At 72.3% G+C, this 57,671-nt stretch carries 42 protein-coding genes and 1 pseudogene (1 of these 43 running past the window's edge); 17 read left to right on the top strand and 26 right to left on the bottom strand.

The window, feature by feature from the left end:
- The 4 genes from MTQ01_RS18665 to MTQ01_RS18650 form a co-directional block, all read right to left on the bottom strand.
- Window positions 1-11,815 carry the 5' portion of a non-ribosomal peptide synthetase/type I polyketide synthase gene (locus tag MTQ01_RS18665; RefSeq protein WP_247491779.1) on the bottom strand. It extends 395 nt beyond the left edge of the window, so only the first 11,815 of its 12,210 coding nucleotides appear in the window; its start codon is at window positions 11,813-11,815; its stop codon lies beyond the left edge, outside the window.
- Complete coding sequence (locus tag MTQ01_RS18660) at window positions 11,775-13,118, bottom strand: MFS transporter (protein ID WP_247491777.1); 1,344 nt, start codon at window positions 13,116-13,118, stop codon at window positions 11,775-11,777. The genes MTQ01_RS18665 and MTQ01_RS18660 overlap by 41 nt, the downstream gene beginning before the upstream one ends.
- Window positions 13,119-13,381: 263 nt before the next feature.
- Entirely contained in the window at window positions 13,382-14,578 is a 1,197-nt protein-coding gene (locus MTQ01_RS18655; protein ID WP_247491775.1) for a chitinase, read from the bottom strand.
- A 250-nt stretch (window positions 14,579-14,828) separates the two neighbouring features.
- Window positions 14,829-16,334 (bottom strand): hypothetical protein, encoded by a 1,506-nt coding sequence (locus tag MTQ01_RS18650; RefSeq protein ID WP_247491774.1) that lies wholly within the window; start codon window positions 16,332-16,334, stop codon window positions 14,829-14,831.
- A 246-nt stretch (window positions 16,335-16,580) separates the two neighbouring features.
- Between MTQ01_RS18650 and MTQ01_RS18645 the strand changes: the two genes are divergently transcribed.
- The 3 genes from MTQ01_RS18645 (at window position 16,581) to MTQ01_RS18635 (ending at window position 20,687) form a co-directional block, all read left to right on the top strand.
- Complete coding sequence (locus MTQ01_RS18645) at window positions 16,581-18,302, top strand: acyl-CoA dehydrogenase family protein (protein WP_247491773.1); 1,722 nt, start codon at window positions 16,581-16,583, stop codon at window positions 18,300-18,302.
- A gap of 224 nt (window positions 18,303-18,526) precedes the next feature.
- On the top strand, window positions 18,527-19,216 hold the full coding sequence (locus MTQ01_RS18640; RefSeq protein WP_247491772.1) for a response regulator transcription factor: 690 nt from the start codon (window positions 18,527-18,529) through the stop codon (window positions 19,214-19,216).
- A 7-nt stretch (window positions 19,217-19,223) separates the two neighbouring features.
- On the top strand, window positions 19,224-20,687 hold the full coding sequence (locus MTQ01_RS18635) for a HAMP domain-containing sensor histidine kinase (RefSeq protein WP_247491771.1): 1,464 nt from the start codon (window positions 19,224-19,226) through the stop codon (window positions 20,685-20,687).
- A gap of 118 nt (window positions 20,688-20,805) precedes the next feature.
- Here MTQ01_RS18635 and MTQ01_RS18630 read toward each other — a convergent pair whose 3' ends face one another.
- Together MTQ01_RS18630 and MTQ01_RS18625 are read right to left on the bottom strand one after the other, a co-directional pair.
- The gene (locus MTQ01_RS18630) at window positions 20,806-21,687 is read right to left on the bottom strand and encodes an NAD(P)-dependent oxidoreductase (protein ID WP_247491770.1); all 882 of its coding nucleotides are present in this window, start codon (window positions 21,685-21,687) and stop codon (window positions 20,806-20,808) included.
- A 224-nt stretch (window positions 21,688-21,911) separates the two neighbouring features.
- Entirely contained in the window at window positions 21,912-22,802 is an 891-nt protein-coding gene (locus MTQ01_RS18625) for a TAXI family TRAP transporter solute-binding subunit (protein ID WP_247491769.1), read from the bottom strand.
- 140 nt (window positions 22,803-22,942) lie between these two features.
- On the opposite strand from MTQ01_RS18625, the gene dctA reads away from it, so the two are divergent.
- The 4 genes from dctA (at window position 22,943) to MTQ01_RS18605 (ending at window position 28,599) form a co-directional block, all read left to right on the top strand.
- Window positions 22,943-24,430: a C4-dicarboxylate transporter DctA gene (gene dctA, locus MTQ01_RS18620; RefSeq protein ID WP_247491768.1), complete on the top strand. Its 1,488-nt coding sequence runs from the start codon at window positions 22,943-22,945 to the stop codon at window positions 24,428-24,430.
- Window positions 24,431-24,726: 296 nt separating this feature from the next.
- Window positions 24,727-25,734, top strand: coding sequence for a DUF5954 family protein (locus MTQ01_RS18615; protein WP_247491767.1), 1,008 nt, complete (start codon window positions 24,727-24,729; stop codon window positions 25,732-25,734).
- Window positions 25,735-25,856: 122 nt separating this feature from the next.
- The gene (locus tag MTQ01_RS18610) at window positions 25,857-27,494 is read left to right on the top strand and encodes an AMP-binding protein (RefSeq protein WP_247491766.1); all 1,638 of its coding nucleotides are present in this window, start codon (window positions 25,857-25,859) and stop codon (window positions 27,492-27,494) included.
- A gap of 190 nt (window positions 27,495-27,684) precedes the next feature.
- Complete coding sequence (locus MTQ01_RS18605) at window positions 27,685-28,599, top strand: RNA polymerase sigma-70 factor (RefSeq protein ID WP_247491765.1); 915 nt, start codon at window positions 27,685-27,687, stop codon at window positions 28,597-28,599.
- 18 nt (window positions 28,600-28,617) lie between these two features.
- Here MTQ01_RS18605 and MTQ01_RS18600 read toward each other — a convergent pair whose 3' ends face one another.
- Window positions 28,618-29,367: an SDR family oxidoreductase gene (locus MTQ01_RS18600; RefSeq protein ID WP_247491764.1), complete on the bottom strand. Its 750-nt coding sequence runs from the start codon at window positions 29,365-29,367 to the stop codon at window positions 28,618-28,620.
- A 201-nt stretch (window positions 29,368-29,568) separates the two neighbouring features.
- Here MTQ01_RS18600 and MTQ01_RS18595 point away from each other — a divergent pair, with 201 nt between their 5' ends.
- Complete coding sequence (locus tag MTQ01_RS18595; protein WP_247491763.1) at window positions 29,569-30,285, top strand: GntR family transcriptional regulator; 717 nt, start codon at window positions 29,569-29,571, stop codon at window positions 30,283-30,285.
- Window positions 30,286-30,379: 94 nt separating this feature from the next.
- On the opposite strand, the gene MTQ01_RS18590 is transcribed toward MTQ01_RS18595, so the two are convergent.
- The 8 genes from MTQ01_RS18590 to MTQ01_RS18555 all read right to left on the bottom strand — a co-directional run bounded on the left by MTQ01_RS18590 (window position 30,380) and on the right by MTQ01_RS18555 (window position 38,594).
- Window positions 30,380-31,525 carry an ROK family transcriptional regulator gene (locus MTQ01_RS18590; protein ID WP_247491761.1) on the bottom strand — a complete coding sequence of 382 codons (1,146 nt, stop codon included), beginning with the start codon at window positions 31,523-31,525 and terminating at the stop codon, window positions 30,380-30,382.
- Window positions 31,526-31,603: 78 nt separating this feature from the next.
- Window positions 31,604-32,140, bottom strand: a complete 537-nt coding sequence (gene mug, locus MTQ01_RS18585; RefSeq protein ID WP_247491760.1) for a G/U mismatch-specific DNA glycosylase — start codon at window positions 32,138-32,140, stop codon at window positions 31,604-31,606.
- A gap of 59 nt (window positions 32,141-32,199) precedes the next feature.
- A complete protein-coding gene (gene purB, locus MTQ01_RS18580) occupies window positions 32,200-33,630 on the bottom strand; it encodes an adenylosuccinate lyase (RefSeq protein ID WP_247491758.1) in 1,431 nt (476 codons plus the stop codon).
- An 11-nt stretch (window positions 33,631-33,641) separates the two neighbouring features.
- Window positions 33,642-34,427, bottom strand: coding sequence for an SGNH/GDSL hydrolase family protein (locus MTQ01_RS18575; protein ID WP_247491757.1), 786 nt, complete (start codon window positions 34,425-34,427; stop codon window positions 33,642-33,644).
- Window positions 34,428-34,546: 119 nt separating this feature from the next.
- On the bottom strand, window positions 34,547-35,566 hold the full coding sequence (locus tag MTQ01_RS18570) for a hemolysin family protein (protein ID WP_247491756.1): 1,020 nt from the start codon (window positions 35,564-35,566) through the stop codon (window positions 34,547-34,549).
- The gene (locus MTQ01_RS18565) at window positions 35,563-36,906 is read right to left on the bottom strand and encodes a hemolysin family protein (RefSeq protein ID WP_247491755.1); all 1,344 of its coding nucleotides are present in this window, start codon (window positions 36,904-36,906) and stop codon (window positions 35,563-35,565) included. The genes MTQ01_RS18570 and MTQ01_RS18565 overlap by 4 nt, the downstream gene beginning before the upstream one ends.
- Window positions 36,907-37,115: 209 nt before the next feature.
- Entirely contained in the window at window positions 37,116-37,520 is a 405-nt protein-coding gene (locus MTQ01_RS18560; protein WP_247491967.1) for a GNAT family N-acetyltransferase, read from the bottom strand.
- A 186-nt stretch (window positions 37,521-37,706) separates the two neighbouring features.
- Window positions 37,707-38,594, bottom strand: coding sequence for a TIGR03621 family F420-dependent LLM class oxidoreductase (locus MTQ01_RS18555; protein WP_247491754.1), 888 nt, complete (start codon window positions 38,592-38,594; stop codon window positions 37,707-37,709).
- Window positions 38,595-38,829: 235 nt separating this feature from the next.
- Here MTQ01_RS18555 and MTQ01_RS18550 point away from each other — a divergent pair, with 235 nt between their 5' ends.
- On the top strand, window positions 38,830-39,063 hold the full coding sequence (locus tag MTQ01_RS18550; protein WP_247491753.1) for an antitoxin: 234 nt from the start codon (window positions 38,830-38,832) through the stop codon (window positions 39,061-39,063).
- Window positions 39,060-39,440, top strand: a complete 381-nt coding sequence (locus tag MTQ01_RS18545; protein ID WP_247491752.1) for a fic family toxin-antitoxin system, toxin component — start codon at window positions 39,060-39,062, stop codon at window positions 39,438-39,440. The genes MTQ01_RS18550 and MTQ01_RS18545 overlap by 4 nt, the downstream gene beginning before the upstream one ends.
- Before the next feature lie 88 nt (window positions 39,441-39,528).
- On the opposite strand, the gene bioD is transcribed toward MTQ01_RS18545, so the two are convergent.
- From bioD to bioB, 3 genes are all read right to left on the bottom strand, one after another.
- Entirely contained in the window at window positions 39,529-40,266 is a 738-nt protein-coding gene (bioD, locus tag MTQ01_RS18540) for a dethiobiotin synthase (protein ID WP_282613871.1), read from the bottom strand.
- 240 nt (window positions 40,267-40,506) lie between these two features.
- Window positions 40,507-41,829: an adenosylmethionine--8-amino-7-oxononanoate transaminase gene (locus MTQ01_RS18535; protein WP_247491750.1), complete on the bottom strand. Its 1,323-nt coding sequence runs from the start codon at window positions 41,827-41,829 to the stop codon at window positions 40,507-40,509.
- On the bottom strand, window positions 41,822-43,108 hold the full coding sequence (gene bioB / locus MTQ01_RS18530) for a biotin synthase BioB (protein WP_247491749.1): 1,287 nt from the start codon (window positions 43,106-43,108) through the stop codon (window positions 41,822-41,824). The genes MTQ01_RS18535 and bioB overlap by 8 nt, the downstream gene beginning before the upstream one ends.
- 147 nt (window positions 43,109-43,255) lie before the next feature.
- On the opposite strand from bioB, the gene MTQ01_RS18525 reads away from it, so the two are divergent.
- Window positions 43,256-44,401: an 8-amino-7-oxononanoate synthase gene (locus MTQ01_RS18525; RefSeq protein ID WP_247491747.1), complete on the top strand. Its 1,146-nt coding sequence runs from the start codon at window positions 43,256-43,258 to the stop codon at window positions 44,399-44,401.
- A 53-nt stretch (window positions 44,402-44,454) separates the two neighbouring features.
- On the opposite strand, the gene MTQ01_RS18520 is transcribed toward MTQ01_RS18525, so the two are convergent.
- On the bottom strand, window positions 44,455-44,751 hold the full coding sequence (locus MTQ01_RS18520) for a hypothetical protein (RefSeq protein ID WP_247491746.1): 297 nt from the start codon (window positions 44,749-44,751) through the stop codon (window positions 44,455-44,457).
- Between the two features lie 4 nt (window positions 44,752-44,755).
- Window positions 44,756-45,391 (bottom strand): ATP-dependent Clp protease proteolytic subunit, encoded by a 636-nt coding sequence (locus tag MTQ01_RS18515; RefSeq protein ID WP_247491745.1) that lies wholly within the window; start codon window positions 45,389-45,391, stop codon window positions 44,756-44,758.
- Window positions 45,392-45,464: 73 nt separating this feature from the next.
- Between MTQ01_RS18515 and MTQ01_RS18510 the strand changes: the two genes are divergently transcribed.
- Entirely contained in the window at window positions 45,465-45,788 is a 324-nt protein-coding gene (locus MTQ01_RS18510) for a type II toxin-antitoxin system Phd/YefM family antitoxin (RefSeq protein ID WP_247491744.1), read from the top strand.
- A gap of 267 nt (window positions 45,789-46,055) precedes the next feature.
- Here the strand turns inward: MTQ01_RS18510 and MTQ01_RS18505 are convergent, their stop codons facing one another.
- The 5 genes from MTQ01_RS18505 to MTQ01_RS18485 all read right to left on the bottom strand — a co-directional run bounded on the left by MTQ01_RS18505 (window position 46,056) and on the right by MTQ01_RS18485 (window position 50,460).
- Complete coding sequence (locus MTQ01_RS18505) at window positions 46,056-46,829, bottom strand: lysophospholipid acyltransferase family protein (RefSeq protein ID WP_247491743.1); 774 nt, start codon at window positions 46,827-46,829, stop codon at window positions 46,056-46,058.
- Between the two features lie 275 nt (window positions 46,830-47,104).
- Window positions 47,105-47,308: a hypothetical protein gene (locus MTQ01_RS18500; protein WP_247491742.1), complete on the bottom strand. Its 204-nt coding sequence runs from the start codon at window positions 47,306-47,308 to the stop codon at window positions 47,105-47,107.
- Between the two features lie 91 nt (window positions 47,309-47,399).
- The gene (locus MTQ01_RS18495; protein WP_247491741.1) at window positions 47,400-48,350 is read right to left on the bottom strand and encodes a cytochrome c oxidase assembly protein; all 951 of its coding nucleotides are present in this window, start codon (window positions 48,348-48,350) and stop codon (window positions 47,400-47,402) included.
- Window positions 48,351-48,467: 117 nt separating this feature from the next.
- Window positions 48,468-49,196, bottom strand: a complete 729-nt coding sequence (locus tag MTQ01_RS18490; RefSeq protein ID WP_247491740.1) for a type 1 glutamine amidotransferase — start codon at window positions 49,194-49,196, stop codon at window positions 48,468-48,470.
- 22 nt (window positions 49,197-49,218) lie between these two features.
- Complete coding sequence (locus MTQ01_RS18485) at window positions 49,219-50,460, bottom strand: MurT ligase domain-containing protein (protein WP_247491739.1); 1,242 nt, start codon at window positions 50,458-50,460, stop codon at window positions 49,219-49,221.
- 131 nt (window positions 50,461-50,591) lie between these two features.
- Here MTQ01_RS18485 and def point away from each other — a divergent pair, with 131 nt between their 5' ends.
- Window positions 50,592-51,182 carry a peptide deformylase gene (def, locus tag MTQ01_RS18480; RefSeq protein ID WP_247491738.1) on the top strand — a complete coding sequence of 197 codons (591 nt, stop codon included), beginning with the start codon at window positions 50,592-50,594 and terminating at the stop codon, window positions 51,180-51,182.
- A gap of 118 nt (window positions 51,183-51,300) precedes the next feature.
- Here def and MTQ01_RS18475 read toward each other — a convergent pair.
- A pseudogene (locus MTQ01_RS18475) lies at window positions 51,301-51,912 on the bottom strand (TetR family transcriptional regulator); the annotation flags it as partial.
- 170 nt (window positions 51,913-52,082) lie between these two features.
- Here MTQ01_RS18475 and MTQ01_RS18470 point away from each other — a divergent pair.
- The 4 genes from MTQ01_RS18470 to MTQ01_RS18455 all read left to right on the top strand — a co-directional run bounded on the left by MTQ01_RS18470 (window position 52,083) and on the right by MTQ01_RS18455 (window position 56,834).
- A complete protein-coding gene (locus MTQ01_RS18470; RefSeq protein ID WP_247491736.1) occupies window positions 52,083-53,300 on the top strand; it encodes an acyl-CoA dehydrogenase family protein in 1,218 nt (405 codons plus the stop codon).
- A gap of 355 nt (window positions 53,301-53,655) precedes the next feature.
- Window positions 53,656-54,567 (top strand): alpha/beta fold hydrolase, encoded by a 912-nt coding sequence (locus MTQ01_RS18465; RefSeq protein WP_247491734.1) that lies wholly within the window; start codon window positions 53,656-53,658, stop codon window positions 54,565-54,567.
- A gap of 243 nt (window positions 54,568-54,810) precedes the next feature.
- A complete protein-coding gene (locus MTQ01_RS18460; protein WP_247491732.1) occupies window positions 54,811-56,253 on the top strand; it encodes a helix-turn-helix transcriptional regulator in 1,443 nt (480 codons plus the stop codon).
- Window positions 56,253-56,834: a transcriptional regulator gene (locus MTQ01_RS18455; RefSeq protein ID WP_247491731.1), complete on the top strand. Its 582-nt coding sequence runs from the start codon at window positions 56,253-56,255 to the stop codon at window positions 56,832-56,834. Before MTQ01_RS18460 ends, MTQ01_RS18455 begins: the two co-directional genes overlap by 1 nt.
- The last annotated feature ends 837 nt before the right edge of the window (window positions 56,835-57,671 follow it).

Raw genomic sequence — 57,671 nt, 5'->3', positions numbered from 1 at the left:
ACTGCCGCACCAGGCCCGGGAAGTCGTCGAGCGTGCCGAGCCCGGCCCGCAGCGGCACCGCGTCGCCGACCAGGCCCACGACCTGCTCGCGGCCCCGGCCCAGCCGGTTGGCGTTGGAGACGGTGAGGACCAGGTCCTCGTCGAAGGCGCGGCCGGTCGCCTCAGTGCGACGGCGTGCCGCCCACACCGCGAAGGCGCCGGCCAGCACCGAGTACGGCGTGGCACCGAGCGAGCGTGCGGTCTGCGCGAGCCGCGCGCCGAAGTCCCCCTCCAGCTCCCCGACACACAGCGCTCCACGGCCGGAGAGCACCGGGGGCCTCGGCCGGTCGTGGGGGAGTGCGAGCACGGTCGACGTCCCCTTCAGCTCGGCACGCCAGAACTCCTCCAGCTCCGTCCCGCGATCCGCGTCCCGTTCGCTCTCCGCCCGCGCGAGCTCGGTGAACCGGCCCGCGGGAACGGCGAACCGGGGCGCCTCGCCCCGCACACGGGCCCGGTAGAGCTCGCCCAGGTCCCGCCAGAGCACACCGAAGGACCACCCGTCGCAGACTGCGTGGTGCCAGACGGTCAGCAGGGTCCAGCTTCTCGGTCCGCGGCGGGCCAGCCGGAAGCGGAAGAGCGGCGCCCGGTCCATCGCGATCACCTGCGCCACCTGTTCGCGGCACCAGCGCTCCACGGCGTCCGACGGTGCGTCGGCCGACTCGCGCGGGCCGCTGTCGGCAGACCGCGCAGACCGCGCAGACGGGTCGCCGGGCGCCTCCGCCCGGTGCGGTCCGTCCGACGGGCGCTGCCGGTCCGGCAGTTCGGTGACCGGCAGCTCCACCGGCACCTGCGCGAGCTCCTCCACCACAAGCCGTCCCGCCCGCCGTACGGCCCGGCTGCGGAGCGCGCCGTGACGTGCGACGAGCCCGGCGAGGGCCTGCCGCAGATCCTCCGGATCGAGCGCGCCCTCCAGATCGATCCGCTGGGCGATGTTGTAGACGCTGGCGTCCTCCCGTTGGTGGTGGCGCAGCCAGAGCCTGCGCATCGTGGCCGGCATCGGCGCCGAGTCCACCACCTCCGCCGTTCCGTCGGTCCCCGCGTCGCCCCGCTGCGGCGCGGCCCCCTCCGCAGCGTTCGCCGCCTCGGCGGAGTCCGCCGGGGCCGCGGGCGCCGTTCGTGCCGCGGGCCACGGTGCCGCCGGGGCTTCGGGCTCCGGTGCGGTGTCCGGTGTCCGGGCGGGTTCGTACGGCCCGGGGGCCGCGCCGAACTCCGGCGCCGCCGCCCGCTGTTCCAGCATCCGCGCCAGCGCGCGGATGGTCGGTGCGCGGAAGAAGTCGGCCATGGACAGGCCCGGCTTCCACAGTGCGGAGATCCGGTTCACCAACCGCACGGCGCTCAGCGAATGGCCGCCCACCGAGAAGAACGAGCGGGTCACGCCGATCCGGCCGAGCTCCAACTCCTCGCACCAGACCGCGTGCAACGCCCTCTCCCAGTCGGTGGACGCCGGTGTGTCGCCGTCCTCGCCGCCCGCGTCGCCGCTGCGCCCGGGCTCGGGCAGCCGCGCACGGTCGAGCTTGCCCGCGGCGTTCACCGGCAGCCGGTCGAGCACCACCCAGCCGCGGGGTACGAGGTGGTCGGGCAGCGCCTCGGCCAGCGCCTCGCGCAGCGTCTCGACCCGGATGTCCGCATCGGCCCCGACCACGTGGGCGACCAGCTCCCACTGCCCGTGCCGGTCGCGGCGGGGAAGCACCACCGCGTCGCGGACCCCGGCGAGCGCGGCCAGTGCCGCCTGCACCTCGCCCGGTTCGACCCGGTGGCCGCGGATCTTGACCCGGTCGTCGATCCGGCCGAGGAACTGCAGAGTGCCGTCGGAGTTCCACCGGCCCAGATCGCCGGTGCGGTACCGAGCGCCGGCCGACCCGGCAGTGAACGCCGCCTCGGTCTCCTGCGGGCGCGCGTGGTACCCGTGGGCCACCGGAACACCGCCGAGATGGATCTCGCCGGTCACCCCCACCGGCACCGGTCGCCCCGCGTCGTCGAGCAGTTCGACCACCGCGCCCGGGACGGGCCGTCCGATCGGCGCCCACCTCGGACCCCTGGGGTCCACCTGCTGGGAGGTGACGATGATCGAGGCCTCGGTGGGCCCGTACTGGTTGTACAGCGTCAGGCCGGGGTGGGCGGCCAGGAACTCCTTCAGGGCGGCGCCCACTTCGAGCGCCTCGCCCGCGGAGATCAGCTCCCGCAGCGAGGGCAGCTCCACACCGCTGTCGACCAGGTGCTTGAGCGGGGTGTACGGCATGAACATCCGGTTCACGCCGTGCCGCCGCACCACCTCGGCCAGCGCGGCCGGATCGTGGCGGTCGCGGTCGTCGACCAGCACCAGCGCCGCGCCGGAGGCGAGCGTCGTGAAGATCTCCTGCACGCTCACGTCGAAGACGGCGGAGGTCCACTGGAGGGTGCGCAGCGGCGGGTGGGCCGCCAGCTGCGCGCGCACCAGATTGACCGGCCCCCGGTGCGGCACCACCACCGCCTTGGGCCGCCCGGTCGAGCCCGAGGTGTAGAGCAGATACGCGGTGTCCTCCGGCCGCACCTCGCCTCCGGCCGGCTCCTGAGCCCGCTCCTCGGGGACTGCCCCGCCGTCGTCCGACTCCCCGCGGGACGCCGGCTCGACGGGGCCGAAGCGACCGTCCGTGTCGAGGTGCTGGACCGGCACGCCGTCCCCGAGGCCCGGGTGGGCACCCAGCAACTCCTCGGTGGCCAGCAGCAGTACGGGCGCGGAGTCCAGAAGCTGGTCCGCCAGCCGCGGCGTCGGCGCTCCGGGGTCAAGCGGCACGTACGCGGCGCCGGACGCGAGCACCGCGGGCAGCGCGACGATCAGGCCCGCGCCACGCGGCAGCAGCACCGCGACGCGGCTGCCGCGTCCCGCCCCGCGAGCCCGCAGCAGACGCGCCAGCGAGTCGATGCGCAGCGCCAACTCGCCGTAGGACAGCCGCTGTTCGCCGTGCTCGACGGCCACCGCACCCGGTGTCAGGACGGCCTGCCGCAACACCAGCGCGTGCAGGGTGGCGTCCTCGTACGTCGCCGTCCCCGCGGTGCGCCCGAGCCCGTCCAGCAGGGTGCGGTCGGCGTCCGAGACGGCGGTCAGCTCCCCGAAGGAGGCTGCCGGGGACTCCACCGCCCGCCGCAGCACCAGCTCCGTATACGCCACCAGCCGCCGCACGGTCACGGCGTCGAAGAGCGCCGTGTCGTACTCCACCATCATCCGCACCCCGTCCGCGTGGTGCGTCAGGTAGAAGCTGAGGTCGAACGGGGCGCGGTCGCTGGGCACGTCGATCAGCGCGGCGCGGACCGCGGGCGGGTCGAAGTCGACCGCGGACTCGCGCTCGTACTCCACCATCACCTGGAAGAGCGGGTTCCGGCCCGGGTCGCGGCGCGGGTTGAGCCGTTCCACCAGCTCCTCGAAGGGCACCTCCCGGTGCTCGTACGCATCGGCGCCCGCCTCCCGCACCCGCAGCAGCAGTGCGGGGAAGTCCGGATCACCGGTGAAGTCCAGCCGCAGCGGCACGGTGTCCAGAAAGAGACCGATCAGCTCTTCCTGCCCGGCGGAGCGCGCCGAGACGGCGGTGCCGACGACGAGGTCCCGCTGCCCCGAGAAGCGGGCCAACACCGCGCCGATCGCGGCGGTCAGCGCCATGAACGGCGTCGCCCGTCGCTCGGCGGCCAGCGCGCAGACGTCGGCGACGAGCGGTCCGTCCAGCTCGTGGGTCAGGCTCGCGCCCCGACCGGTGCGCACCGCCGGCCGCGGGCGATCGGTCGGCAGCTCCAGCTCGGGGGCGCCCGCCAGCCGGTCGCGCCAGAACTCCAGCGAGGCCGCGACCTCCCGCTCGTCCGGTGCGACGGCCTCGGGCGCGGCCAACTCCCCGAGGTCGACGGGTTGTTGCGAACCCGGTGCGGTCAGCACGCGGTAGTGCGCGGCGAGTTCGCCGACCAGCACAGCGGTGGAGGAGGAGTCGAAGACGATGTGGTGGGCGAGGAGGAAGAGCAGATGGCGCTCGTCGGAGAGCCGCAGCAGGCGGGCGAGGAAGAGCGGACCCTCGGCGAGGTCGAACGTCTGCCGCCCCGCGGTGTCGAGCACCGCGCGCAGCGCCTCCTCCACCGTGGCGCCGTCGTGGTCCTCGACCGGGCAGTGCGCCGCCATGTCCGTCCGCACCTCACGGAAGGGCACGCCCTCCCGGTCGCCGAAGACGGTGCGCAGTGCCGAGTGGCGGGCCACGACCATCCGCAGCGACTCCCGCAACGCCCCGGTGTCCAGGGCGCCTTCGAGCAGTACGGCTTTGGGCTCGTGGTACATGCTGCTGCCGGGATGCAGCTGCTCCAGGAACCAGATGCGCCGCTGCGCGGGCGTCAGCGGAAACCCGGTCGTCTGCCTGCCGGGCTTCGCCGTGACGCCTGGTTCCGCCGTGCCTCGACCCGTCGCCGTGACGTCGGGGGACGGCCGGTGGTCGGTGCTCGGGTCCCGGTCGCCGGCCGGCTGCGGCGGCGCTCCGTCGGGCCCGGCCGGAAGCGGTCGCACCTCGGGCACGCGGGCGTGGGGACGCGTGTAGTCGGCCCGCGGGGAGTCGGGAACCGGCGGTTGCGGGGCGCTCGGCCCGGACGGCCGGACCTGTGCGCGGCGGAGCCGGTCCAGGACCGGCAGCGCGGCCACGACCTGTTCGCGGGGGACACCGAAGTCGACGAAGCAGGCGATCTCGTCCGCCCCCGCCGCCACCAGGCCCTCGACGACCTCGGCGGCCTCCCGCTCGTCACCGATCAGCGCCCGCGAGGAGCAGTAGCGGTCGTAGGCGCGGGAGAGGAGGAAGTCCACGTCCTCCTCCGAGGCGCCCTCCAGGTCCACATCGAAACCCAGGCTGTTGGTCACCTGGTCGAAGAGGGAGAGCGAGGAGCGCAGATAGGAGACGAACGGCCGGTACGCCTGGGCGCGAGCCTGCTCGCCGTCCTCGCCGAGGTAGGTGTGCACCAGCACCACGACCCGGCCCTGTGCCGGATCCAGCCCGTGCTCGGCGCGGGTGCGACGGTAGAGCGCGATGTTCTGCGCCAGCTGCTCCACGGTCTGCGTCATCAGATTGGTGACCACACCCAGCCCCTCGGCGGCGGCCCTGCGGTAGCTGTCGGGATTGCTCACCACGGCGACGTACATGGGCAGTTCACGCTGCACCGGACGCGGGTGCAGCGTCACCTCGACCGGGCTGCCGTCGCCCGCCGCGGTCGCCAGCGGGCGCCCGGACCACAGCGTCCGTACGTCCGCCAGCTGCTCGTACAACACCTCGCGGTGGCGGCCGTAGTGCTGCGGGGCGAGCGCGAAGTCCGTCGCGTGCCAGCCGCCGGCAATGCACAGTCCGGCCCGTCCGCCGGAGAGGTTGTCCACCACCGACCACTCCTCGGCGACCCGGATCGGGTGGTGCAGCGGCAGTACGACCGAACCGGCCTGGAGTCGGATCCGGCGGGTTCGGGTGGCCAGTGCGGCGGCCAGCACCGAAGGGTTGGGGAAGAGCGAACCGAAGGAGTTGAAGTGGCGTTCGGGGAACCACAGCGCGTGGAAGCCGTGCCGGTCGGCGAACTCGGCGGCGTCCAGGATCAGTCCGTAGCGGTCCGGGTCCTCCTGCGGCGCCCGGTCGGAGGTGTCCTGGGGGTAGTCGCCGAAGAAGTACAGACTGAAGTCGCAGCGCGCCCCGGTACCGAGGGTCGACCGGGCGCCGGGCTGCGGGGCGGGGGCCGGCGGTGGCGGGGGCTTCGGCGGCGCCACGGCACCGCCGTCCTGCTGAGCGCCACCCCGAGGGCCGGCCGCGGCGACGACGGCGGGCGCGGGCGCGGTGGGCCCGGCGACGGCGGGCGCGGAGGTCGCGGGCCCTGAGGCGGTGGGCGCGGGGGCGGTGGGCGCGTGGGCGGTGGAAGGCGCGGCGTCCGTTTCCGGCGGAGCCTCCTGCCGCGCTTCGGCACCGCCCGCCCCGCGGAGGGGCGGCGCGGCTACGGCGCGTGAGCCGTCCGTGGCGCCGGACGTCCGCTCGGCGGCCGGAGCCGTTGGCGCACCGGCCGGTCCGGGCGCGGCGCGCAGCACCTCCAGCTGGCCGGTGAGCAACCCGCCCACCTGGCGCACGAGTTGCTCGGCCACCTCCAGCTGACGCCCCAGCAGCGCATGCGTCGGCGACTGATCGGCCGCGGTGGCCTCCGCGGATTCCGCAGCGCCGCCGACCGGGCCGGGAGCCCCCGGTGCCTGTGCTGCCGCCTCCGCCCCGGACGGCTCCCGCCGCTCCGACTGCGTCTGCTGCGGCACGTGCCGCGTCACCACGGACGCCGCGTCCGGCGTCGACTCACGGCGCGCCGGTACGGGCGGCAGCGACGTAGGCCCCGCAGCCGCATCCGTATTCGCAGCCGCCCGCGTATCCGCGGCCTCGCCGTCCCGGGCCGCGGTGTCGCCGGGCGCGACGTTGGCCGCCCCGACCGGTGTTGGCTCGGCGGACGCCTGCGGGCGTACGCGCTCGGCCAGCCGCCGCGGGGTGTCGACCGTCTCGAAGAGTTCACGCACCGGTACGCGCACTCCGTGGAGTTCGCGCAGCCGCGCGGTCATCCCCATCAGCGACAGCGAGTCCGCGCCCAGCTCGAAGAACGAGCTGTCCGGGCCGACCTCGGCCAACTCGCGGCCGAGCTTGTCTGCTGTCAACCGCCGTATGGAGATGAGCAGTTCGGCGTCCACGTCCGGCTCCTCGGTGTAGTTCTGCGCTTGTTGCGCGGCACTGACGCGGCCGCCGTCCACGGGCCCCGCTTCGGCGGCGTCCGCGCGGTCCTCCGTCCCGCGGTCGACGGGCGCGCGGTTGGCCGATCCGGCGCGCTCTTCGCCGACCGCGGGATCGTCCGGCGCGGCGCCGTACGGCAGATGCCGGGCACGCATCGGGTGGCCGGGCAGCGGCACCCGGCCGCCCGTCGTGCACAGCGCCCCCCAGTGCAGCTCGGCGCCCGAGCGGTAGAGCGAACCGAGGCCGCTGAGCAGCCCGTTCACCTGCTCGTGCGCCTCGCCGGCCCCCTGTGCCAGGACCCAGCGGCTGCCGGGCAGACAGTGCCGGCCGAGGCCGGTGAGCGTCCGATCGGCGCCCATCTCGACGAAGTCCCGGCCGCCGCGCCGGGAGGCGGCAGCCATCGCCAGGTCGAACCGGACCGGCTGCCTGGCCTGGCGGCACAGGTGCTCCGCGTCCACCCGAGCGCCGACCTCCAGCACGGCCCCGTCGACGCAGCTCACCAGCGGAACCCGCAGCGGGCCGATGCGCACCCGCCGTGCCCGTACCGCGAACTCGGCCAACGCAGCCTCCACCGCGGCCGAGTGGAAGGCCCGGTCGACCGGCAGCGTTCGGCACTCCAGCGACTGCTGCGCACACAGCTCTCGGGCCGAGTCGATCGCGGCCGGGTCCCCGGAAAGCACCACCGAGGCCGGTCCGTTGACCGCGGCCACCTCGGCGCCGCAGACGGTCGCCAACCGCTGCGCCCGTTCCCGGTCGGTGCGGACGGCGAGCATGGCTCCTCGCGCACCGAGGCTCTCCATCAGCCCGCCGCGCCAGCCCGTCAGCCGCACCCCGTCCGCCAGCGTGAGCGCGCCCGCCGCGTACAGCGCCGCGTACTCGCCGACGCTGTGACCCAGCAGCAGCGCCGGCTGCACGCCCGCGCCCCGCCACACCTCGACCAGTGCGGCCTGGTGGCTGAAGAGCGCCGCCTGCGCGGTGTCCGTCGGCCAGGGGTCGCCCACCGCGCCGGCCTCCCGCCCCTCTCGGTCGCCGGTTCCGTGCGCCGGCCGATCGGGGGTGAGCAGCAGCGGCAGCAGTTCACCGCCGAACTCCCGGCGGAAGAGATCCGCACACTGCTCAAGCGTCCGCCGCGCGGCCGGAAAGGCGGCGTACAGCCCCGCCGACATCCCGCGCCGCGGGCTGCCCTGACCGGCGAACGCCCACACCGGAGCAGACGGGCCCGTCTCCCGGGACCCGCCCCCGCCGGGACGCCGGTCCCCGCTCCCGGCCCGCCGGACGACGGCCTCCAGCGCGTCGGCGATCTCGTCCGCGGTGCTGCCGACGACGGCGTCCCGCACCGGATGGTGCGGCCGTCCCAGGGCCAGCGTGGTGGCGACATCCGCCGGATGCGGTGCGGGCCGCTGCCGCAGCCGGTCGCGGAGCGCGCCCGCGAGCTGCACCAGCGCCTCGGGCGAACGTGCGGAGAGGGGAATCAGCCATGGCCGCCCGTCGGGCGCCCCGGGCCGGCGCTCCGGCGCCTCCTCCAGCACCACATGGGCGTTCGTACCGCCCACCCCCAGTGCGCTGACGCCGGCCCGGCGGGGCACACCGTCCTCGACCGTCCAGGCGCGCAGCTCGCGCACCAGCGTCAACGGGCCCTTCTCCAAACGCAGTTCGGGGTGCGGCCGAGTGAGCCCCGGGGTCGGCACCAGGGTGCGGTGGCGCAGGCTCAGGATCGTCTTGATCAGCCCGGCCATACCGGCGCAGCTGTCGAGATGGCCGATGTTCGGCTTGACCGAGCCGACCGCGCAGAAACCGGTGCGGTCGGTCTGCTCGCCCAGCGCCTCGGACAGCGCCTCCAGTTCCACCGGATCGCCCACCGGTGTACCGGTGCCGTGCGCCTCCACGTACGACAGGGAATCGGCCGGCACCCGCGCGCGAGCGAGCGCCTGACGCACCACCTCGACCTGGCCGGGCACGCCCGGTGCGGTGAAGCCCACCTTCTCCCGTCCGTCGTTGTTGATCGCCGATCCCAGCACGACGGCGTGCACGGTGTCCGAGTCGGCGAGCGCCCGGTCGAGGCGCTTGAGGAGCACGACGGCGACCCCGTTGCCGCCGACCGTGCCGTCGGCCTCGGCGTCGAAGGTCCGGCACCTGCCGGTGGGGGAGAGGACCGAACCGGGACCGGTGCGGTAGCCGCTCTCCTGCGGCAGATGTACGGCCGCGGCGCCCGCAAGCGCCAGATCGGCGTCGCCGGACAGCACTGCCTGGCCCGCCAGATGCACGGCCACCAGCGAACTGGAGCACGCCGTGCGCACACCCACCGCGGGCCCCTTGAGGCCCAGCCGGTGGGCCACCCGGGAGGCCAGGAAGTCCGATTCGCGGCCGATCGCGGTCTGCATCTCGGTGGCGGGGTCGCTCGGCCGACCCGCCGAGTGCGGCGAGGGGCCCGGAGCCTGGTGGTCGTAGAGGTTCATCCCGGAACCGGCGAAGACCGCGATCCGCTCCCGGCCGCCCTCGCCGGCGTACCCGCCGTCCTCCAGCGCCCGGTGGCACACCTCCAGGAAGAGCCGGTGCGCGGGATGGGTCAGCCGCGCCTCCTTGGGGGCGATCCCGAAGTGCTCCGCGTCGAACGCCTCGGCCTCGTCCAACACCCCTGCCACCGGTACGAATTCGGGCGACTGTCGCTGCTCGGCGGTCAGGCCGGCGGCGGCGAGTTCGTCCTCGTCGAAGCGGCGCAGGCTCACGACCCCCTCGCGCAGGTTGTCCCAGAACTGCTCGGGAGTCCGGGCGCCGGGGAAACGCAACGCCATGCCGATGACCGCCAGCCGACGGTCGTCGCCGCCCGCGTCGCCCGCGTCCTGCCGACCCGCCGCGCCGCCCACCGCCGCACCGCCTCTCCCGGGCGGGGCCTTGTCGCCGGCCGGGGCCGGTGCCGGTGCCGTCGTGGCGCGGGGTTCGGCGGTGCGGGGTTCGGCGGCGCGGGCGCCGAGCGCCGTCAGACGGGCGGCGAGCGCCTCGGCGGTGGGGTGCGCGAACGCAGCCGTCGACGGAACACCGACGCCCAGCCGCTCCTCCAGCCGTCCGCGCAGCCGGGCCAACAGCACCGAGGTGAGCCCCAGTTCGTAGAAGGCGACTCCCGCCTCGACCGGCCGTCCGACCAGCCGGGCCAGCTCCTCGCGCACGACCCGCGCCACGCCGTCCGCCCGCGGCGGTACGTCCGCGGGCTTGTGCCGCGAGTCGGCGTCCCGATCCGCCGGGGCGCCGGAGCGGGGCGCGGTCGCGGTCTCCGACCGGGCCTGCGGCGCACCGCCGTCCCGATCCGCCGGGGGCGGCTGCTTCGTCAGCAGCCGGGACCTCAGCTCCTGGCGTCTGACCTTCCCCGCGGGGGTGCGCGGGAAGTCGGACTCGGCCACCGGCACGGTCCGGCCGACGGTCAGTCGTAACCGGCCGAAGAGCGTCGCGCGCAGTTCGCCGGCGATCCGTTCGTCCTCCGCCGCGCCCCGGCTGACGAAGAGCAGCACCAACTCCTCGGTGCCGCTGGTCGGATGCGGCACGCCGCAGGCGGCGACCTCGCCCAGCCGTACGCCCGGGACCCGCGCCGCGGCGTCCTCCACCTCGTGGCAGGAGACGTTGTGGCCGTTGAGCACCAGAATGTCCTTGCGCCTGCCGGTGACGACCACCTGGTCCTGGTCGAGGAAGGCGAGATCCCCGGTGTCCAGCCACTCGCGGCCCTCCGGGTAGGCCTCGGCGTCGGCGGCGGGGTTGTTGACGTACCCGGGGGTCAGCCGTGCGGGAGCGCGCAGTTGGAGGCGGCCGATGTGCCCGGCGCCGGCGGGGGCGCCGTCCTCGCCGACGATGCGCAGAGTGGTGCCGTGGGCCGGTGAACCGGAGGCGACGAAGGTGGCGCACTCCTCCTCCGGCGTGCTCGCGTCCGCCCGGACCAGCCGGCCGGCGAGGCTGTCCCGCCGCAGCCGGTGCACCGTCCCCGGGCGGTCCAGCCTGCCCCAGGTGATCGCGGTGACCGTCTCGGCCATTCCCCACACCGGGGCGAGATGCTCCTCGCGCACGCCGTACGGGGCGGTCGCCGCGAGGAAGTCGCGCAGCACCGGCAGTGCCACCCGTTCGCCGCCGCAGACCAGGGACTTGAGGCCGCCCAGGTCCCAGCCGGTGTCCGACTCGCGCTCGGCGAGCGCCTCGGCGACCAGCCGGTAGGCGAAGGTCGGCGCCCAGCCGTGCTGCGCCCGGTGTTCGTGCAGCAGGTCGAGCCAGCGCAGCGGGTTCGCCAGCACCGCGTCGGTGGCCGTGTGCACCCCGGTGCTGCCGGTGAAGACGGGCAGCAGGTGGTAGATGAGAAAGGCCCCGCTGTGGTCCAGCGGCAGCCAGTTGACCAGGGTGTCGCCCGGCTGTACGTCCAGGATGCGGCGGGTCCCGGCCGCGAAATCGGCGAGCCCGCCGTGGGTCAGACGTACCGCCTTGGGCTCGCCGGTGCTGCCCGAGGAGAGCATCAGCAGCGCGGTGTCCTCGGGGCGCGGCGTGTGGAACTCCGTTGCGGGCGCGGTCCCGAGGCACTGACGCAGCTCCAGCGTGCGCAGCCGGTCCGGGCCCTCGCCGTCCGCGGACGCCGCCGCACCGGCCGCGTCGGTCAGCACGAGCGGGGAGCCCAGCAGCCGCACGGTGTGCAGCAGCCGACTGCGGGCGGGCGTACCGGGCAGTGGGCTCTCGGCGATGGCCGCGGGCCGCGCGCCGCCGAGCACACAGGCCCAGAACGCGGTGAAGAAGTCCTCCAGCGGCAGTCCGCACAGGACCACCGGATCGCCGGGGCGGACCCCGTGCGCCCGGAGTCCGCCGAGCAACTGCCGTGCGTCCTCCAGGAGTCGGCCGTAGCCACGGCTGCTGCCGGTGCCGTCGCTCTCCACGGTGGCGACGCCCCCGACGCCGCCGCCTCCCGCGGGCCCCCGGGCTCCCGCGGCACGCAGCAGCGCGTCGACCGCGTCCACCGGGTCCCGCTCGTCCCGCTCCGGTTCAGGGCCCCGACACAGGTCCTGCCCTCGCACGTGCTCCATGCGCGCCTCTCTCGTCTGATCCGCGGTCCGCCTCGGGGGACGGTCGTTCGGGGGTGTGCCGTCGGACGGCGTACAGCAACAGCAGGAGGGCGCCGCAGGCGGCGGTGCCGTGGAAGAGGCCGACGACGGCGAGCGCCGGCAGCGCTTCGAGCGCCCCGGCGGCGGCCACCGTGCCGAGCGCGAAACCGGACTGCTCGGCGGTGGCGGAGAGCCCGAAGAGCCTGGTGCGCTCGGGCTCGGGCGCGGCCTGCAACCGCGAGGTGTAGACGATCTCGGTCCAGCCGTCCGCGAAGCCGGCGGCGGTCGCCACCAGGACGAGCCCGATCGCGGGCAGGCCGAGGAAGGCGGCGACGAAGGCCGCCGACATCGCACAGGTGCCCAGCGCGAACGCCCGTACACCCCAGGCGGATTCGCCCCGGCGGCGGCGCAGCACCAGATGCGCCAGCACGGTGCCGACCGCCCAGGCGACCCAGAAGCGGGTCATGTGCAGCGCGGGGTTGTCCGGGGCCTCGGAGTGGGCCACCACCGGCAGCGCGACGTTGTGCGAGGAGGAGGCCAGCGCGTCGAGCCCGCGCAGTGCGACCAGGGCCAGCAGCACCGCGGGCAGCGTCGAGCCCAGCCGCCGCAGCCCGGCACGGGTCCGCCCCTCCGCGTCCGGCTCCCCGTCCGCCGCCGGCTGTCCGTCCGCCGCCGACCGCCCGCTCTCGACAGCGCCGTGATCGGCCCCGTCCGGCTCCTCCTCGGTCCGCGGCCGCGCCGCCAGAAGCACCGCCGCGGCCAGCGCGAAGCTCGCCGCGTTCACCGCGAAGGCCAGTGCGTAGCCGCCGAAGCCGATGATGACGGCGGCCGAGGCGAAGCCGAGCACCGTGGCGATCGAACGGGCCGTCACCAGCAGGCCGTTGGCCCGGCCGCGCAGCTCGGCACCGACCATCGCGGGCACCGAGCTGCGCAGCGAGACCGAGAACCAGGTGCTCGACGCCCCCAGCACCACGACCGCCACCGCGAGCAGCGCCGGCGCCGCGTTCCCGGCGAACAGCGCCAGGACGAGCAGCGTCAGACACTGCGCCAGATGCGCGCCGTACATCACGTGTGCCCGCGCGACACGGGCGGTCAGAGCCGCGGAGGTCATTCCGGCGGCGAACCCGGCCGACAGCCGCAGCGCCATCATCAGCCCGACGCCCAGCGCCGTACCGGTGACCTCGTAGGAGAAGAGGCTGAGTGCGATCAGGTTGAGATACGTACCGAAGGAGGAGACGGAATAGGCGGCGACGACCGCGGCGAAGCGGCGGTCCGTGTGCGCCATGGCTGCTCTCATCCCCGTCGGGGTTCGTCCGGTGCGTGCGGGCTCACCACCGTCCGCACGCGGGGGCAGCAGCCGCCTCGGCGAACTCGTCCTGAAAAGTGGGGAGTTGCGGGTGCATCGTACGCGTACTACGGCAAAAGTACGACGGCTGCGCAGACATCGCGTGGAACGCGACCGCGCAGCCGTCGTGGGAACGAGCTGTTCGGGATGGGCGGGAACGGCCTACGGGGGGCGTTCGGAACCCGGTGCGCCGGGCGGCCGGATCAGTCCCCGTAGGCGTCGAAGTTCCGGGAGAACTCCCGGTCGTTGAACTCGTCCCAGTTGATCGACCAGGACATCAGGCCGCGCATGTCCGGCCAGGTGCCGTGCGGCTCGTAGCCGCCGCAGTCGGTGCCCTTGGTGAGGCAGTCCAGGGTCCGGGTGACCTCGGTGGGGGAGATGTGGCCGTTGCCGGCGTTGGTGGAGGCCGGCAGGCCGATGGCGACCTGGTCGGGCCGCAGCGGCTCGAAGATCGCGTCCTCGTTGCCCGCGACCGGGAAGCCGGCGAGCAGCATGTCGGTCATGGCGATCGGGAACTCGGCCGTGCCCATGGTGTGCTGCTTGCCGTCCAGCCCCATGATCGGGCCGGAGTTGTAGTTCTGGACGTGCAGCAGCGTGAGCCGGTCGCGCAGCGCGTGGATCACCGGCAGGTACGCTCCGGCGCGCGCGTCCTGGCCGCCCCATTCGCCGGAGCCGTAGAACTGGTAGCCAAGCTGCACGAAGAAGGTCTCGGGCGCCATGGTGAGCACGAAGTCGTCGCCGTACTTCTCCGCCAGCGTCTCCACGGCGGAGATCAGGTTGACGATGACCGGGCTGGTGGGGTTCTTGAAGTCGGTGTCGCCCTCGTCCAGTGCGAGCGAGTTGCCCTCGAAGTCGATGTCCAGGCCGTCGAGTCCGTAGGTGTCGATGATCGAGCCGACCGAGTCGACGAAGGCGTCGCGCGCGGCCTCGGTCTCCAGCCGCACCTGGCCGTTGGCGCCGCCGATCGAGATCAGCACCTTCTTGCCGGCGGCCTGCTTGGCCTCGATGGCGGACTTGAACTCGTCCTCGCTCTCCACCTCCGGGCACTCGGTCTGCGGGCACAGCTCGAAGCGGATGTCGCCGGAGGTCGGTGAAGTGGGCTCGCCGAAGGAGAGGTTGACGATGTCCCAGGAGTCGGGCACGTCTGCCATGCGGGTGTAGCCCGAGCCGTTGGCGAAGCTGGAGTGCAGATAGCCGGCGAGCGCGCGCTCGGGCAGCTCTGCCGTGCTTCCCGCCGTCTTCGCCGCGGCGGCGGGTGCCGATTCGGCGGCCTGGGAGGTCTGGCCCATGGCGGCCAGGCCACCGCCCGCGAGCGCTGCCGCGAGCAGTGCGGCGCCGAGCCGTCGACGTGGCCGGAAGGCGACTCCGGGCGCGCTGCGGAAACTGCTCCATCGACTCACGGCTACCTCCGGGTCACGGGTGCGACGGTCACCGGTGAATTTGGTCCAGACCAATCAAACTGTCAAGGCTTCGCGCACGCTTCGACGCCCGAACACCCCCGTGGACGCTCCGTGTTCGCCCGCCTTCACCGGTGCGCCCCCTCCCGGCGGCAGGCGGCAGGCGGCAGGCGGCAGGCGGCGGGCGGCATCCAGGCGTCCGCAGTCGCGCACACCGCCCGGGTCGGTGAGCGGCGGTCGGGCACCCGGCGTCTCAAACCGCCCCGGGGGCGGGGGAGTCGAGCACCAGCAGCGCAGTCGCCAGCGCGGTGTCGGACAGCCGGGTGCCCCAGTTGTCCTGCGCCGCCTGCGAGGCGCGGGCGGCCAGGCAGCCCGACGGGTACGGGCGGCCGGCCGCGTCCGCGCGGTGCTCCAGCAGGTCCGCGGTGCGCACGGCGTCGAGCTGGTCGGTGGTGCGTATCTCCTCCGACGGCTGCGCCCGCCCCGTCGCCTCGCGGTCCAACGCGTCGTAGAAGCGGTCGAGACGGAAGGCGGTCCGCCGCCACCAGTCGCCGGATCTGCGGTGGGACTCCACCAGGGCCACCGCCGCGGGGACGAGCAGCGCCAGAGGGACCGCCTCCCCGTCCCTCCTGCGGTGGTTGCCGCCGGCGTCCAGGAGCACGCACGAGCAGAGCCAGGCGTAACGGGTCAGCGGTTCGCACGAACCGCTGTGCGGGTCGTGCCGCACGTCCAGCGGATCGCCGGCGTCCTCGAAGGGCACGAACGCCTCCTCTGCGTCCGGCGACCCGCTCGCGAGCCGGTCGAAGCGGTCCTGCAGCGCCCGGACCTCCTGCTCCCCGGTTCTCACCGTCCGGGGCCGCACCCCCGCCACCACCAGACCGGCCAGCACCGCGCGGCGGACGGGCTCCGCCTCGGTGCCCGCTTCGGCCGGGAAGGCGGCATCGACGGGCCCGAACACCTCGGCCGGCCGCACCGATCCCGACCGTCGTGCCTCCTCGGCGGTTTCCAGCACATGCCGTGCCCACGGCAGCGCAGCTCCGGCAGCGGCCCGGTCGACGCCGTCCCGGTTCCCGGGTCTGCGGGTGGAGCGGCGAGCCGGTGGCGGCTGCTCGACGCCGACGGCGGTCGACCACGCGCGCCTCGCCACCTCCACCGCCTCCTCGATCTGCCGCTCGTCGGAAAGCATTCGGGCCAGAAACTCCCGCAGCCGCGCTCCTACGTCCCTCTCCCGGCCCGGGAATTTCCAGACGCCGTCGTCCCGGACGGGCAGGTCGCCCTCGTGCGGCAGCAGGGACTGTGCGAGCAGGCCGAGCGCGGCTCCCGCCGCCACGAGCTGTGCCTCGCGCGGCTCCTCGGCGAGCGCCCGTGCCCACTCCCGGCCCCGGAGCACGGTGCGGGACTCGCCGCGCGGCATCCGCCTGGAGCCGTCCTGCCGCGTGCCGCCGGTCGGGAAGCACACCCCGACGCTCTCGAAGAGCGCCCCGGGATCGCGCTGCGGCCAGGCGCGGTGCCGGGCGACCAGCCAGTCGGCGAGTGTGACCGCCGCTCCGTCGATCAGGTCGATCGGCCAGTCGACCCATACGTCCCGGAACGAGCCGGGCCGCACCCCTGCGGCGAACAGACAGAGCAGCTCGCGGCGGTGGTCGCGCTCGTCCCCGTCCGCGCTGATCACGGAGGTGATCTCGCTCGGCCCCTCGGTGAGGAGGGCGAACACGGTGCGCGCGGTGCCGGCGAGTACCGCCTCGTTGCTGGCTGACATGGTCGGAAGCTAGCAGTGAGCTCTGACAACGGGGCTCCGCCCGCGGCGGGCGGAGCGCGGCCGCGGGTCGGGCGGCGCCATCCGCACGGCACGGCCGGTCCGGAAGGGTGAAGCTCGTCTCAACACTCGGGTCCGCCTTGTTTGTGCAACAAGTTGCAGAGAGGATTCCTGGCGGAGACGCGCATCCGCCGCAGGCGCCGCGCGGAACCACCCGTGGACGCGAACCCCACCCCGGAAGGCGAAGTCATGGCGGATTCCCTGCTGTTCAACCCGCGCACCTACGACCCCGCGCACTTCGACCAGGAGACCCGCAGGCTGCTGCGCGCCACCGTCGACTGGTTCGAGTCCCGCGGCAAGCGCAGGCTCATCGAGGACTACCGCACCCGCGCCTGGCTCGAGGACTTCCTCGCCTTCTCCGCCGAGGAGGGCCTCTTCGCCACCTTCCTCACCCCCGAGGCCGCCGCCGACGGCGCCCCGGACAAGCGGTGGGACACCGCCCGCATCGCCGCGCTCAACGAGATCTTCGGCTTCTACGGCCTCGACTACTGGTACGCCTGGCAGGTCACCATCCTGGGACTGGGCCCGGTCTGGCAGAGCGAGAACGCCGAGGCCCGCGCCCGCGCCGCCGAACTCCTCGAACAGGGCGAGGTGTTCGCCTTCGGTCTCTCCGAGAAGGACCACGGCGCCGACATCTACTCCACCGACATGCTTTTGGAGCCCGACGGGAACGGCGGCTTCCGGGCGAGCGGCTCCAAGTACTACATCGGCAACGGCAACGCCGCCGGACTCGTCTCCGTCTTCGGCCGCCGCACCGACATCGAGGGCCCCGACGGCTACGTCTTCTTCGCCGCCGACAGCCGCCACGACGCGTACCACCTCGTCAAGAACGTCGTCGACTCCTCCAAGTACGTCAGCGAGTTCCGACTGGAGCAGTATCCGGTCACCGCCGCCGACGTCCTGCACACCGGCCGCGAGGCGTTCGACGCCGCGCTGAACACGGTCAACGTCGGCAAGTTCAACCTGTGCACCGCCTCCATCGGCATCTGCGAGCACGCGATGTACGAGGCCGTCACCCACGCCCACAACCGTGTGCTCTACGGCCGCCCGGTCACCGCCTTCCCGCACGTACGAAGGGAGTTGACCGACGCCTACGTGCGCCTGGTCGGGATGAAGCTCTTCAGCGACCGCGCCGTCGACTACTTCCGCACCGCCGGCCCCGAGGACCGCCGCTACCTCCTGTTCAACCCGATGACCAAGATGAAGGTCACCACCGAGGGCGAGAAGGTCATCGACCTCATGTGGGACGTCATCGCCGCCAAGGGCTTCGAGAAGGACACCTACTTCGCGCAGGCGTCCGCCGAGATCAGGGGCCTGCCCAAGCTGGAGGGCACCGTCCACGTCAACCTCGCGCTGATCCTGAAGTTCATGGCCAACCACCTCCTCGCCCCGGCCGAGTACCCCGAGGTGGCGACCCGGCTGGACGCCGCGGACGACACCTTCCTCTTCCGCCAGGGCCCGGCCCGCGGCCTCGGCTCGGTGCGCTTCCACGACTGGCGCACGGCCTTCCAGGGCTACCGCGAGCTGCCCAACGTCGCCCGCTTCCGCGAACAGGCCGACGCGCTCTGCGAGTTCGTCACCACCGCCGCACCCGACAAGGAGCAGAGCCGCGACCTGGACCTGCTGCTCGCCGTCGGCCAGCTCTTCGCGCTCGTGGTGCACGCCCAGCTCATCCTGGAACAGGCCCGGCTGACCGACTGCGACAACGACGTCCTCGACGAGCTCTTCGCCGTGCTCGTACGAGACTTCTCCGCCCACTGCGTGGAGCTGTACGGCAAGGACTCGGCCACCCAGAAGCAGCAGCAGTGGGCCCTCGCCGCGCTCCGCCGTCCCGTCGTCGACGAGGCCCGCACCGACCGGGTCTGGCAGCGCGTGGAGGACCTCTCCGGCGCCTACGAGATGGCCCCCTGACCCTCCCCGGGCCCCGAACACCCCGCGGACCCGCCGCTGTTCTGCGTCCGAGTCCCCATCCCCACCGACACGGACCGCGTACACCCCGGGGCGTCCCGCAGCACACGGGCCGGCCGCCGACCCGCCCGACCGCGGGCCGGCGGCCGGCCCGGCCGATGACGTTCTCCGAGGTGGCACGCAGCGAGCCCGGCGGGGATCCTGGTCGCAGGCTCTAGTCTTGGCCCATGCGCGCCCTCATTGTCGAGAACGACGACAAGGTCGCCCGTGCGCTGAGCCGGACGCTTCGGGCCGAGGGCTTCGAGATCGAACGGGCCGGCACCGTACGCGACGCCGTGGAGGCGATCGCCCGGTCGGAGTTCGACGTCGCACTGGTCGACCTCGGACTGGACGACGGCGACGGCGTCGACGTCATCCGCGCCCTGCGCGAGAAGGCGTCCACCGGCGTACTGGCGGTGACGGCCCGCGGCGAGGAGGCCGACCGGGTGCGCGGGCTGCGCGCCGGCGCCGACGACTACTTGGTCAAACCGTTCGGCGTCGCCGAGTTGCTCGCCCGCATCGAAGCCGTCACCCGCCGGCTGCGCGTGGTGCGCAGCGTGCCGCAGACGCACGGGGTGATCGACCACGGCGGCCTGGTGATCGACCGGGACCGCCACGAGGTCCACCTCCACGGCGAACTGCTGCGGCTGACCCGCAAGGAGTTCGACGTCTTCGTGATGCTCGCCCGCAGCGTCGGCTCGGTCGTCGAACGCGACCACATCCTGGATCAGGTGTGGCACTCCACCTTCGAGGGAAGCAGCCGCTCGCTCGACACCCATATGACCTCGCTGCGGGCCAAACTCGGCGACGCGGCCAGAATCTCCACCGTCCGCGGCATCGGCTACCGGCTGGAGCCCGTCGAGAAGCCGGACAGGTAGCCGCCCGGTGCGCCGCCGTATCGTCGTCGCCCTGCTGCCGGTCCTGGTCCTGCTGGTGGCCGGGGTCGGACTGTCCTACGCCGTGGTGGTCGGTGAGCGCTCCACCCAGCAGGTTTTCATCGACCGCAGCGGTGACGCGGTGCGCTTCGCGACGCTCGCCGAGGCCGCCATCACCTCCGGCGACTCCTCCCGGCTGGACGCCGAACTCGACGCCTACGAGGAGCTGTACGGCTCCCCGGTGTGGGTGATCGGGCTGGACGGCAGCCTCGTCCACGACCCCGGCCGGCCGGTGCCCGCCGACGAGAGGATCGACCAGAAGATCCAACGTGCCTTCGCGGGCAGCCGCGCGGTGGAGACCAACGTGGTGTGGCCCTGGACCCGCGCACCGCTGCGGGTGGTCGAACCGGTCGGCCGCGACTCGCAGGTGACCGCCGTCGTCGTCATCGAGGCCCCCACCGACGGGCTGCGGGAGACGACCGTGCGGCAGTGGACGGTCGGTGCCGCGATGCTGCTGGTCCCGGTCGGTGCGCTGCTGGCCGGACTGTGGCCGCTGACCAGGTGGATCCTGCGGCCCGTGCGCGACCTCGAACGCATCGCCGCCGACGTGCGCGGCGGCGATCTGAACGCACGGGCCGCCGTCGAGCACGGACCGTCCGAACTGCGCGGTCTGGCCTCCTCGTTCAACGCGATGGTCGACACCGTCCAGCGCTCGCTGGAGCGGCAGCGCGCGTTCGTCGCCGACGCGGCGCACCAGCTGCGCAACCCGCTGGCCAGCCTGCGACTCTCGGTGGAGAACCTCCGTCCCTGGCTGCACGAGCGCGAGGCACGCGAGGCGGGGGAGGAGGCGGTCTCCGAAGTCGTCGAGATGGGCGAGATGTTCGAGGCGATGCTCGCCGCCACCGCGGTGGCCAGCGAGGAGCGCGTGCGCGACAGCGAGGCGTGGACGCTCCGACAGGTCTTCGCGGCCGGCCGCCCGCACTGGGAACAGGCGACCTCCGACGCCGGACTGGCCCTGCACGTCGTCGAACCCGATCTGGAGCTGGTGCTGCGCCAACCGCCGGGCGGGCTGGTCGCGGTGCTCAACGAGCTCGTCGACAACGCCGCCCGGCTCTCCGACGCCACCACCGTCACCGTCACCTGGTCCGTGGACCACGGCGAACGCGAACGCGAGACCAGGAGCCGGGCGGGCAGGACCGGAACCCTCGGCGACGGCAGCGGCACGGTGACCGTCGCCGACGACGGCCGCGGTCTCTCGGAGAGCGAACGCCGTGCCGCCCGCGGCAGGTTCTGGCGCGCCCAGCACCACCAGAACACCCCCGGCACCGGGTTGGGCCTGGCGATCATCCACGACGTCGTGGAGGACGTCGGCGGCACCGTGCGCCTGGAGGCCAACACACCGACCGGTCTGCGCGTACTCGTGCGTCTCCCGCTCGTCTCCGAGCCAGCGGGCGCCCAACCCCCGCCGCCGTAGCGCCGCCTCACCTGCGCCACGGCCGAGCACGACCGGAGCGTGGGGCGACAAGGGCGGGTGCACAGCGCCCCGTTGACGGCTGTGCACCGGCACTTGCGCTTCGGCGGCGGGCGGCCGGTCAGCGCACCAGCAGGTCGATCACGCCCGTCAGATCCTCCTCGCCGTCGCCCTCGGCCAGACGGCGTCGCATCAGCTCGAAGTAGGGGGTGAGCAGTTCCGGACTGACTCCCTGCTGCTGGGCGGTGTTCAGGAACGTCGGTGTGCCGGCCACCTGCATGGCGAGGTTGGAGACGACGCCATTGGTGTAGTCGCCGCTGCGCAGCTGTTCGGCGGTCTGGTGAACCGCCGGGGCCATCGCGACGAGCCAGTCGGCGAGCAGCGGGGCGAGCGCCGCGGGGTCGATGGCCTCCCTGCGGATCAGGGCGAAAGCGTGCGCGGCACCGGCGAACATCCCGTACATGGCGCTGAGCAGGGCCACGTCGTGCAGGGCCGCGAAGCCCGCGTCCTCACCGACGTAGGCAGTGCCCACCGGGACCGCCAGGGTCTCCCGGTGCCGCTCGAACAGCTGCTGCGAGCCGCTGTAGAAGACGTATCCGCCTGCTTCGGGGACGCCGACCATCGGAGGGACGGCCATGATCCCGCCGTCCAGGTACTGGGCACCGCGATCCCGGGCCCACTCCGCGCGTGCGCTGGCCTGGGCCGGAGTGCTCGTGGTCAGGTTGACCAGGTCCTTGCCGGCCAGGTCGACACCGGACAGCACCTCGTCGACCGAGGTGTCGTCCAACAGGCAGACGACGATCAGGGTGTTCGCCGCGACCGCCTCGGCGGCGGTGTCCGCGAGTCCTGCGCCGTCGGCGGCGAGCGCCGCGGCACGGGCCGGGGTGCGGTTCCAGACGGTGAGCGGGTTTCCGGCGGCAAGCCAGGTGCGAGCCATCGCGGTGCCCATCGCCCCGAGGCCCAGCAGCGTGACGGGATTCTTCTCCGCAGAGTTCTTTTCCATACCGATCAGGCTGGTCACAGGACCGGTGATGATCAAGTACGCACTTGACAGTGGGTGGTTACCCCGGGGTGAGCGTGCACGTCGGACGGGTGCGGCACGAGTACGCAGAACCGGTCGGGCGCACCGGGGGAGGGACCGCACGTCGGCTCCGCGGCGGACAGCGAGTTGCTGCCGCCGGAACCGCGGCCGTGACCATCACCGGGGCCCGACTCCCGCAACACGCGCTACGGCTTCTGCGAACGGAACCAGTCGGCGGACCCCGGGTGCAGCGCGATCGGCGCGGTCGCCGCCGCCGTGCGCGGGTTGATCTGGTGCGCCTCCGGGCGCGTACGGGCCAGGGTGTCGGCCTCCTCGACCGTCGCCCGCGCGAGCACCCGCGCCACGTCGGCGGGGAAGTCCCGGGACATCGCGATGAGCGTCGGCACCGCGACCGTGCTGGTGGTCCGCACACCGGGATAGACGGTGCTGGAGATCGTCACCGGCAGGTACTCGCCCGGGTGCGCCTTCTGCAACGTCCGCGTCTCGGCGGCCAGATCGATGAAGCGGATCGGCGGCGCGTACTCCAGCAGCCAGCTGATGGCCGGGGTGGGCATCGCGGTCAGCGACATGACCGCGTCCACCTCGCCGTCCACCAGCGCCTGGGCGGCCTCCTGCTGGCCGAGGTCGCGCGAGGCGACCTCCACTCCCGCCGCCTCCAGCAGCCGGGTGCCGGTGAAGCGGGTGCCCGAGCCGGGCAGCCCCAGCGCCACCGGACGGCCGCGCAGATCCGTCAACGAGCGGATGCCGCTGCCGCGCAGACTCACCAGATGCACCACCGAGTCGAAGATCCGCAGCAGCGCCGCGACTTCCTCGTGCCGACGCAGGATGTCGACGTTGGAGAAGATCAGATCCACCTCGCCGGCGCGCAGCATCCGGCTGTTGTCCACACCGGCCTCGGTGAACAGCGTCTCCACCACGGGGCCGTTCAGCGCCTTGTTCCAGACCCGGGCAAGTGCGGCGCCGGACTCGCGGTAGGTCGCGCCCGCCGGGCCGGTGGCGAGCGTGAGGCGGGAGACGTCCAGGTCGGGCTGCCGGTCACAGGCGGCGGCCAGCGCCGCTCCCAGGGCGGCGAGCACAACCGTGCGTCTGGTGGGTCGTGACGAGCGGGCCAATGTCAGATCAACCTCAAGATTTACCCGGATTCGTTGCCGCGACGCACCCTCAACCCTCAACGTGCTGTGATCTCGACCATAACAGTCACAGGGATGGGACGCCCATGACGCAGGAGACAGCAGCGGACACTGCGGCTGCACCAAAGAAGAAGCGGATATACCAGCACCTGTACTTCTGGGTGTTGCTCGGCATCAGCGTCGGTATCGCCATCGGTCTCCTGGCGCCCGGCGTCGGGGCCGAGATGAAGTGGTTGGCCGACCTCTTCATCAAGCTCGTCAAGGTCGTGATCGCGCCGACCATCTTCGCCACCGTGGTGGTGGGCATCGCCGGAATGGGCAACCTCGCCAAGGCCGGCGGACTCGCTCTGCGCACAGTGCTCTACTTCAACATCACCACCGTCTTCGCCCTCGCCATCGGCCTGGTCGTCGTCAACGTGATCCAGCCCGGCAGCGGACTGGGCTACGACATCGCCAAGTTCGACACCTCTGCGGCCGACGACACCATCAAGTCCGCGGGCGAGACCGACCAGGGCGGCCTCACCGGATTCGTCCTCGACCTGGTGCCCGAGTCGTTCGCCAGCGCCTTCGTCGACGGCAAGCTCCTCCAGGTGCTGCTGCTGGCGATCCTGGTGGCCTGTGCCATCACCATGATCGGTCGCAAGGCCGAGCCGGTGGTCCGCGCCCTGGACACCTTCGCGAAGATCATGTTCGGTGTGATCAAGCTCGTGATGTGGGTCGCCCCGCTCGGCGCCATGGGCGGAATCGCCTTCACCATCGGTGAGCACGGCAGCTCCATCCTCGGCTCGCTCGCCTCCTTCATGCTCTCCTTCTGGCTGACCTGCCTGCTGTTCATCTTCCTGGTGCTCGGTCCGATCTGTTACGCGGCCGGCTTCAACCTCCTGAAGTACATCCGCTACATCAAGGACGAACTGCTCATCGTCCTCGGCACCTCCTCCTCCGAGACGGTGCTGCCGCGGATGATCGGAAAGATGGAGGCGGCGGGAACGCCCAAGCACGTCGTCGGCATGACGATCCCGACCGGGTACTCCTTCAACCTGGACGGCACCGCCATCTACATGTCGATGGGTGCGCTCTTCATCGCGCAGGCCTTCGGCATCGACGTACCGATCGCCACCCAGATCGGTCTGCTGCTGTTCATGCTGATCTCCTCCAACGGCGCCGCGGGCGTCTCCGGGGCCGGACTGGTCACGCTGGCGGCCTCGCTGACCGCCTTCGACTCGGTCATCCCGGTGGCGGGCATCGCGCTGATCGTCGGCATCGACCGCTTCATGAGCGAGGGCCGCGCGCTGACCAACCTCACCGGCAACGGGCTGGGAACCCTGGTCATCGCCCGCTGGACCGGCGACCTGGACCGCGAACGACTCAGCTACGTGCTCGACAACCCCACGACGGTGGACGTCGACGAGTGGATGAAGGAGGAGTCCGCGCCGTCCCTGGAGAAGGGCGAGAACTCCGCGACCGGCGAGAGCGAGTCGACCGACGCCCGGCGTTCGGACGCCGAGCCGGTGGTCGCCGCCGCCGCGGCCGGCGAGTCGAACTCCGGCGACGGTCCGGCCGGCACCTCCCGCTGACGGCTCGCGCGTCCCGTCGGTCATCGGCCGACGTCCGCCGCACCGCCATCAGCGTCCCACCCCAGCGCCCGCGTCGAGCACACCGCTCGGCGCGGGCGCCCGGCGCCCGGCCCCGGGAATCTCCGTGCGCGGCCTCGGGCGACGCGAGCCCCGGCCGCCGCGTCCGAGGGAGGACGACACCCGTCGGCGGCGCGCTCCCGCGGCGCCGTGTGGCGGACCGGGCCAAGCAGCCGCGCGGGCCGACGACTTCGTGCATCAGCACCTCCACAACCCCACAGGCGCGTCACAATATGAACATGGTTGATGACTGGAGGCGACAGTCGGGCCCCGTGCGGACGAATCCGACCCGCGGCGGCGTCCGGGCCGAGCTCGTCGTCGAGACAGAACCCCCCACCCACCCCCGACTCGCGGTGCGCGGACCGGTCTTCGGCCTCGCCGTGCTCGACCCGGCAGCCGGCCCGCACTGGCGGCTGGAGACCCCGGTGATGGACGGGACACCGCAACAGTCCAGGGACGCGCTCAACTCCCTGCTCTGGTTCCGCGCCCGGGACGACGCCCGCGACCCCGCCGTGCGCCGCGAACTCCTGGCCGCCGTGGCCGTACTGGAGCACCAGCCCGTCAACGAGCTCGAAGTGCTGGGCTGCCGCTACCGCGTGGTGCGGGCCGACGAGTGGGCCCGCTTCGGCCCCGACGGGCTGGAGCCGCCACGGCCCACCGACCGCGAACCGGACGATCCCTCCTGGGAGGATCGGCGCGACACCCTCTCCGCCGACCCCGGCTTCACACTGCGTCCCGACGCCGCAGACAGCGCGTCGCACGCACACGCCACCCGCCTGGGGCTGCGCGTCTTCGCCTACACCGGTTCGCGCTTCCCCGCCGAGGTGCGCCGCCACTCCGAGCAGGCGGTCACGACCCACCCCGACATCGCGCAGCTCCCCGTCGGCTTCGGGGTGATCGAACGCGAGGAGAGCGGCTGGAGTCCGCACGGCCCGCTGATGCCCACGCCCCACGACGCCAGACGGCTGCTGTACGGGATGATGGCGCGCACCTGGCCCCTCATCCACGGTTTCGACGAGCAGCGCGCGGCCCGCTACGGGCGAGCGGCGCAGAGCTTCCGCGAGGCCGGAACCGCCAACGAGCTGACGGTCGAGGGCAGACTGCTGCGGCTGTGCCGCATCGAGCGCATGGTGCGCTGCGGGCCCGACGGTCCCGAACCGCCGCGCCCCAGCGACCACGAGATGCAGGAGCCGATGAAGATGCACCCCGGGCCCGACGAGTCCGGAGCCCTCCTGACCGGGGAGTGACCCTCGGGGGGACAAAGGGCTGTCTCCCGGCGCTCCGGCTGGTTAGCCTCTGCCGTACTCACCCCGAGTGCCGGCCCCGCGGGTGCGGGGCGGGCCGCGTACGTGCGAGGCAGGGAGACAGCGTGAGCACACGCCCGAGCCAGGAAGCCGGCCCCACCACGACCCCGCTGCGGGAACACACCATCGGCGCGGACCTCCTGGCGACCGTAGGCGCGCACGGAACACGCGACGCGCTCGTCGAGCGCGCCACCGGCCGCCGCTGGACCTACCGCGAGTTCCTCACGGAGGTCGACGCCGTGGCGCTCGGCCTGTGGGCGGACGGCGTGCGCCCCGGCGACCGGGTGGCGGTCTGGGCGCCCAACTGCGCCGAGTGGGTCTTCGCCCAGTACGCCTGCGCCCGCCTCGGCGCCGTACTGGTCACCGTCAACCCCGCCTACCGCACCCACGAACTCGTCCATGTGCTGCGGCAGTCCGGGACGCGCACCGTGATCGCGACGCCCGCCTTCAAGACCTCCGACTACGCGGCGATGCTCGCGCAGGCGGCGCCCAAGTGCCCCGACCTGCTCGACGTCGTCCTCATCGGTGAGGAGTCCTGGGAGACGCTGCTGGAGTCCGGCCGCTCCACCGACCCCGCCGTACTGGCCGACATCGGCCGGCAGCTGCACCCGGACGACCCCGTCAACATCCAGTACACCTCCGGCACCACGGGGTTCCCCAAGGGCGCCACCCTCTCCCACCGCAACATCCTCAACAACGGTTTCTTCGTGGGGGAGTTGCTGCACTACACCGAACGCGACCGGATCGCCGTCCCGGTGCCCTTCTACCACTGCTTCGGCATGGTCATGGGAAACCTGGCCGCCACCTCCCACGGTGCGGCGCTGGTGATCCCGGCCCCCGCCTTCGACCCGGCGGCGACCCTCGCCGCGGTCGCCGCCGAGCGCTGCACCTCTCTTTACGGCGTACCGACGATGTTCATCGCCATGCTCGCCGCGCCCGACTTCGACGACCACGATCTGAGCAGCCTGCGGACAGGCATCATGGCGGGCTCCACCTGCCCAGTGGAGACCATGCGACAGGTCATCTCCCGCATGGGAGTCGAGGAGATCTCCATCTGCTACGGCATGACCGAGACCTCGCCCGTCTCCATGCAGACCCGCACCGACGACAGCCTGGAACGCCGGGTGGCCACCGTCGGCCGGCCCGGCCCGCACATCGAGGTCCGGATCGTCGACCCGGAGACCGGCGCGGTGGTGCCGCGAGGAGTGCCCGGCGAGTTCTGCACCCGCGGCTACTCGGTGATGCTCGGCTACTGGGACCAGCCCGGGATGACCGCGGAGGCCGTCGACGCGGACGGCTGGATGCACACCGGCGACCTGGCGGTGATGGACGACGACGGGTACGCGAGCATCACCGGCCGCATCAAGGACATGGTGATCAGGGGCGGCGAGAACCTCTACCCCCGTGAGATCGAGGAGTTCCTGATCACCCACCCCGACGTCGTCGACGCCCAGGTCGTCGGAGTGCCGGACGAGAAGTACGGCGAGGAGCTGATGGCCTGGCTGCGGATGCGCGAGGGCGCACCGCCACTGAACAGTGAGGCGGTGCGCGCCTTCTGCGACGGAAGCCTCGCCCGGCACAAGATCCCCAGGTACGTGCACCTGGTCGAGGACTTCCCGATGACCGTCACCGGCAAGGTGCGCAAGGTGGAGATGCGGGCGGAGGCGGTCCGGCTGCTGGGTCTGCGCCCGCCGCCCGCCTGACAGGCCCGCGACCGCCGCGACCGCCGCAGCCGCGACCGTCTCGCAGCCGTCGCCCGTCCCGTGCCCGTGCACCCCGCCCGCCCGCTGCGCGCGCACGGCGGTCACCTGGCGGCACGCCCCGGCAGTGTTCTGCGGACGTTCGGGGCGGACGCGGTGGACAGGCCGTCCGCCCTTGCGGTGAGATGGCCCGATGGCGACCGACCTGCACTCCACCGACGGGCTGACCCGCGAGTTCGAGGAGCATCGCGCGGTGCTCACCGCGGTCGCCTACCGGATGCTCGGCCGGATCGTGGACGCCGAGGACACCGTCCAGGACGCGTGGCTGCGGTGGGCCTCCGCCGACCGCGGGGACGTTGCCGAGCCGCGCGCGTACTTGGTGCGGATCACCACCCGGCTCGCGCTGGACCGGCTCCGCCAGGCACAGACCCGCAGAGAGAGCTACGTCGGCCCCTGGCTGCCCGAGCCGCTGGTGACCGATTCCGGGCCGACCGTCCAGGACTCCGCCGAGCGCCTGCTGTCCGCCGAGTCCGTGTCGATGGCGATGCTGGTCGTGCTGGAGTCGCTCTCCCCGCTGGAGCGCGCGGTGTTCGTGCTCCGCGAGGCGTTCGGCTACCCCTACGCCGAGATCGCCCGCATCCTGGAGCGCGGCGAGCCGGCAGTCCGGCAGCTGGGCGCCCGGGCTCGTCGACACGTCGAATCCGGCACCCCGCGCTACACCGTCGATCCGCAGGAGCGCCGCGACCTCACCGAGCGCTTCCTGAGCGCGGCCGCCGGCGGGGACCTGCAGGCGCTGCTCGCCCTGCTCGCCCCCGACGTGAGCCTGGTCGGCGACGGCGGTGGCAACGCCAAGGCCCCGCGCCGCATCATCGAGACCGCGGACAAGGTCGGCCGGTTCATCGCCGCCGTGGCGCAGCAGGCTGTCGGCAACGGCGAGGTGCGCCTCGTCGAGTTCAACTGCGCCACCGCGGTCGTCTTCCTGGTGGATGGCCGGGTGCGGCAGGCCGCGCAGATCGAGGTCGCCGACGGTCTGATCCAGCGCCTCTACCTGTGGACGAACCCCGAGAAGGTCGGCCCCATCAACGTCCAGCTGCAGCGGTGGAGTTGAGCCGGCGCCGAGCCGCGCTCACAGACCTCCGGCCACTCGCAGCACCGCGCCACTGGTGTACGAGGCGTCCGGCGAGAGCAGCCACGCAACCGCCCCCGCGACCTCCTGGGCCTCACCGGGCCGCCCCATCGGCACCCGGTCGCTCTTGCGCCAAGGTCGCTGCGCGTCCCCCATCGCGGCGTGGATGTCGGTGAGGATCATGCCCGGCTGCACCGAGTTGACCCGCACTCCCTGCGGCGCGAGCTCCTTGGCCAGACCCACCGTCAGTGCGTCGACCGCCGCCTTGCTCGCGGCGTAGTGGACGTACTCGTCGGGACTGCCGACCGTGGCCGCCGCCGAGGAGATGTTGACCATCGCGCCGCCCTGCCCGCCGCACTCGCGCGACATCTCCCGCGCCGCCCGCCGGGCGCAGTAGAGGGCACCGAGCACATTGACCTCCACCACACGCCGCATGGTGGACGCGGGCGTCGTGGTGAAAGCGCCCAACGGCCCGGTGATCCCCGCGTTGTTGACGAACCCGGTGGGCGCGCCGAGCGCCTCCACGGCCCGGTCGAAGAACGACTCGACCTCCTCCTCGGACCCCGTGTCGACCCGGAAGGCGTACGCGCGACGGCCGAGTTCCCGTACCCGCGCGACCGTGCTCTCGGCGGCGGATTCATCGCGCTCGTACCCGATGACCAGATCGTGACCTTCGTGACCGAGCCGGACGGCGATCGCCGCGCCGATTCCCCTGCTGCCACCGGTGACCACCGTGACCTGCCGCGTCATCCCTGAACCTCCTCAGCAAGCGGGGCCGCGCCGGCCCCGTCGACGCAGCGACGCTACACCGCGGCGCCCCATCGGCCGTTGGGAGGAAGGGAATTGGTCTTGACCAAGTTGACAGCCCGACCTATCGTCCTAGGCATACGCAACAACCTTTAAGAAACAAGCTCACATATCGCGGCGGCGACAGCGACAGCGGAGGCACAGGTGGCGACCACACAGCTGGAGGCACTTCCCGAGCCCAAGTACTGGCATCTGAAGACAGCGCTGAGCGAGGCGCTGGACACCGAGTTCGCGGTCGGCCAGATCCTGCCCAACGAGCGTGATCTCGCCGCGCGTTACGGCGTCGCCCGCGCGACCCTGCGCCAGGCGCTGGAGCAGTTGGAGCTCGAAGGCAGACTGCAGCGCCGCAGAGGCGTGGGCACCACCGTCTCGCCGCCGCGCGTGGGCGTCGACGTCTCGCCCGCCCCGGACCGCTGGCCCGGAGAGCCGGGGGACGCCTGGCAGACGGAGAGCGCGTCCTGCCCCGCCGCGCCCGCCCAGATCGCGCAGCTGCTCGGCCTCGCGACCGCAGAGCCCGTCCACGCCGTACGCCGCACCCGCGCCGCACACAGCCAGTCCGTCGCCACCGAGCTGGTCTACGTGCCCACCCGCGACCTGCCCGCGGGGCAGGAGGCGGAGGCGATCCTCGCCACCCTGCACCGCCGCGACCTCAAGGGCCAGGAGCGCACCGTGGAGCTGGGCTCCGCCAAGGCCGAGGACGCACGGCTGCTCGACCGGCTGCCGGGCGCACCCGTCCTGGTCGTCACCACCCGCTACCTCACGGAGCAGGGCACCGCGGCGGTCGCCGTCGCCACCTACCGGGCCGACACCTGCCGTCTGACCTTCGGCGACTCCGGCGCGATGCGGCTGCTCGCCGGCTGACCGCTCGTCACCGGCCGCCCGAGCGACCTGCCTTCGGCCGCCCACCGCACACGCGGTGGGCGGCCGAAGTCGTACTCCTCGCGGACTCCAGGCCCTAGGTGGACTCCACCACGAACAGCTGCTCCTCCACGAGATCGAGCGCCAGCCTGAGCGCCCCCACAGCCACCGCGTCCTCGCCCAGCTCCGACAGCGCCACCCGCGGCGGACGCAGACAGTAGCGCTCCAGCTCGGTCCGCAGCGGATCCAGCAGGCCGTCCAGCCCCGCCGCCCACCCGCCCACGACGACCAGCTCCGGGTCCAGCGCCAGTACCAGCGCCGCCACATCGTGCACCAGGCGGTGGATGAATCGTTCCACCGCCTGCTCGGCCCGTTCGTCCCCCGAGCGCGCCAGCGCGAACACCTCGGCCACCGCTGCCTCGTCCAGCGGATGCAGCGGCTCGCCCGTCGTCGACAGCAGCCGCTCGGGGAACGCCTCGCGGCCGAGCAGATGCAGCGCCCCGATCTCACCCGCCGCGCCGCCGAAGCCGCGGTGCAGCCGCCCGCCGATGAGCGAGCCCGCGCCCGGACTCAGCCCGGCCATCACCATCACCACATCGGTGCAACCGGCCGCCACCCCCTGCCAACGCTCGGCCACCACCGCGGCGTTGGCGTCGTTCTCCACCAGAACCGGGCAGCGGAACGTCCGCCTCAGCCGCTCGCCGAGCGGAAGCCCCGTCCACCCCGGCAGCGCGGTGCTGAGCCGCATGCTGCCGTCCGCCCGCACGATCCCGGGGGTGCCCACGCCCACCGCCCGCAGCGTCGAGCGGGCCACGGCGCAACTGCTCACCAGCTCCAGCGCGTTGGCCGCGGCAAGCTCCAACCGCTCCTCGGCGTCCGCCTGTTCGGAGACCGGCCGCTCCGCACGGTCCAGCCGCGCCCCGGCGAGGTCGGAGAGCACCGCCGAGACCCGGTGCGGGCCGATCTCGATGCCCAACAGATGCCCCGCCTCCGCGCGGAAGCGGTACCTGCGGGCCGGACGACCCTGCCGACGCAGCTCACCGGGCGCGTCGGCACACTCCGCGGCCAGGCCCGCCACCTGCAGACCCTCCATGATGCCCTCGACCGTGGGACGCGAGAGCCCGGTGCCGCGCACCAGCTCCGTCAGCGTCAACGCGTCGGTGGCCGACCGCAGCGCCCGCAGGACGACCGTGGCGTTGATGCGCCGCAACAGCGAGGGATCCCCGCCGGTGAGCCTCCCCAACTTTCCGCCTCCTGACCTGCACACGTGTTGCGGGATCGTATCCGCTACGGGCGGAGGGAGCGAGAGCCGGAAGAAGTGTCACCCGCTGTCGTCCGAGCGGTCGCCCAGCGCGACGGCCGCCAGCCGCCCGTACGCCGCCACCAGAGCCTCGATGGTCCAACTGGCGTTCAGGCCACTGGGGTTGGGCAACACCCACACGCCGGTGGCGCCGATCGTCCGCTCCTGCGGCCCCACCCGCGCCCCGCGCTCCCCGAAGGCAGTCCGGTACGCGCCGATGCCCGCGACCGCGAGCCATCGCGGCGCGCACCGCCCGACGGTCGCCACCAGCCGCTCGCCGCCCGCTCGCAGCTCGTCCGCAGAGAGCTCCGAGGCCTTGGCACTGGGCCTGGCGACCACATTGGTGATGCCGACGCCGTACGAGGGCAACTCCCACTGCTGTGCGGGCTCCAGTTGCCGATCGGTGAAGCCGGCGCGGTGCAGCACCGGCCAGAAGCGATTGCCGGGACGGGCGAAGTGGTGGCCGGTCGCCGCCGACAGCAGCCCCGGATTGATGCCGCAGAACAGCACCCGCAACCCCTCGCCGAGCACGTCCGGGACCTCGCCGCCGGCCTGCACCGCACTGTCCGCCCGCGCCGCGCCGCCGGCGGTCCGCTCCCCTCCGGCCCCGCGCGGGCTCAGAGAATCGCCCCCGGGCGGTACGCCGCGGCACGCGGGTGCCGCGCGGTGATCTCCTCGATCCGGGTCAGAACCTGCACCACCTGGCCGGCCGCGGCGCCGGTGAACGCCAGCCGGTCCGCGAGCAGCTCCGTCAACTGCGCGCGGTCCAGCGGGATCCGCTCGTCGTCGGCGAGCCGGTCCAGCAGCTCGTTGCGCTCCGCACCCGCGCGCAGCGCCAGCGCGGAGGCCACCGCGTGCTCCTTGATCACCTCGTGCGCCGTCTCCCGGCCCACCCCTGCCCGCACCGCGGCCATCAGCACCTTGGTGGTCGCCAGGAACGGCAGATAGCGGTCGAGCTCCCGCTCCACCACCGCGGGGAAGGCGCCGAACTCCTCCAGCACCGTCAGGAACGTCTCCAGCAGGCCGTCCAGTGCGAAGAACGCGTCCGGCAGCGCCACCCGGCGCACCACCGAACACGACACATCGCCCTCGTTCCACTGGTCGCCGGCGAGCTCGCCGACCATCGAGGCGTAGCCGCGCAGGATCACCGCGAAGCCGTTGACCCGCTCGCAGGAACGGGTGTTCATCTTGTGCGGCATCGCCGACGAGCCGACCTGGCCCTCCTTGAAGCCTTCCGTCACCAGCTCCTGCCCGGCCATCAGCCGGATCGTCCGGGCCAGCGAGGAGGGCGCGGCGGCAAGCTGCACCAGCGAGGTCACCACGTCGTAGTCCAGCGACCGCGGGTAGACCTGACCCACCGAGGTGAAGGACCGGCCGAAGCCCAGATGCGCGGCGACCCGCTGCTCCAGCTCGGCCAGCCGCTCCTCGTCGCCGCCCAGCAGATCCAGCATGTCCTGCGCGGTGCCCACCGGGCCCTTGATGCCGCGCAGCGGATAGCGCGCCAGCAGCTCCTCCACCCGCTCGTACGCCACCAGCAGCTCGTCCGAGGCGGAGGCGAAACGCTTGCCGAGAGTCGTCGCCTGCGCCGCGACATTGTGCGAACGGCCCGCCATCACCAGCGCCGCGTGCTCACCGGCCAGCGACCCCAGGCGTGCCAGCAGCGCGACCGTGCGGTCGCGCACCAGCTCCAGCGAGAGCCGGATCTGCAACTGCTCGACGTTCTCGGTCAGATCCCGCGAGGTCATTCCCTTGTGGACCTGCTCGTGGCCCGCGAGCGCGTTGAACTCCTCGATCCGGGCCTTCACATCGTGCCGGGTGACCCGCTCGCGCTCGGCGATCGAGGCGAGATCCACACTGTCCAGCACCCGCTCGTAGTCCGCGATGGCCGACTCGGGCACCTCCACACCCAGGTCCTGCTGGGCCCGCAGCACCGCGACCCACAGTCGGCGCTCCAGGCGCACCTTGTGCTCGGGAGACCACAACTGGGCCAGATCGGCGGAGGCGTAGCGGTTGGCCAGGACGTTCGGGATACGCGGCTTGTCAGTCACGACTGGGGATTCTACGGGGTGTCCTCGCAGGCCACGGGCGCGAGGTCGGGCCGCTTGGGCCCCCGCCCGTCACCCGAGGAACGCCCGGTGAGCCGCCGCCCCACCCAGGGCAGCAGATACTGGCGGGCGAACTGCGCGTCCGCCCGGCGCCGTGCGCCCCAACCGGCCGCCGGCTCGTCGGGGACCGGCTGCCGCCAGTCGAACTCCGCCGGATGCCCCAGCCGCTCCCACACCGCCTCGGCCACCCGCCGGTGCCCCTCGGTCGTCAGATGAAGCCGGTCCTCGTACCACAGCCGCGGATCGCTGAGCGCGCCGGCGGCGTACAGGTCCACCACCAGCGCCCCGTGCTCGACGGCGAGACCGTCGATGAAGTCGAACAGCTCCTCCATGCGCGGCCGGTAGCGCTCCAGCACCGGGCCCTGGCGGCCCGGGCTGCGCATCAGCACCAGCTGCCCGCAGGTCGGCGCGAGAGTGGCGACCGCCTCCTCCAGTAGACCGCACACCCGCGCCATGTCGCAGCTCGGGCGCAGCACGTCGTTGAGCCCGCCGACCAGCGTCACCAGGTCGGCGTTCATCGCCGCTGCCGGCGCCACCTGGTCCTCGACGATCTGACCGATCAGCTTGCCGCGCACCGCGAGGTTCGCGTAGCGCATTCCCTCGGTGCGGTCGGCGAGCCGGGCGGCGAGCAGATCCGCCCAGCCCCGGTAACCGTCGCCGATCGGCGCGTGATCGGACATGCCCTCGGTGAAGGAGTCACCGAGAGCGACGAAACTGCGGATTTCAGGTGTCTTCTCCATGGCCCGGCCATGCTAACCAATTGCCTCGGTCAACCGGTTTCCGCGGTCCCGCTCCCAGCACGCACACGCCCCGAAGCACGGACAAGCCAGGCAGCATCCACAAGCCCGGCCCCGGCCCGCTACCCCGGAGGGGTGTGGCCGACCAGCTCGCGCAGCACGTCCTCCATCGTCACCAGACCCGCCGGCTGTCCGTCCTGACCGACCACGGCGGCCAGATGCGTACCGCTGCCGCGCATCGCGCCCAGTACGTCGTCCAGCGGCGTCTGCGCCCGCACCCGCGCGATCGGACGCAGCGCCCCCACCGGGAACGGCTGCTGCCGGTTCTCCGACTCCAGCGCGTCCTTCACGTGCAGATAGCCCACCGCGCGCCCGGTGCCGTCGACCACCGGGAACCGGGAGAAGCCCGAGCTCGCCGAGAGCCGCTCCAACTGCTCCGGAGTGACGCCCAGCCGTGCCGCCACCACCCGCGCACTGGGCCGCACCACCTCCGCCACCGGACGGCGACCGAGCTCCAGCGCGTCCCGCAGACGCTCGGTGGCCCGCTCGTCCAGCAGGCCGGCGGCGCGGGAGTCCGAGACCATCCGCGCCAGCTCGTCGTCCGAGAACGTCGCCTCCACCTCGTTCTTCGGCTCCACCCGCAACAGCTTCAGCAGCGCGTTCGCAAAGGCGTTGACGGTGAAGACCACCGGACGCAGCGCCCGCGTCAGTGCCACCAGCGGCGGCCCCAGCACCAGCGCGGTGCGCACCGGCTCCGCCAGCGCGATGTTCTTCGGCACCATCTCGCCGAAGAGCATGTGCAGATACGTCGCCAGCGACAGCGCCACCACGAAGGAGATCGTGTGGCCCAGCGCCCCGCCCACACCCATCGCGTGGAACGCCGGCTCCAACAGATGCTCGATCGCCGGCTCGGCGACACCGCCGAGCACCAGAGTGGTCAGGGTGATGCCCAACTGCGCCGTCGCCATCACCGCGGACAGGTGCTCCAGGCCCCACAGGGTGCTCCGCGCCCCCCGCTCGCCCTCCTCCACCCGCGGCTCGATCTGGCTCCTGCGCACCGAGATCAACGCGAACTCCGCGCCGACGAACAACCCGCCCAGCACGATCATCAGCACACCGAGGAACAACTGCACGAACGTCATGCCCCGACCTCCCCGGCCGACTCCGGCCCGTCCTCGGCAACCGGCGCCACCAGCCGCACCCGCGCCGCCCGCCGACCGGTCGCGTCGGTCACCGACAGCCGCCAACCGGCCACCACGATCTCGTCCCCGACCCGCGGAATGCGGCCAAGCTCCGTCGCCACCAGACCCGCCAACGTCTCGTACGGGCCGTCCGGCGCGCGCAGTCCGATGGTCTCCAACTGGTCGGTGCGGGCCGCGCCGTCCGCGTCGTAGCGCTCCTGCCCCTGCGGGTCGGCGCCCAGCGGCGCCAGATCGGGGGTCTCCTGCGGGTCGTGCTCGTCCCGCACCTCGCCGACGACCTCCTCGACGATGTCCTCCAGCGTGACCACACCCGCCGTGCCGCCGTACTCGTCGATGACCACCGCGAGACTGCGGGCCTCGGTCAGCCGATCCAGCAACCGGTCCACGGTCAGCGACTCCGGCACCAGCAGCGGCTCGCGCAGCAGCTCGGTGATCGGCTGCCGGGCGCGCAGCTCGGCCGGGACGGCGAGCACGTCCTTGATGTGCACGACCCCCACCACCGTGTCCAGGCTCTCCCGGAACACCGGGAAGCGGGAGAGACCGGTGGCGCGGGTGGCGTTCGCGACATCCTCAGCCTTCGCCTGCACCTCCAGCGCGGTGACCTGCACCCGCGGAGTCATCACGTTCTCCGCGGTCAGCTCCGCCAGGTGCAGGGTGCGCACGAACAGCTCCGCGGAGTCCGCCTCCAGCGCGCCCTCCTTGGCCGAGTGCCGGGCGAGCGCCACCAGTTCCTGCGGCGAACGCGCCGACGCCAGCTCCTCAGTCGGCTCCACACCGGCGGCCCGGACCGTGCGGTTGGCCGTGTTGTTCAGATGCCGGATCAGCGGGCGGAAGGCCGTCGCGAAAGCACGGTGCGGAGTGGCGATCCGCCGCGCCACCGGCAGCGGCTGCGAGATGGCCCAGTTCTTCGGCACCAGTTCGCCGATCACCATCAGCACCATCGTTGCGATGACGACGCCCAGCACCAGAGCGGTGGAGGACGCGACAGCGGCCGGCAGGCCGATCGAACGCAGCGGACCCGACAGCAGCGCGGCGATGGAGGGCTCGGCCAGCATGCCGATCAGCAGCCCGGTGACCGTGATGCCCAGCTGCGCGGCCGAGAGCTGGAAGGTCAGTGAACGCACGGCCTTCAGCGCGCTCTCCGCGCCGGCCTCGTGCTCGGCGGCGGCCTTCTCCAACACGCTGCGCTCGACGGTGGTCAGCGAGAACTCGGCCGCCACGAACAGTCCGCACGCCAGCGTCAGCAGCAGGGCGACAGCCAGCAGCAGCATCTCGGTCACCGTGCCACCCCCCTCGGCTCGGCGCTCAGCGGGGGCAGAGCGGTGGCCGCACGGGGGAGAGGTGCGGGAGGAAGCGGGTTACCGGGACTGGGAAGCTCGTCCATGGACGGACGCCGACCCCTTTCACATGATCCGCAGGAGTGATACGGCACCAGAGTACGGGAGCTGTCCGATGCGCCGCCGGTGGGAGGAGGTGCGAACGGTGCGCGTCACAACGGCTTGACCCAGCGCGACCACTGCGGCTCCCGCCGGTAACCGGCCGAGTGCCAGGCACGGTGCGCTCCCTCGTTGCGGTCGAGCACCATCGCGTCGCCGCGCCTGCCCCCGAGGGCGGCGAACCGCTCCTCGGCCGCCGCCAGCAGCGCCGAGGAGACGCCCCTGCGCCGCAGCTCGGGAGCGGCGGCCAATCTGTACAGATGACAGCGCCAGCCGTCGAAACCCGCGATGACCGTCCCCGCCAGCTCGCCCTCCGACTCCGCGAGCAACAGCGCCTGCGGATCGCGAGTGATCAGCCGCAGCACACCGTCCTCGTCGTCGCTGATGCTCACGCCCTCGGCCGCGCGGCGCCAGAAGGCGAGGATTTGCGCCGCCTCGTCGGCCCGGGCGGGGCGCACCCGGACCTCTGCCGGGGGCGTACGGGCCGCCAGGCCGGGATCGGGCGGGCCCGCCGCAGCGGCCGGTTCGGCGGGGCCGGGTCCTTGGGGGAGGCCGGAGGCGGTGCGGCGTGCGCTGTGCATACCGCCGATCCCAGCACCGTCGGCCCGCCCCTGTCGAGCGAGTTGATGCGCCTCGCACCCGTCTCAGTGCCCGGCGAGCTCCTCGACGACCGGGGCGAACGCCCTCATGTCGGGGCTGAGAACGGTGAAGTAGGAGAACCCGAAGCGCTCCCGGTGGGCCCGCAGCTGCTCGGCGATCTGCGCGGCGGTGCCGAGGAGCAGCCCGGGGTGGTCCAGCAACTGGTCCACGCTCAGCCCAGGTCCCAGCTCCGCCAGCCGTTCGGCCGCCGCGCGCCGGTCGCCGGTGATCTCGACCTTCTGCACCAGCAGGTTGAGCTCTGCCGGCTGGCTCCTGCCGGCCTCGAACCCGCGGTAGACGGCGAGGCGTTCGGCCAGGGCCTGCGGGGCGATCAGCCCGAGCGTGCCGGGCGCGGCTCCCGGCACCTGGCGCGCGGCGGTGAAGGCCGCGGTCCGGGCGTGCCGTGCGGCGAGCCGGAGCAGCCGGTCCCCGTTGCCGCCGAGCAGCAGCGGCAACGGGGACTGCACGGGCGCCGGCGCATGGTCGGGATCGTCCAGCAGCCGCTCCAGCTCCGTCACCAGGTGGGTGAGGGCGTCCACCCGCTCGCCGGGGGTGCCGAACGGCAGTCCGGCCTCGTCGTGCTCCGCCTTCACATAGCCCGCGCCGAGCCCCAACTCCAGGCGACCGCCGGTCAGTCGGTCGGTGGTCGCCACCTCGCGCGCCAGCAGGGCGGGGTTCCACAGACCGGCGTTGAGGACGAAGGTGCCCACCCTTGGCCGCTCCGTCGCCTCGGCCGCCGCCACGAGCGAGGGGAACGGCGCGGGCATCCCCAGATGGTCCGGCACCAGCAGGACGTCGAACCCGATCGACTCCGCCGTACGGCACTGCGCGGCCCACGCCGCCCGGTCCGGAGGCGCGAGCATGTTGATGCCGAAGCGGAAGGGTGTGGTCATCGGTTCAACTCCGCAGTCAGTCGGGGCACGGGCGTCGTGAGGGACAGCTCCCCACGACGGTGTCCTGTTCCCGAACGGACACTCGTACACCCGTGCACGGTCCGCCGCGAGTGAACGCGCCCGTACCCTCTGCCCGGCCTCGGCCGCCTGCCGGCTCGCGGCGCGGGTGCGCGGGTGTGCGGGGCCGCGGAGGCGGGCATTGCCCGTGATAGCGGTTCGGCGCTAGCATCGAGTCATGGCGAAGACACAGCTGAACGTCCGCGTGGAGGAATCCACCGCCGACACCGCACGCGAGCGCGCACTCCAGCGCGGTGTGAGCGTCAATCGCTACATCGAAGAGCTGGTGCTACGCGAGGCCGGCGAGGCCGGGCAGACCTTCGTCGACTCCGCCGCCGACTTCATGAAGCAGTACGAGTCGGTGTTCGCCGACGAGCTCGGCAGCGCGGGCGAGGGGCGACAGCACGGGTGACGCTGCGCATAGACCTCGCCTGGCTGCTGATGGTGGCCGAGGGACGGACACCCGGCGATCCGAGGATCACCGACTACGGTGCCCTGATCGCCGCCGTCAGCCGCCACCAGGCGGCCGTCTTCGACCAGCCGGTCTACCGCGACCCCGTCGAGCGCGCCGCAGCCCTCCTCCAACAACTCCTGCACATCCCGGCGTTGGAGCGTTCCAACGCGATGTTCGCGACCGCCGTGGCCTACGGATACCTCGTCGCCAGCGGCCTCAGGGTGACCACCTCCCCGGAGCAGGTGCGCGACCTGGCCAAGCTGGTCAAGCAGGACGCCGCCGAACTGCCGGTCATCACCGCCGAACTCCGGAGCTGGATCGCCGGCCACCCCTGACCGCGGCCCGCGCGGTGTGCGCCGTCCGTGGCGTCCGTCGCACGGGCGTGCGGCCTGTCGAGGGCGCGTGCGGCAGGCTCCCCGAGGGTCACGCCGGCCGCACGCCGCCCGCGGAGACTGGCTCGTCGTACGCGGCGCGCGGTGCGTACGGGGCGTGCCAACTCCCGTACAGCTGCGGCGCCAACCAGCCCGGCGCGCGCCCCGAGAAGTCCTCCATCTCCGCCGCGCCCTGCGGCAGTACGCCACGCAGCGGCGCCCCGCAGACCGTGGGCAGATCGGTGAGGTTGCACCGCTCCGCCAGACCGGGGCTCTCGGGCAGGCTTCCGACCACCACCCCGGCACACTCCAGGCCGCGGGCCCGCAGCGCCTCGGCGGTCAGCGCCGTCGCGTTGAGCGTGCCCAGGCCCGCCGCCGCCACCACGAGTACGGGGGCGCCGAGCAGCCCGGCGACATCGGCCACCGTGCCGCCGCGGTCGTCCAGGTGCACCAGCAGTCCGCCCGCGCCCTCCACCAGCACCAGATCGTGGGTGCGCGCCAACTCCCGTGCGGCGTGCGCCGCCTGTTCGGGACCCACCGGTGGCAGCCCGGCGCGGCGCGCCGCGGTGGCCGGCGCCAGGGGGTCGGGGAAACGCGCCAACTCCACGCCGTGCGCAGTGCCCCGGGTCAGCCGCACCACCTCGGCGACGTCTCCGGGCTCGTCCGCGCACACCCCGGTCTGAGCCGGCTTGAGCACCGCGACCGTGTGGCCCTGTGCCGCTGCGGCGGCGGCCAGGGCCGCGGTTACCACTGTCTTGCCGACTCCGGTGCCCGTTCCGGTGACCACCAACGTCCGGCGTCCGGCGCCCGGTTCACCCGCCGCCGGCGCACCGCCCACGGTCCCGGCGGACCGCGGACCGCCGCGCGCAGCGCCACACCGATCGTCGTGCCGACCGTCCTGCGGGACGGGGCTGCCACGACCGCCGGCGCTGTCGCGGTCGCCCACTGCGCCCGGACCGCTGTGCCCGCGGCGTCCGCTGCGCTCGCGGTCCGCGCCGGGCACGCCGAGCCCACTGTGTTCGTCCACGGCTCACCCCGCCGCGGCCGCGGCGACTACCGCCCCGGCGATCGCGGCGACGTCCTCGTCCCCGGTCACGTACGGCGGCATCGTGTACACCGTGTCGCGGAACGGCCGCAGCCACACGCCCCGGCCGACCGCCGCACGCGTCGCCGCCGCCACGTCCACCTCGTGGTCGAGTTCCACCACGCCGATGGCGCCCAGCACCCGTACCCCACGCACTCCCGGCAGCTGTCGCGCCGGCTCCAGCCCCGCGCGCAGACCTGCCTCGATACGGCCGACCTCCGCGGCCCAGTCCTGGCCGAGCAGCACGTCCAGCGAGGCGCCGGCGACCGCGGCGGCCAGCGGATTGCCCATGAAGGTCGGGCCGTGGGCCAGCACCGGCACCTCGCCCCCGGAGATCCCCTCCGCGACCCGGGTGGTGCACAGCGTCGCCGCCATCGTCAGATAGCCGCCGGTCAGCGCCTTGCCGACGCAGAGCACATCGGGGGCGACGTCCGCGTGATCGGCGGCGAACATCCGCCCGGTGCGTCCGAAGCCGGTCGCGATCTCGTCCAGCACCAGCAGCACTCCACTGGCGTCGCACGCCTCCCGCAGCACCCTCAGATAGCCGGGGGAGTGGAACCGCATACCGCCCGCGCCCTGCACCACCGGCTCGACGACGACCGCCGCCAACTCGTCCGCGTGCCGCGCCACCAGCTCCCGCACCCGGTCCGCGTACGCCTCGTCGACGGGCTCCTCGAAACCGTCCGGCGGCCTGGGGGCGAAGACCTGGCGGGGCAGGGACCCCGCCCACAGATGGTGCATCCCGCCGTCCGGGTCGCAGACCGACATCGGCTGCCAGGTGTCTCCGTGGTAGCCGCCGCGCCAGGTCATGAGCCGCCGTTTCTCCGGCCGGCCGCGCGAACGCCAGTACTGCAGGCACATCTTGACGGCCACCTCGACCGACACCGAACCGGAGTCGGCGAGAAAGACGTGCTCCAGCCCGGCCGGCGAGAGGTCCACCAGCTGCTTCGCCAGCCGTACCGCCGGCTCGTGGGTGAGCCCGCCGAACATCACATGGCTCATCCGCTCCAGCTGCCCGCGCACCGCCTCGTTGAGCACCGGGTGGTTGTAGCCGTGCACCGCCGACCACCAGGAGGACATGCCGTCCACCAGCTCCCGCCGGCCGTGCACGGGTTCGGCCAGCCGCAGCCGTACGCCGGAGGCCGACTCCACCACCAGCGGCTCCTGCCGGCCCGGCATCGGGCCGTAGGGATGCCACACATGGCGGCGGTCGAGCTCCAGCAACTCCCCGGTGGACAGCGGCAGTCGGGCGGAGCGGGGGTCAGGCATTGGGCGGCAGCTCCGTACCCGCCCCGCGACGTCGCACCGACACCAGGTCCGCACGCGCCCCGGCGGCTGGCTGCGCGTCGGCGCCGGCCCCCGCGCCCGTACGCTCGCCGCGTCCCGGAGCGGCGGCTGTTGGGGCCGTGTCGCCGGTCGCCGCGTCCGCGTCCGTGCCAGTGGCGGGAGCGCTGCCGCACGGGCCGCAGCCCTGCCCCTCCTCGTGGGAGCCGCAACCGCCGCCGGTCAGCGGTCCGCAGCCACCCGCCGCGGCCAGCGCGTCCGCGCGGTGGGTGGGCAGCGTGCCCGTGTCGGAGCCCTCCACCTCGAAGCCGGCGTCCGCGATCATCTCCAGGTCCGCCTTGCCCTCCTGCCCCTCACTGGTCAGGTAGTCGCCGAGGAAGACGGAGTTGGCCAGGTGCAGCGCGAGCGGCTGCATGCTCCGCAGCTGCACCTCCCGGCCGCCGGCCAGACGCACCTCCACGTCCGGGCAGACGAAGCGCACCATCGCGAGAATGCGCAGCGCACGCGAGGGCGTCAGATTCCACTCGGCTTCCAACGGCGTGCCCTCGAAGGGGATCAGGAAGTTCACCGGCACCGAGTCGGGGTCCAGCTCGCGCAGCGCGAACACCACGTCCACCAGGTCGGCGTCGCTCTCGCCCATGCCGGCGATCAGCCCCGAGCACGCCGACATCCCCGCCGCCTGCGCCTGCCGCACCGTGGAGACCCGGTCCGCGTAGTCGTGCGTGGTGCAGATGTCGCCGTAGGTGGCCTCGGAGGTGTTGAGGTTGTGGTTGTAGGCGTCCGCCCCCGCCTCCCGCAGCCGTTCGGCCTGACCGTCGGTCAGCAGCCCCAGGCAGGCGCAGACCTCGACGTCCGCGTTCTCCTCCTTGATCGCCGAGATCGTCCTGGAGACCCGGTCCACGTCGCGGTCGGTCGGCCCGCGTCCGCTGGCGACGAGGCAGACCCGCTTGGCGCCCCCGGCCACCCCCGCGCGCGCCGCCTCGGTGGCCTCCTCCGCCTTGATCCAGGTGTACTTGAGGATCTCCGCCCGGGAGCCCAGCCGCTGTGAGCAGTACGAGCAGTCCTCCGGGCAGAGCCCCGACTTCAGGTTGACGAGGTAGTTGAGCTTCACCCGCCGCCCGAACCAGTGGCGGCGCACCCGTCCGGCCGCGGCCACCACGTCGAGCAGTTCGTCCTCGGAGGTCGCCAGAACTGCGAGCGCTTCGTCGCGCGTCGGCAGTTCGCGCCGCAGCCCCTTGTCCACCAGCGTGTTCAACAGGTCCATGCCGCTGATCCTCACCCACGTCCCGGTGGCAGGCCAAGGAGAGAGTCGACAAGAAGGCAGCGCGGGGGTGTGTGTATCGCCACACCGCCGACGCCGTTCGGGCCCACTAGGTTCGTGGGGACCCGACAGATCACCAGGGACGGACCGATGCCCGCAGACCCCTTCCAATGGCTCACCGACGCCCGGCGGCTGCGCGAGAAGGCGGGACTCGTCCGTACGCTGCGACCGCGCAGCGGACAGGAACGCGCGCTGGACCTGGCAGGCAACGACTACCTCGGCCTCTCCCGGCACCCCGAGGTCACCCGTGCTGCCGCCGACGCAGCGCACCGCTGGGGAGCTGGCGCCACCGGCTCGCGCCTGGTCACCGGCTCCACCGCGCTCCACGCCGAACTGGAGGCCGAACTCGCCGACTTCTGCGGGTTCGAAGCCGCACTCGTACTGTCCTCCGGGTACTGCGCCAACCTCGCCGCCACCACCGCGCTCGGCAGCCGCGACGCACTGCTGGTCTCCGACGCGGCCAACCACGCCTCGCTCATCGACGGCTGCCGGCTCGCCCGCGCCCGCACCGCGGTCGTCCCGCACACCGACACCGACGCCGCCGGCCGTGCGCTGCAAGGCCACCGGGGCCCCGCGCTGCTGCTCACCGAATCGATCTTCTCGGTCGACGGGGACGCGGCGCCGCTGCCCGAACTGAGCGCGCTGGTACGCCGCCACGGGGCCGGCCTGCTGATCGACGAGGCGCACAGTCTCGGCGTCGTCGGCGACGGCGGCCGGGGCGCCGCGCACGCGGCAGGTCTGGCCGGCAGCGACGACACCGTCCTCACCCTGACTCTGTCCAAGGCGCTCGGCAGCCAGGGCGGCGCGGTGCTCGGCCCGCGCCATGTCATCGACCACCTGGTCAACGAGGCCCGCACCCTGATCTTCGACACCGGCCTCGCCCCGGCCGCCACCGGGGCGGCCCTGGCCGCGCTGCGCGTACTGCGCCGCGAACCCGAACGGGCCGACCGCGTCACCGCGGCCACCCGCCTGCTCCACGACCGCCTCACCGCCGCGGGCCTGGACGCCGCACCGCCGGCCGGCGCGGTCCTGTCGGTGCGCGCACCCTCGCCCGAGGCCGCGGTCCGCTGGGCCGCCGACTGCCGCGACAGAGGGCTGCGCGCGGGCTGCTTCCGACCGCCGTCGGTCCCGGACGGCGTCTCACGGCTGCGGCTGACGCTCCGAGCCGACCTCGAGGACGCCGAACTCGCCGAGGCCGTACGCGTCATCACCGCCACCGCGCCGAGCCCCGTCTGACCCCGCTCGGCGGGGCGGCACGTCACACCGCTGACCTGCGTTCGCGCAGGGCCTCACTCGGGCGGCAGCAGCACCCGTCGGGTGCGCCGCTCACCGTCCAACACCCGCAGCGCCCGCGCCAACTCCGCCTCGTACAGGTCGTGTTCACCGCGCGCGTGCATCGTCTCCAGTGCCGTGCGCAGCGCCGTGGCGGCCGTCACCAGGGCCTGGGCGGCGCGCAGTGCGGAGAGGGTGTGACGTGCGCGTGCCGGGTTGGCGCGGCCCAGTTGGTCCGCGGCCTCCAGATAACGGTCCACCAGCTCGCCCTCGGCGGCGGTGAGCGCCGGCAGCGGCGGCAGGTCGGGCAGCACGCCCTCAGCTCCCGAGCCCGGTACCGGACTGCTGCGCGCGCGGCACGCTGATCCGGTCGACGAGCCCGAACTCCAGCGCGCCGGCCGCGTCCAGGACGGTGTCCCGTTCCACGTCACGACCGATCTGCTCCCGCGACCTGCCGGTGTGCCGGGACAGCAGCGTCTGAAGTGTCTCCCGGGCGCGGAGCAACTCCTGTGCCTGGATTGCCAGATCGCTCGGCTGGCCCTGGACGGGTTCGGCGAGCGCCGGCTGGCTCAGCACCACACGGGCGCCTGGCAGCGCCAGTCGCCGCCCCGGCGTACCGGCCGCCAGGAGGACGGCGGCGACCGACGCCGCCTGCCCCAGACAGACCGTCTCCACCTCGCAGGTCACGTACCGCAGGGTGTCGTAGACGGCGGTCATCGCGGAGAAGGAGCCGCCGGGGGAGTTGAGGTAGAGCGAGATCGGGCGGTCGGGGGCGGCGTGCTCCAGGTACATCAGCTGCGCGACCACATCGCTGGCGCAGGCGTCGTCGACGGGAGTGCCGAGCATGATGATGCGCTCCCCGAGCAGTTTGGAGTACGGGTCGAGCGTGCGGGTGCCGTCCCCGGTGCGCTCGGTGAACTCGGGCAGTACGTGGCGTGCCTGGGCAGGGTGCATCGCGTCCTCCTCGGACGACCGGAAGCTGTTCTGTACAAAATGTACAGGACGTACCCGCGGTTATGCTGGGTCCATGACGTACGAGATTCCGGTGACCCGCGCCAGAGCCGAGTTCGCCGACCTGATCAACCGAGTCGTCTACGGCGACGAGCGCGTGGTCGTCACCCGTCACGGCAAGCCGTTGGTCGCCCTCGTGTCCGCCGCCGACCTGGAGCGGCTCGACGAGGCTCAGGGGCGCGCCGCCACCGACGCCCCCGAGAGCGGTGCGTCGGAGGAGACCGCCGAGCAGGAAGTCCTCAGCACCCTCTCCACCGTCCACCCCCTGGACTCCACCCCCGGCAGCCCGAGCCGTTTCGGCATCGCCGCCCACCACCGCGGCTCCCACGGCAACGGCTAGCTTCGGTCGTTCGGGTCGTCACCGGGCGCGCGGCGCCCGGCGCGTGCGTCCCCTGCGGCCTCGTCAGTCACCGCCCCCTCGCCCCCGCGAGACCCGAGCGGCAGGCCTTGGCTGCGGACCCGGCCGCCCACCGCCGGCCCGGTCCGCCCGCCGCCACGCGGCGGCGCCGTGCGGGCAACCCGGCGCACGGGGCCGGACAACGCGGTGGGGCCGGGCAGACCTGTCGGTCCGCCCGGCCCCACCGCCGGTGTGCTCGTCGCCGCAGCCTCAGCCCGCGCCCTCCGCGGGCCGCCCGACCTCCGGCTCCCCCTGCTTCCCCTCGGGGCTCTGCTTCCCCTTCGCGTCCTTGTGCTGCTGGTCCTTCTGCTGGTCCAGCGCCTTCGCCTCCGGGGCGTACAGGTCCACGTACTCCTGGTCGGAGAGTCCGAGGATCGCGTACATGATCTCGTCGGTCACCGCGCGCAACACCGCTCGCTCGGACTCCATGCCCTCGAACCGGGAGAAGTCCAGCGCCTCGCCGAAGCGGATCGTCACCCGGCCGATGCGCGGCAAGCGGCGGCCGGGCGGCTGGAGTTCGAAGGTGCCCACCATCGCGCACGGCACCACCTTGACGCCCGATCGCAGCGCCATCGCCGCCACACCCACCCGGCCCTTGTACAGCCGGCCGTCGTGGGAGCGGGTGCCCTCCGGGTAGATGCCCAGGAGCTCGCCCTTGCTCAGTACGCCGATGCCCTCTTCGATCGCCGCCTGGCCCGCGCCCCTGCCCGACCTGTCCACGGGAATCTGGCCCACACTGCGGAAGAACGCCGCAGTCAGACGTCCCTTGATCCCCGGACCCGTGAAGTACTCGGCCTTGGCGAGAAAGGTGATCCGCCGACGGAGCATCGCCGGCATCAGAAAGTGGTCCGAGAAGGAGAGGTGGTTGCCGGCGACGATCGCCGCGCCGTCGGCCGGAATGTGCTCGAGGCCCTCGATCCGCGGACGGAACAGCAACCGCAGCAACGGCCCCAACAGCACGTACTTGCACACGTAATAAAACACGGACACTCCCTGGCAGGCGGGTGCGCTGCGTTCCCGCCGAGTCTGACGAAGCGGGGCTGACCGACCGCTGGTCCTCGGAACGGACCGCTCACCCGAAGCCGAGAGCGTACAGCGATACGACATGAACACGCTCGCTGGGTACGGCTACGTCACATCGGGAACGAGCGACGCACACACCTTCCACACAACACGCGCACACCACCTCCGGCGCCATCGAGCCGTCGCCGGCCCCCGGGGCGCCGCCCCGTCGCCGGAGCCCTGCCCGCGCGCCTCGCTCAACCGCTCTCCGCCGTCACCAGCGCCAGCGTCAGCAGGCCGAGGACGATCCAGGCGAACCACGCCAGGCCGCTCCCGCCGATCGCCACGCTGTACGCCGTCAACACCACCAGCGCCGTCACCGTCGCGACCGTCATGCCCTTCACGGCGCCCGACGTCTGCCTCGTCGACGGCTCCGGAGAGTTCCTCACGGATTCCTGCATGGCTGCCACCTCCCAGGGGCCGCCGCTGCGGCAGTCACCGCAGCACGCGCGACTGACTCCTCCCATAGTCGCGCGAATACGGACTTTTCCGCTACCTTGCGCGCGAGTTCAACGAGGCGAGGTAGGCGTTGTACTCCGCGAGCTCCCGGTCGCCGTTGCGGTCCGCCGCCCGATCCTGACGCCGGGCCTGACGCTGCTCGGACCGGTACCACTGGTAGATCAGCGCGATCAGCACGATCACCGACGGAATCTCGCTGAACGCCCAGGCGATCCCGCCGGCCGCGTTCTGGTCCGCGAGCGCGTCCACCCCGAGCGAGGCCGGGGGATCGGAGTACGTCCCCACCATCGGCTCGGACGCCATCATGATGGCGATCCCGAAGAACGCGTGGAAGGGCATCGAGGCGAACAGCTCCAGCATCCGCATCACGTAACCGGGCCGGTGCGGACCGGGATCGACGCCCATGATCGGCCAGAAGAAGATCAGCCCCACCGCGAGGAAGTGCGCCATCATCCCCACGTGCCCGGCCTTGGACTCCATCAGGAAGTCGAAGAGGGGAGTGAAGTACAGCGCGTACAGGCTCGCGATGAACAACGGGATGGTGAACGCCGGATGCGTGATCACCCGCAGGTACCGGCTGTGCAGCAGCGCCACCAGCAGCTCCCGCGGGCCACGCCGCCCCCGACCGGCCGACGGCAGCGCCCGCAGCGTCAACGTCACCGGAGCGCCCAGCAGCAACAGGATCGGCGAGAGCATGCTGATCACCATGTGCTGCACCATGTGCACGCTGAACAGCACCATGCCGTACTCGTTCAACGCCGTGCACGTCACCAGCGCGATCGTCAGCACGCCCGCGACGAACGCGACCGTGCGCCGCACCGGCCAGCGGTCGCCCCGCCGGTGCAGACGCAGCACACCCCAGCCGTAGAGCGCCAGCATCGCCAGACAGCCCACCAGGAACGCCGGCTCGCCCGTGAACTCCAGACCCCGCGCCAAGGTGAACGGCGGCAGGTCCGCGGGCATGCCGTGGTCGCCGTGGTCCATCCGTCACTCTCCTGCTTCGTACCGATTGCCCGCTCAAAGAGTAGAACCGCCCCCGGCCGCGGGTACGGCCGGGGGCGGTTCCTCCTGCACTGCGAGCAGGTCGCCGGAACCCGCCGGTCAGGGAGCCGCCGTGGCGGCGGCGATGCGCTCCGCCCGCAGCTCCTCGTACCACCGGTCGTCCACCGGCGGCAGCGCGTTCACATCCAGCGCCAGCTTCACCAGCAGATCCGCGATCAGCGGGTTGCGCGCCAGCACCGGGCCGTGCATGTACGTGCCGAACACGGTGTCGTTCCAGGCGCCCTCGGTGCCGTCACCGGTCCCGTTGCCCTTGCCCAGCCGCACCCGCGCCAGTGGACGCGCGGTCGGGCCCAGGTGCGTGATGCCCTGGTGGTTCTCGAAGCCGGTCAGCTGGGGCAGACGCAGCTTCTCGTCGATGTCCGCGAGGACGTCCCCCACGCACCGCTCCGCCTCGCCGCGCGTGCTGACCACGTCCAGCAGACCCAGGCCCGGCTCGCGCTGCCCCAGATCGTTGATGAACTCCTGGCCGAGGATCTGATAGCCGGCGCAGACCGAGAAGATGATCGCCCCGTTGTCGGCGGCCCGGGTCAGCCCGCCGTCACGCCGGAGCCGCTCGGCCGCCAGCCGCTGCGGCCGGTCCTCGCCGCCACCGATCAGATAGATGTCGCCGGACGTCGGCACCGGCTGGTCGGAACGCACGTCCACCCGCTGCACGTTGAGGCCGCGCTGCTGCGCGCGCCGCTCGACCACCAGCACGTTCCCCTGGTCGCCGTAGGTGCTCAGCAGGTCCGGGTAGACCCAGACGACCCGCAGACTCGTGTCACTCATGAATTGGTCACCCTTCAGCCGGTCAGTTGCCGACGACGCGGCGCAGGTCCTGGAATGCGGTGTAGTTCGCGATGGCCTCGATCCGGCCCGGCGGCAGCGCCCGAAGCGCGTCGTCCAGACGCTCGAAGACCTGGAAGTCCACGCCCGCGACCTCCAGACGCACCGCGAGGTCCAGTCTGCGGTCACCGAGCACACAGATCGGATGCCCGGCCAGACGCGAGTAGTCCACGTCCCACAGCCAGGACGTGTCGGTGCCGTCCGCGCCACGGGCGTTGACCGCCAGGATGACCGGAGCCGGCGGCGGGTCGATCAGCGAGAACGTCTCCAGCCAACCGGCCGGGTTCTTCGCCAGCAGCAGCCGGATCTGACGCTCCTGGTAGGTCACCGTGTCGTACCGGCCGGCAACCGCCGCCACCTCGTACATCCGCTCCAGCGCCACCTGCGGCGGCACCCCGAACGCAGCGGCGACCGCCGCCGAGGTCGTGGCGTTCGCACGGTTGGCACGGCCGGGCAGCTGCAGCCGGATCGGCCACGCGGCGCCGTGCGGGTCCAGGACGTGGTCGCCCGAGAGCGCCCACGTCGGCGTCGGACGCCGGAACCCGCACTCGCCGCACATCCAGTCGTCGCCCGGGCGCTGCATCACACCGCCGCACGCCGGGCAGGACCAGGCGTCGTCCTTCCACTCCTGGCCCGCCGCGACCCATACGACGTTTTGCGAGGACGAAGCGGCCCACACCACCAGCGGATCGTCCGCGTTCGCGATGATCAGCGCCTTGGAACCGGCCAGACTCTCCCGCCAGTGCTCGGCCAGCATCCTCGTCTCACCGGCCCGGTCCAACTGGTCCCGCGAAAGGTTCAGCAGCGCGATCGCCTTCGGCGTCACATCACGCGCGACCCCGGCCAGGTACTTCTCGTCAACCTCGATCACGCCGTACCGCGCCCGCGAACCCCCGGCGAGCGCGGAGGTGATACCGGCGGGCATGTTGGCGCCCAGCGCGTTGGAGACGACCTCTTCGCCGGTGGCCCGCAGCGCCTCGGCGATGAGCCGCGTGGTGGTCGTCTTGCCGTTGGTCGCGGAAACCAGGACGACGTCCAGGTGCGACGCCAACCGGGCCAACAGGTCGGGATCGAGTTTCAGCGCCACCCGGCCGCCGATCACCGATCCACTGCCGCGGCCCGCGGCTCGGGACACCGCCGCCGCAGCCCTGCCCGCCGTCACGGCCAGTTTGGCGCGCGGCGACAGCGGGTCCGAATTACCTGTCATCGTCCTTGGTCCTCCTTGCGCTTCGCTCATGCCGCAGCCTATCGAGATATGCCGCCCACTCCCGAACCGCACCACAGCAGCGCCCCGCACCCCGCCCGCGACCGTCGGTGGCGGGCCGTAGTCTGAGCGTCATGCGAGAAGGTGAACCCGCCGGGGCGGTACGGCCGGTCAGTCTGTTCCGTGCCCCCGTGCTGCACACGCCGTGCCAGGAGGTGACGGAGTTCGGGCCCGGGCTGGAGCAGCTGATCGCGGACATGTTCGCCACCATGTACGCGGCCGACGGCGTCGGCCTCGCCGCCAACCAAGTCGGAGTCCCCGCCCGGGTGTTCGTCTACGACTGCCCCGACGACGAGGACGTCCAGCAGCGCGGACACCTCGTCAACCCCCATCTGGCAGCCCTGGAGTACGGCGACATCACCGGCCCCGAAGGGTGCCTGTCGCTGCCCGGACTCGAGGCACGCACCGCACGCGCCGCCTACGCCCGTATCGAGGGCGTGCGCAGCGACGGCAGCCCCGTCACCGTCGAGGGCGAGGGCTTCTTCGCACGCTGCCTCCAGCACGAGTACGACCATCTGGAAGGCCTCGTCTACGCCGACCGTCTCGGCGCGCTGCGCCGTCGCCGACTGCTGCGCGCGGCAGCGCGAGCGGACTGGGCCGGCGCCGTCGAGCGCATGCCGCTGCGCGACCCCAGCCCCGACTCGCCGCCACCCGCAGCCACTTGAGCAAGGCCCGACCCCGTCAGGCCCGCGACCGCTCCCCGCTGCTCCGATCGCTCGCGCTGCCCTTCGCGCCGCCCTCCACAGGGCCGACCCCCGCCGGCTCCGTCCGCGCCGTACGGGGCCGGTCCTCGGCGGTCGCGAGCGTGCCCCACAGCAGGTCGACCAGGTGTGCCACCAACTGCTCGCGCGGGCAGGGCCGTTCGCCCAGCCACCAGTCCCCGGCCGCGTGCATCATCCCCACGATGCCGTGCCCCCAGACCCGTGCGCGCTGCTCGCTGCCCGGCCCGAGCTCCAGCCGGTCCTCGACGAACTTCCCCAGCTCCTCGCCCAGCCTGCGCAGCAACGGAGCGGTGTGCCGTCCCGAGTCGAAACCCTGCTCGCTCTCGGCCGGGTGCATCAGAAAACGGTAGACCTGCGGACGCGCCTCGATCCTGGCCAGATAGGTGTCGATCGTCGAGGCCAGGCGTTCACGCCGGTCCGAGGGGGCGTCCAGCGCCGCGCGCAGCGCCACCAGCAGGGCGTCGGTGTGCCGTTCGGCGAGAGCCCGGTAGAGGCCGCTCTTGTCGCCGAAGTGCCGGTAGAGAATGGGCTTGGTGATCCCGGCCTCGGCCGCGATGGCGTTCATCGACGCACTCGGGCCGTCCCGCAGCACGACCCGGTCGGCGGCCTCCAGCAGCTCCTGCCGTCTGTTCTGTGCCGCGTCCCGCTGAGCCGCTCGCTGGCGGGTTTCCATTCCGTGTCCCTTCGGCCTGTGCAGTTCCACGGTTCGGAAACGTAACACCCGTGGGTCGGCCGGGGCCTCGACTCGGGGTTTCGGAGGAAGACGGACGGAGGAGTTGACAGCCGATACTGATGGGTAACAAACTGCGGTTACCGCTAGTAACAAATACGTGGAGGCGCAAGATGGCGGAGTTCGCATTCGATCTCAACGAGGACCAGAAGTCAGTCCAGGAGTGGCTGCACGGCTTCGCCGCCGACGTCATGCGCCCTGCCGCGGCAGAGTGGGACGAGCGCGAGGAGACCCCCTGGCCCATCATCCAGGAAGCCGCGAAGCTCGGAATCTACTCCCTCGACTTCTACGCCCAGCAGTACTTCGACCCCACCGGCCTCTCCATCCCCATGGTCATGGAAGAGCTCTTCTGGGGTGACGCCGGCATCGCGTTGTCCATCGTCGGCACCGGTCTCGCCGCCGTCGGCGTACTGGCCAACGGCACCGAGGAGCAGGTCGGCACCTGGATCCCGCAGATGTACGGCGACGAGAACGACGTCAAACTCGCCGCGTTCTGCTCCTCCGAGCCCGACGCCGGCTCCGACGTCTCCGCGATACGGACCCGCGCCGTGTACGACGAGGCCAAGGACGAGTGGGTCCTCAACGGCACCAAGACCTGGGCGACCAACGGCGGCATCGCCAACGTCCACGTCGTCGTCGCGACCGTCGACGCCGAGCTCGGCTCCCGCGGCCACGCCTCCTTCATCATTCCGCCCAACACCCCGGGCCTGAGCCAGGGACAGAAGTTCCTCAAGCACGGCATCCGCGCCTCGCACACCGCCGAGGTCGTGCTCGAGGACGTACGCGTCCCCGGCAGCTGCCTGCTCGGCGGCAAGGACAAGCTCGACGAGCGACTCGCCCGCGTCCGCGAAGGCAAGAAGCGCAAGGGCGGCAACGCCGCCATGGCGACCTTCGAGGCGTCCCGCCCCGCAGTCGGCGCCCAGGCAGTCGGCATCGCCCGCGCCGCCTACGAAGTCGCCCTCGACTACGCCAAGACCCGCGAGCAGTTCGGCCGCCCGATCATCGACAACCAGGGCGTCGCCTTCCAACTCGCCGACATGCGCACCAAGGTCGACGCGGCCCGACTCCTCGTCTGGCGCGCCTCCTGGATGGCCGCCGCGCAGAAGCCGTTCACCGCGGCCGAGGGCTCCCAGTCCAAGCTGTTCGCCGGCGAGACCGCCAAGACCGTCACCGCCCAGGCCATGCAGATTCTCGGCGGCAACGGCTACACCCGCGAATACCCCGTCGAGCGCATGCACCGCGACGCGGCGATCTACACCATCTTCGAGGGCACCAGCGAGATCCAGCGCCTGGTCATCTCCCGCACCGTCTCCGGCGTATCCATCCGCTGACCGCAGCACACCCCAAGCCGTAGCGAGAGGCCGCGCACCCGACGACAAACACGGGAGCGCGGCCTCTCGCACGCGCCGTCACCCGTTCTCGAACAAACCTCGACCACTCCGAACTGTTCGATTCACTTGAATCCGGATCAGCGCTGTGTTCGTTTCCCGCAGAGCCGACCCGAGATCGTTCGCAAGCATTGTCGGACGGCCTCCAGAGGCTCGCCCTCAATGGAGTGGGAAACGCTCCGCGACGCCATCTGCGGTGCTACACCTCGTAGTTCGCCGATTCACGTCCGTCAGGAGTAGCGCAGTGCCGGAACGCCCGTCTTTCTCGAGTCCCGACACAGACCCGGTCACACCCCGGGTGCCCCACGCGCGGAGCGAACCCCGCGTCACCGAGCGGGAACTGCGCTACCGGGGATACCGCTTCACCTGCCGCGTGGCGCAGCCCGAACACCCCACAACCGAACCGCTGGTGATCCTCGGAGGCTCCTCGCAGGACCGCAACTCCTGGGTGCGGCACGAACGCCGGCTGGCAGAGATCGCCTGCGTCGTCACCGTCGACCTCCCGGGATACGGCGACTCCGATTTCCTCCCCGTCGAACACGGCATGGACTTCCTGGCCGCCGCGGTCCACCACATGCTTGCCTCACTCGAAATGCCACGCGTCAATCTCGTCGGAGCATGTTTCGGGGGAGCCATTGCCATGCGCCTCGCCCAGCAGCACCCCTCGCTCATCGGCCGACTGCTACTGGTCGGAATGGCACGCCAACTTCCCCGCGACTACGCCGAAGTCGTCGACCGGTGGCGCGAACAGGTGAAGACCGGTCAACTGACCGATATCGCCGATGAATTGGTCACCCGCTTCACCGCAGCCTCCGGCGCCGAACACGTACGACGCCTCTCGGCCGTGGCACGATTCCTGCGCCGCGAATTCCTCGACATGGACGAAGACGGCCTGACCAAATGGGTGGAGCACAACGAGCGACTCGTCGCCCACGACTGGTACCGAACCGAACCGATGCCACCCGTACCGACCCTCGTCGTCACCGGCGAACACGACATCCTCACCCCGCCCGAAGAATCCCGTGCGCTCGCCGCCGGCCTTCCTCTCGCGCACTTCACGACGATCCGCGAGGCCGACCACCTCGCCCCCGTGGAACGAGTCGCGGAATTCGCCGAACTGGTGGCCCGGTTCTGCTCCGAAGGCCAATGGCACGACCTCGACTTCTGCCACCCCGTGGAAAGCTTCGACAACAGGCCCGTCCCGGCCTGACCCTTTCCGAACCGCCGCACCGACAAAGAGCGAACGACACGGTGACCGCACCCCGAAGTGCTCACTGCCCAAGCCGTGAGCGCCACCGCGCCCGATCGCCGCACCGCTGACGCACACTCCGACCGAGGCGATGACGGCAGCCCTCACCTCGCCGCTGACCAGCACAGCACCCCTTGTCGAGGCCACGTTCCAACGGTGAGTGGGTTCATCGAACCCACTCACCGCGAACGTATAGTTGGAGGGGTGAGTGACGCGAATGATTCCGTGGCCCAACTCCTCGCACAGGCCCGCCTCGAAGCCTCCATCCCCCCGCACGAGGAGCGCGTACGACTGCGCAAGGCCGCCGGCTTCAGCCTCGAGCAGATCGGCGCGGCGGTGGGCGTCACCAGGGCCGCGGTGTCCAGCTGGGAGAAACCACGGACCGAAGGCGGAAACGAGCCGCGGGGCGACCAACGCACCCGCTACGCACGGCTGCTGAGCGGCCTCGCCGAGATCCACCCGCCCCCCGCGTCACCACACCGGGACGCCGCCGCCGAGGCCGCCGCACAGGGCCCCGCCGACACGGCCTCCGCTCCGCCGCCCGTCGCCCCGCCCCGCCGGCAGACCGCGCAGGCACCCACGCCGACCGTGACCGCGGAAAGCCCGGCCGCACGCCAGGCCCGAACCGCCCACCACAGGCACCACGCCGCTCGCCGAACGACCAGCGCCGAGCAAGCGCGCAGCGAACTGGCCGCACACATCGACGACACGATCGAGACCGAGCTGGCCCGTGCCGCCGGCGATCAGGACGCCGCCGCACAAGCACTCGTCAAGAGGGCCATCCCCGACGTCATGGCCCTCTTCCACCACACCCGGAAGCAGGCCCGGTACGAGCACACCGCCTACCCCCGCCTGCCGGCCATCCTCCAGCGCCCCACCAAGAACGACCCGGACCTGATCTGGGAAGCCCGCCCGTCCTGGCGTCATCCCCAGCTGCGCCGCAGCCCCGACGGGCCCTTCCACGTCACCGCTCTCGACGTGAACGCCGCCTACCTGGCCGCGTTCACCACCCACCTGCCCATCGGCCGCCTGGAGCACTCTGCCGACGGCACGAGGGACCCCAAGCGCGCCGGGTTCTACCTGATCGACCCGCCCGCCTGGTTCCACCCCGACCTGCCCCACCCGCTCGGCAACCGCGAGGAACCCGGACCGCTGTGGATCGGAGAGCCGACGCTGCGGCTCCTGCTGCGCCTGGCCGGCCCGAAGCACGGACTGCTCGAAGCGCCCACCATCCACGAGTCGTGGACCTCCGGTTCCTCCGAGGGCCTCCTCAAGCAGTTGCGCGCCACACTCGCCGACGCCCGAACCGAAGCCCTGGAGGCCGACAACGACGTCAAGTTGGAGTACATCAAGGCGATGTACTCCAAGTTCGTCTCCACTCTCGGCGAGAGCGTCCACAACCGAGAGATCGTACGGCCCGACTGGACCCATCTCATCCGCTCCCAGGCGTTCGCCAACCTCTGGAACCGCGCCCACAAAGCCCACGAAGCAGGCCTGGGCGTCGTCGCCGTACTCGGCACCGACGAACTGCACGTCGCCGGCGACTGGCGGCAGGCGTTCAACGAAGGACGCGGGCTGGGAGACATGAAGATCAAGCACGACCGCGAGGGCCACCCGGTGGACTACACGGTCAAGGAGACGGCCTGATGGCTCAGGACTACCGCTGGCGCCGCCTCGGCGAGCACGGCGCCGACGGCATCCCCGGTGGCACCGCACTCGCTCTCGGTCTGGACGGCATGGTCACGGGCATCAGCTCCCCGCCCGACACTCCACGAGGCATCGCAGCCCGGCTGCGCTACCTCACCGCCTCCTCTGCCGGCTACACCGCGATGGACCAGGCAGGCATTTCCGTCACACGGCGCACCCTTTATGCCTGGCTGGCCGAAGAACGCTCACCCTCCCCTGCCAACCGTTCCAAACTCGACGCTGCCTACTGGGCGTTGCGGCGCCAGCGCGTAGTCGCCGAGCTGAAGCGACGCCTCTCGCGCGGTGGCGGCACCCGAGTTGAGATCGACCCCGTCGATCAGCGAGAAGTGCCCGGAAAGTACCGCCGGGACCTCCAGGTTCGCCGCATCACCCTCCGTCCTCACATCTGGGACGCGGCAGTTGACGCCTGGGTGGCGGACGACATCGAGGACCTGGGAGCGATCTGGGACGAAGCAATCACGGGCCTTGGCAGCGACTACGACTCGTACACGCATGTTGCCTCCGTGGGCTGGAACGCCTGAAAGGCTGCCCCTGGGAGGGGTAGGCGGCGGCGCAGGCGGTAGGGCCAGGCGGGTGGACAGCTTTGGTCGGGATCGTGAACTGTGTTGAGTGGTGGTGGTGTTGGGGGCGTTGATTGTTGGGGCGGTGGTGTGGGGTGGGTGGTGGTGTGGGGTGGAGCTGGATGTCTGTTGGGGTGAGGGGCGCAGTTTGGTTGTCAACGGCCTGGAGGGGGTGGCGAGTTCTGCGGTGGAGGGGACGGGGGTTCGAGCCTGCAAGGCGGACGCCGGACTTCCGCCGTGACGTCGGCGACTGTGGTCCGCGTGGTGGCGATGAGCGTGGTGGGTTCCTTCGTGAGTGTGATGACCGGGCCCGGGTGGGGACGGCGTGGGTGGCGGTGCGGTGCGGTGACGGGTAGTGGGGGAGTGAGGGGTTGGTGTTTTCGAGGCAAGGGTTTGTGGGTGGTTTAGTTTTCGTTTAGGAGTTTTGTTTTATGGGGGTTATTAATTGCATTTCGAGTAGGAATTCTACGCTCTTTAGCGTAGTTTGATTCGCTTTCTGGGGAGTGATTCAGGTGCCCTTGGTGAGGGCTTTGGCTTGGTTTTTGGTAGTGGTTTGCTCCCCTTCACGGTGTCAGTCTTGCTGGACGTGCACGGAGGCCAACCTTCCTTTAGGAAGCTGCTTTTAGACCACAACGGGTAGCTTGCCACCAAGGTTAGCGATTATCGGCGTCAGCGATGTGTGAACAATTCCGGAGGAATTGTTCTGGAATTCCGGAGGAATTCCGTGCAGGCACGGAGTGCCTGCACATGCGAATTACGGAGTAATTCGCATGCAACGGGCCGTAGGCCCGTGCGTCG

Origin of the sequence: Streptomyces sp. XM4193 (assembly GCF_023072595.1) — a bacterium.
GTDB lineage: Bacteria > Actinomycetota > Actinomycetes > Streptomycetales > Streptomycetaceae > Streptomyces.
The sequence above is the reverse complement of the archived record's forward strand: the minus strand, read 5'-3'. Positions and strand labels throughout refer to the sequence as shown.

Bases quoted from the DNA above. Each gene is read 5' to 3' on its own strand.
- MTQ01_RS18660 (WP_247491777.1), bottom strand. From the start codon at position 13,118: ATGGCGCACACGGACCGCCGCTTCGCCGCGGTCGTCGCCGCCTATTCC.
- MTQ01_RS18650 (WP_247491774.1), bottom strand. From the start codon at position 16,334: ATGTCAGCCAGCAACGAGGCGGTACTCGCCGGCACCGCGCGCACCGTG.
- MTQ01_RS18645 (WP_247491773.1), top strand. From the start codon at position 16,581: ATGGCGGATTCCCTGCTGTTCAACCCGCGCACCTACGACCCCGCGCAC.
- MTQ01_RS18640 (WP_247491772.1), top strand. From the start codon at position 18,527: ATGCGCGCCCTCATTGTCGAGAACGACGACAAGGTCGCCCGTGCGCTG.
- MTQ01_RS18630 (WP_247491770.1), bottom strand. From the start codon at position 21,687: ATGGAAAAGAACTCTGCGGAGAAGAATCCCGTCACGCTGCTGGGCCTC.
- dctA (WP_247491768.1), top strand. From the start codon at position 22,943: ATGACGCAGGAGACAGCAGCGGACACTGCGGCTGCACCAAAGAAGAAG.
- MTQ01_RS18615 (WP_247491767.1), top strand. From the start codon at position 24,727: ATGGTTGATGACTGGAGGCGACAGTCGGGCCCCGTGCGGACGAATCCG.
- MTQ01_RS18605 (WP_247491765.1), top strand. From the start codon at position 27,685: ATGGCGACCGACCTGCACTCCACCGACGGGCTGACCCGCGAGTTCGAG.
- MTQ01_RS18600 (WP_247491764.1), bottom strand. From the start codon at position 29,367: ATGACGCGGCAGGTCACGGTGGTCACCGGTGGCAGCAGGGGAATCGGC.
- MTQ01_RS18575 (WP_247491757.1), bottom strand. From the start codon at position 34,427: ATGGAGAAGACACCTGAAATCCGCAGTTTCGTCGCTCTCGGTGACTCC.
- MTQ01_RS18570 (WP_247491756.1), bottom strand. From the start codon at position 35,566: ATGACGTTCGTGCAGTTGTTCCTCGGTGTGCTGATGATCGTGCTGGGC.
- MTQ01_RS18555 (WP_247491754.1), bottom strand. From the start codon at position 38,594: ATGACCACACCCTTCCGCTTCGGCATCAACATGCTCGCGCCTCCGGAC.
- MTQ01_RS18550 (WP_247491753.1), top strand. From the start codon at position 38,830: ATGGCGAAGACACAGCTGAACGTCCGCGTGGAGGAATCCACCGCCGAC.
- MTQ01_RS18535 (WP_247491750.1), bottom strand. From the start codon at position 41,829: ATGCCTGACCCCCGCTCCGCCCGACTGCCGCTGTCCACCGGGGAGTTG.
- bioB (WP_247491749.1), bottom strand. From the start codon at position 43,108: ATGGACCTGTTGAACACGCTGGTGGACAAGGGGCTGCGGCGCGAACTG.
- MTQ01_RS18525 (WP_247491747.1), top strand. From the start codon at position 43,256: ATGCCCGCAGACCCCTTCCAATGGCTCACCGACGCCCGGCGGCTGCGC.
- MTQ01_RS18515 (WP_247491745.1), bottom strand. From the start codon at position 45,391: ATGCACCCTGCCCAGGCACGCCACGTACTGCCCGAGTTCACCGAGCGC.
- MTQ01_RS18510 (WP_247491744.1), top strand. From the start codon at position 45,465: ATGACGTACGAGATTCCGGTGACCCGCGCCAGAGCCGAGTTCGCCGAC.
- MTQ01_RS18500 (WP_247491742.1), bottom strand. From the start codon at position 47,308: ATGCAGGAATCCGTGAGGAACTCTCCGGAGCCGTCGACGAGGCAGACG.
- MTQ01_RS18495 (WP_247491741.1), bottom strand. From the start codon at position 48,350: ATGGACCACGGCGACCACGGCATGCCCGCGGACCTGCCGCCGTTCACC.
- MTQ01_RS18490 (WP_247491740.1), bottom strand. From the start codon at position 49,196: ATGAGTGACACGAGTCTGCGGGTCGTCTGGGTCTACCCGGACCTGCTG.
- MTQ01_RS18485 (WP_247491739.1), bottom strand. From the start codon at position 50,460: ATGACAGGTAATTCGGACCCGCTGTCGCCGCGCGCCAAACTGGCCGTG.
- def (WP_247491738.1), top strand. From the start codon at position 50,592: ATGCGAGAAGGTGAACCCGCCGGGGCGGTACGGCCGGTCAGTCTGTTC.
- MTQ01_RS18470 (WP_247491736.1), top strand. From the start codon at position 52,083: ATGGCGGAGTTCGCATTCGATCTCAACGAGGACCAGAAGTCAGTCCAG.
- MTQ01_RS18455 (WP_247491731.1), top strand. From the start codon at position 56,253: ATGGCTCAGGACTACCGCTGGCGCCGCCTCGGCGAGCACGGCGCCGAC.